General features: G+C 62.9%; 62 protein-coding genes, 1 tRNA gene and 1 pseudogene (1 of these 64 only partly in view). 39 read left to right on the forward strand and 25 right to left on the reverse strand.

Features of this window, described 5'->3' with window-relative positions; all coding sequences use genetic code 11:
* Positions 1–277 precede the first annotated feature (277 nt).
* The 9 genes from coaD to IYY11_RS07525 all read left to right on the forward strand — a co-directional run bounded on the left by coaD (position 278) and on the right by IYY11_RS07525 (position 7135).
* Positions 278–802 (forward strand): pantetheine-phosphate adenylyltransferase, encoded by a 525-nt coding sequence (gene coaD, locus IYY11_RS07485; RefSeq protein WP_196403369.1) that lies wholly within the window; start codon positions 278–280, stop codon positions 800–802.
* 9 nt (positions 803–811) lie between these two features.
* Complete coding sequence (locus IYY11_RS07490; protein WP_196403284.1) at positions 812–1363, forward strand: peptidylprolyl isomerase; 552 nt, start codon at positions 812–814, stop codon at positions 1361–1363.
* Positions 1364–1487: 124 nt separating this feature from the next.
* A complete protein-coding gene (locus IYY11_RS07495) occupies positions 1488–1943 on the forward strand; it encodes a peptidylprolyl isomerase (RefSeq protein WP_196403285.1) in 456 nt (151 codons plus the stop codon).
* Positions 1944–2110: 167 nt separating this feature from the next.
* Positions 2111–2827 carry a PRC-barrel domain-containing protein gene (locus IYY11_RS07500; protein ID WP_196403286.1) on the forward strand — a complete coding sequence of 239 codons (717 nt, stop codon included), beginning with the start codon at positions 2111–2113 and terminating at the stop codon, positions 2825–2827.
* A 90-nt stretch (positions 2828–2917) separates the two neighbouring features.
* Positions 2918–3979 (forward strand): tRNA preQ1(34) S-adenosylmethionine ribosyltransferase-isomerase QueA, encoded by a 1062-nt coding sequence (gene queA, locus IYY11_RS07505; RefSeq protein WP_196403287.1) that lies wholly within the window; start codon positions 2918–2920, stop codon positions 3977–3979.
* The gene (locus IYY11_RS07510) at positions 3976–4308 is read left to right on the forward strand and encodes a hypothetical protein (RefSeq protein WP_196403288.1); all 333 of its coding nucleotides are present in this window, start codon (positions 3976–3978) and stop codon (positions 4306–4308) included. The genes queA and IYY11_RS07510 overlap by 4 nt, the downstream gene beginning before the upstream one ends.
* Positions 4305–5429, forward strand: a complete 1125-nt coding sequence (tgt, locus tag IYY11_RS07515; RefSeq protein WP_196403289.1) for a tRNA guanosine(34) transglycosylase Tgt — start codon at positions 4305–4307, stop codon at positions 5427–5429. Before IYY11_RS07510 ends, tgt begins: the two co-directional genes overlap by 4 nt.
* Positions 5430–5647: 218 nt before the next feature.
* The gene (locus IYY11_RS07520; RefSeq protein WP_245434835.1) at positions 5648–5932 is read left to right on the forward strand and encodes a HigA family addiction module antitoxin; all 285 of its coding nucleotides are present in this window, start codon (positions 5648–5650) and stop codon (positions 5930–5932) included.
* 3 nt (positions 5933–5935) lie between these two features.
* The gene (locus tag IYY11_RS07525; RefSeq protein WP_196403291.1) at positions 5936–7135 is read left to right on the forward strand and encodes a DNA methyltransferase; all 1200 of its coding nucleotides are present in this window, start codon (positions 5936–5938) and stop codon (positions 7133–7135) included.
* Between the two features lie 7 nt (positions 7136–7142).
* Here the strand turns inward: IYY11_RS07525 and recG are convergent, their stop codons facing one another.
* Together recG and IYY11_RS07535 are read right to left on the reverse strand one after the other, a co-directional pair.
* The gene (gene recG / locus IYY11_RS07530; RefSeq protein ID WP_196403370.1) at positions 7143–9245 is read right to left on the reverse strand and encodes an ATP-dependent DNA helicase RecG; all 2103 of its coding nucleotides are present in this window, start codon (positions 9243–9245) and stop codon (positions 7143–7145) included.
* A 34-nt stretch (positions 9246–9279) separates the two neighbouring features.
* The gene (locus IYY11_RS07535) at positions 9280–9924 is read right to left on the reverse strand and encodes a M15 family metallopeptidase (RefSeq protein ID WP_196403292.1); all 645 of its coding nucleotides are present in this window, start codon (positions 9922–9924) and stop codon (positions 9280–9282) included.
* An 81-nt stretch (positions 9925–10005) separates the two neighbouring features.
* Between IYY11_RS07535 and IYY11_RS07540 the strand changes: the two genes are divergently transcribed.
* Positions 10006–10299: a peptide-binding protein gene (locus IYY11_RS07540; RefSeq protein WP_196403293.1), complete on the forward strand. Its 294-nt coding sequence runs from the start codon at positions 10006–10008 to the stop codon at positions 10297–10299.
* Positions 10300–10359: 60 nt separating this feature from the next.
* Positions 10360–11067: a superoxide dismutase gene (locus IYY11_RS07545; protein ID WP_196403294.1), complete on the forward strand. Its 708-nt coding sequence runs from the start codon at positions 10360–10362 to the stop codon at positions 11065–11067.
* A gap of 12 nt (positions 11068–11079) precedes the next feature.
* On the opposite strand, the gene IYY11_RS07550 is transcribed toward IYY11_RS07545, so the two are convergent.
* The gene (locus IYY11_RS07550; protein ID WP_123176393.1) at positions 11080–11763 is read right to left on the reverse strand and encodes an orotate phosphoribosyltransferase; all 684 of its coding nucleotides are present in this window, start codon (positions 11761–11763) and stop codon (positions 11080–11082) included.
* Positions 11764–11807: 44 nt separating this feature from the next.
* Entirely contained in the window at positions 11808–12512 is a 705-nt protein-coding gene (locus IYY11_RS07555; protein ID WP_196403295.1) for a glutathione S-transferase N-terminal domain-containing protein, read from the reverse strand.
* 100 nt (positions 12513–12612) lie between these two features.
* On the opposite strand from IYY11_RS07555, the gene IYY11_RS07560 reads away from it, so the two are divergent.
* A complete protein-coding gene (locus tag IYY11_RS07560) occupies positions 12613–13095 on the forward strand; it encodes a DUF2165 family protein (RefSeq protein WP_196403296.1) in 483 nt (160 codons plus the stop codon).
* Between the two features lie 4 nt (positions 13096–13099).
* Here the strand turns inward: IYY11_RS07560 and IYY11_RS07565 are convergent, their stop codons facing one another.
* Together IYY11_RS07565 and IYY11_RS07570 are read right to left on the reverse strand one after the other, a co-directional pair.
* Positions 13100–13300: a hypothetical protein gene (locus tag IYY11_RS07565; protein ID WP_196403297.1), complete on the reverse strand. Its 201-nt coding sequence runs from the start codon at positions 13298–13300 to the stop codon at positions 13100–13102.
* A 145-nt stretch (positions 13301–13445) separates the two neighbouring features.
* A complete protein-coding gene (locus IYY11_RS07570) occupies positions 13446–14294 on the reverse strand; it encodes a hypothetical protein (RefSeq protein ID WP_196403298.1) in 849 nt (282 codons plus the stop codon).
* Positions 14295–14828: 534 nt separating this feature from the next.
* Between IYY11_RS07570 and IYY11_RS07575 the strand changes: the two genes are divergently transcribed.
* A complete protein-coding gene (locus IYY11_RS07575) occupies positions 14829–15593 on the forward strand; it encodes a hypothetical protein (protein ID WP_196403299.1) in 765 nt (254 codons plus the stop codon).
* Between the two features lie 261 nt (positions 15594–15854).
* Here IYY11_RS07575 and IYY11_RS07580 read toward each other — a convergent pair whose 3' ends face one another.
* Positions 15855–16166: a hypothetical protein gene (locus IYY11_RS07580; RefSeq protein WP_196403300.1), complete on the reverse strand. Its 312-nt coding sequence runs from the start codon at positions 16164–16166 to the stop codon at positions 15855–15857.
* 230 nt (positions 16167–16396) lie between these two features.
* Positions 16397–16481 (reverse strand) — tRNA-Leu (locus IYY11_RS07585).
* A 131-nt stretch (positions 16482–16612) separates the two neighbouring features.
* Between IYY11_RS07585 and IYY11_RS07590 the strand changes: the two genes are divergently transcribed.
* Both IYY11_RS07590 and IYY11_RS07595 read left to right on the forward strand, forming a co-directional pair.
* Positions 16613–17191: a YqaA family protein gene (locus IYY11_RS07590; RefSeq protein ID WP_196403301.1), complete on the forward strand. Its 579-nt coding sequence runs from the start codon at positions 16613–16615 to the stop codon at positions 17189–17191.
* 17 nt (positions 17192–17208) lie between these two features.
* Positions 17209–17721 (forward strand): disulfide bond formation protein B, encoded by a 513-nt coding sequence (locus tag IYY11_RS07595; protein WP_196403302.1) that lies wholly within the window; start codon positions 17209–17211, stop codon positions 17719–17721.
* A 59-nt stretch (positions 17722–17780) separates the two neighbouring features.
* Here the strand turns inward: IYY11_RS07595 and rlmN are convergent, their stop codons facing one another.
* From rlmN to IYY11_RS07610, 3 genes are all read right to left on the reverse strand, one after another.
* Positions 17781–18929: a 23S rRNA (adenine(2503)-C(2))-methyltransferase RlmN gene (rlmN, locus tag IYY11_RS07600; protein WP_246719748.1), complete on the reverse strand. Its 1149-nt coding sequence runs from the start codon at positions 18927–18929 to the stop codon at positions 17781–17783.
* Positions 18930–19040: 111 nt separating this feature from the next.
* A complete protein-coding gene (locus IYY11_RS07605) occupies positions 19041–19532 on the reverse strand; it encodes a hypothetical protein (RefSeq protein ID WP_196403304.1) in 492 nt (163 codons plus the stop codon).
* On the reverse strand, positions 19529–20107 hold the full coding sequence (locus IYY11_RS07610) for a helix-turn-helix domain-containing protein (RefSeq protein ID WP_246719749.1): 579 nt from the start codon (positions 20105–20107) through the stop codon (positions 19529–19531). The genes IYY11_RS07605 and IYY11_RS07610 overlap by 4 nt, the downstream gene beginning before the upstream one ends.
* Before the next feature lie 190 nt (positions 20108–20297).
* Between IYY11_RS07610 and IYY11_RS07615 the strand changes: the two genes are divergently transcribed.
* Together IYY11_RS07615 and IYY11_RS07620 are read left to right on the forward strand one after the other, a co-directional pair.
* Positions 20298–21893 (forward strand): MFS transporter, encoded by a 1596-nt coding sequence (locus IYY11_RS07615; RefSeq protein WP_409455240.1) that lies wholly within the window; start codon positions 20298–20300, stop codon positions 21891–21893.
* Positions 21894–21979: 86 nt separating this feature from the next.
* Positions 21980–23092 (forward strand): endonuclease/exonuclease/phosphatase family protein, encoded by a 1113-nt coding sequence (locus IYY11_RS07620; RefSeq protein ID WP_196403307.1) that lies wholly within the window; start codon positions 21980–21982, stop codon positions 23090–23092.
* Here IYY11_RS07620 and IYY11_RS07625 read toward each other — a convergent pair.
* Positions 23089–23898 (reverse strand): DUF72 domain-containing protein, encoded by an 810-nt coding sequence (locus tag IYY11_RS07625; protein ID WP_196403308.1) that lies wholly within the window; start codon positions 23896–23898, stop codon positions 23089–23091. The two genes, IYY11_RS07620 and IYY11_RS07625, sit on opposite strands and share 4 nt — an antisense overlap.
* 161 nt (positions 23899–24059) lie before the next feature.
* Here IYY11_RS07625 and IYY11_RS07630 point away from each other — a divergent pair, with 161 nt between their 5' ends.
* The 7 genes from IYY11_RS07630 to IYY11_RS07660 all read left to right on the forward strand — a co-directional run bounded on the left by IYY11_RS07630 (position 24060) and on the right by IYY11_RS07660 (position 31635).
* Positions 24060–25394, forward strand: coding sequence for a sorbosone dehydrogenase family protein (locus tag IYY11_RS07630; protein WP_196403309.1), 1335 nt, complete (start codon positions 24060–24062; stop codon positions 25392–25394).
* 86 nt (positions 25395–25480) lie between these two features.
* Positions 25481–26266: a tetratricopeptide repeat protein gene (locus IYY11_RS07635; RefSeq protein WP_196403310.1), complete on the forward strand. Its 786-nt coding sequence runs from the start codon at positions 25481–25483 to the stop codon at positions 26264–26266.
* Between the two features lie 37 nt (positions 26267–26303).
* Complete coding sequence (gene der / locus IYY11_RS07640; RefSeq protein ID WP_018408570.1) at positions 26304–27704, forward strand: ribosome biogenesis GTPase Der; 1401 nt, start codon at positions 26304–26306, stop codon at positions 27702–27704.
* 42 nt (positions 27705–27746) lie between these two features.
* Entirely contained in the window at positions 27747–28757 is a 1011-nt protein-coding gene (locus IYY11_RS07645) for a methyltransferase (RefSeq protein ID WP_196403311.1), read from the forward strand.
* Between the two features lie 154 nt (positions 28758–28911).
* Positions 28912–29331: a rubrerythrin family protein gene (locus IYY11_RS07650; protein WP_196403312.1), complete on the forward strand. Its 420-nt coding sequence runs from the start codon at positions 28912–28914 to the stop codon at positions 29329–29331.
* Between the two features lie 204 nt (positions 29332–29535).
* Positions 29536–30882 (forward strand): heterodisulfide reductase-related iron-sulfur binding cluster, encoded by a 1347-nt coding sequence (locus IYY11_RS07655; RefSeq protein WP_196403313.1) that lies wholly within the window; start codon positions 29536–29538, stop codon positions 30880–30882.
* Between the two features lie 162 nt (positions 30883–31044).
* Positions 31045–31635, forward strand: coding sequence for a DUF3501 family protein (locus IYY11_RS07660; protein WP_196403314.1), 591 nt, complete (start codon positions 31045–31047; stop codon positions 31633–31635).
* Positions 31636–31639: 4 nt separating this feature from the next.
* On the opposite strand, the gene IYY11_RS07665 is transcribed toward IYY11_RS07660, so the two are convergent.
* The 3 genes from IYY11_RS07665 to IYY11_RS22400 are packed head-to-tail and all read right to left on the reverse strand — an operon-like array spanning position 31640 to position 32527.
* Complete coding sequence (locus IYY11_RS07665; protein WP_196403315.1) at positions 31640–32065, reverse strand: hypothetical protein; 426 nt, start codon at positions 32063–32065, stop codon at positions 31640–31642.
* 1 nt (position 32066) lies between these two features.
* Complete coding sequence (locus tag IYY11_RS07670; RefSeq protein WP_196403316.1) at positions 32067–32306, reverse strand: type II toxin-antitoxin system prevent-host-death family antitoxin; 240 nt, start codon at positions 32304–32306, stop codon at positions 32067–32069.
* A gap of 23 nt (positions 32307–32329) precedes the next feature.
* Entirely contained in the window at positions 32330–32527 is a 198-nt protein-coding gene (locus IYY11_RS22400) for a hypothetical protein (RefSeq protein WP_210331268.1), read from the reverse strand.
* Positions 32528–32652: 125 nt separating this feature from the next.
* Between IYY11_RS22400 and IYY11_RS07675 the strand changes: the two genes are divergently transcribed.
* Entirely contained in the window at positions 32653–34239 is a 1587-nt protein-coding gene (locus IYY11_RS07675; protein WP_196403317.1) for a peptide chain release factor 3, read from the forward strand.
* A gap of 27 nt (positions 34240–34266) precedes the next feature.
* Here the strand turns inward: IYY11_RS07675 and IYY11_RS07680 are convergent, their stop codons facing one another.
* The 4 genes from IYY11_RS07680 to IYY11_RS07695 are packed head-to-tail and all read right to left on the reverse strand — an operon-like array spanning position 34267 to position 36161.
* On the reverse strand, positions 34267–34650 hold the full coding sequence (locus tag IYY11_RS07680) for a hypothetical protein (protein WP_196403318.1): 384 nt from the start codon (positions 34648–34650) through the stop codon (positions 34267–34269).
* Positions 34651–34701: 51 nt separating this feature from the next.
* Positions 34702–34845: a hypothetical protein gene (locus IYY11_RS07685; RefSeq protein WP_018408563.1), complete on the reverse strand. Its 144-nt coding sequence runs from the start codon at positions 34843–34845 to the stop codon at positions 34702–34704.
* Positions 34846–34894: 49 nt separating this feature from the next.
* Positions 34895–35542 carry a TetR/AcrR family transcriptional regulator gene (locus IYY11_RS07690; protein ID WP_196403319.1) on the reverse strand — a complete coding sequence of 216 codons (648 nt, stop codon included), beginning with the start codon at positions 35540–35542 and terminating at the stop codon, positions 34895–34897.
* Between the two features lie 10 nt (positions 35543–35552).
* On the reverse strand, positions 35553–36161 hold the full coding sequence (locus IYY11_RS07695; RefSeq protein WP_196403320.1) for a hypothetical protein: 609 nt from the start codon (positions 36159–36161) through the stop codon (positions 35553–35555).
* 377 nt (positions 36162–36538) lie between these two features.
* Here IYY11_RS07695 and glyA point away from each other — a divergent pair, with 377 nt between their 5' ends.
* The 9 genes from glyA to IYY11_RS07740 all read left to right on the forward strand — a co-directional run bounded on the left by glyA (position 36539) and on the right by IYY11_RS07740 (position 47453).
* Complete coding sequence (gene glyA, locus IYY11_RS07700; protein WP_196403321.1) at positions 36539–37813, forward strand: serine hydroxymethyltransferase; 1275 nt, start codon at positions 36539–36541, stop codon at positions 37811–37813.
* Positions 37814–37973: 160 nt separating this feature from the next.
* Positions 37974–38474, forward strand: coding sequence for a transcriptional regulator NrdR (gene nrdR, locus IYY11_RS07705; protein WP_196403322.1), 501 nt, complete (start codon positions 37974–37976; stop codon positions 38472–38474).
* A complete protein-coding gene (gene ribD / locus IYY11_RS07710) occupies positions 38471–39601 on the forward strand; it encodes a bifunctional diaminohydroxyphosphoribosylaminopyrimidine deaminase/5-amino-6-(5-phosphoribosylamino)uracil reductase RibD (protein ID WP_196403323.1) in 1131 nt (376 codons plus the stop codon). The genes nrdR and ribD overlap by 4 nt, the downstream gene beginning before the upstream one ends.
* Positions 39601–40239 carry a riboflavin synthase gene (locus tag IYY11_RS07715; protein WP_196403324.1) on the forward strand — a complete coding sequence of 213 codons (639 nt, stop codon included), beginning with the start codon at positions 39601–39603 and terminating at the stop codon, positions 40237–40239. The genes ribD and IYY11_RS07715 overlap by 1 nt, the downstream gene beginning before the upstream one ends.
* Before the next feature lie 322 nt (positions 40240–40561).
* On the forward strand, positions 40562–41044 hold the full coding sequence (ribH, locus tag IYY11_RS07720) for a 6,7-dimethyl-8-ribityllumazine synthase (RefSeq protein ID WP_196403325.1): 483 nt from the start codon (positions 40562–40564) through the stop codon (positions 41042–41044).
* The gene (gene nusB, locus IYY11_RS07725; RefSeq protein WP_018408555.1) at positions 41041–41493 is read left to right on the forward strand and encodes a transcription antitermination factor NusB; all 453 of its coding nucleotides are present in this window, start codon (positions 41041–41043) and stop codon (positions 41491–41493) included. The genes ribH and nusB overlap by 4 nt, the downstream gene beginning before the upstream one ends.
* Positions 41494–41637: 144 nt before the next feature.
* Positions 41638–42585: a thiamine-phosphate kinase gene (gene thiL, locus IYY11_RS07730; RefSeq protein ID WP_196403326.1), complete on the forward strand. Its 948-nt coding sequence runs from the start codon at positions 41638–41640 to the stop codon at positions 42583–42585.
* Positions 42586–42771: 186 nt separating this feature from the next.
* Positions 42772–44952, forward strand: a complete 2181-nt coding sequence (locus IYY11_RS07735) for a sodium-translocating pyrophosphatase (protein ID WP_196403327.1) — start codon at positions 42772–42774, stop codon at positions 44950–44952.
* Between the two features lie 467 nt (positions 44953–45419).
* A complete protein-coding gene (locus tag IYY11_RS07740) occupies positions 45420–47453 on the forward strand; it encodes an NAD(+) synthase (protein WP_196403328.1) in 2034 nt (677 codons plus the stop codon).
* A gap of 71 nt (positions 47454–47524) precedes the next feature.
* Here IYY11_RS07740 and IYY11_RS07745 read toward each other — a convergent pair whose 3' ends face one another.
* Positions 47525–47698, reverse strand: coding sequence for a DUF1328 domain-containing protein (locus tag IYY11_RS07745; RefSeq protein ID WP_196392467.1), 174 nt, complete (start codon positions 47696–47698; stop codon positions 47525–47527).
* Positions 47699–47847: 149 nt separating this feature from the next.
* Here IYY11_RS07745 and IYY11_RS23450 point away from each other — a divergent pair.
* A pseudogene (locus IYY11_RS23450) lies at positions 47848–48084 on the forward strand (DUF6629 family protein); the annotation flags it as partial.
* Positions 48085–48109: 25 nt separating this feature from the next.
* Positions 48110–48511, forward strand: coding sequence for a DUF6629 family protein (locus tag IYY11_RS22955; RefSeq protein WP_246719751.1), 402 nt, complete (start codon positions 48110–48112; stop codon positions 48509–48511).
* Here IYY11_RS22955 and IYY11_RS07755 read toward each other — a convergent pair.
* On the reverse strand, positions 48508–49374 hold the full coding sequence (locus IYY11_RS07755; protein ID WP_196403329.1) for a D-amino-acid transaminase: 867 nt from the start codon (positions 49372–49374) through the stop codon (positions 48508–48510). The two genes, IYY11_RS22955 and IYY11_RS07755, sit on opposite strands and share 4 nt — an antisense overlap.
* Before the next feature lie 212 nt (positions 49375–49586).
* Between IYY11_RS07755 and IYY11_RS07760 the strand changes: the two genes are divergently transcribed.
* Together IYY11_RS07760 and IYY11_RS07765 are read left to right on the forward strand one after the other, a co-directional pair.
* Positions 49587–50987 (forward strand): hypothetical protein, encoded by a 1401-nt coding sequence (locus tag IYY11_RS07760; RefSeq protein ID WP_196403330.1) that lies wholly within the window; start codon positions 49587–49589, stop codon positions 50985–50987.
* Complete coding sequence (locus IYY11_RS07765; RefSeq protein ID WP_196403331.1) at positions 50984–52051, forward strand: M14 family metallopeptidase; 1068 nt, start codon at positions 50984–50986, stop codon at positions 52049–52051. The genes IYY11_RS07760 and IYY11_RS07765 overlap by 4 nt, the downstream gene beginning before the upstream one ends.
* On the opposite strand, the gene IYY11_RS07770 is transcribed toward IYY11_RS07765, so the two are convergent.
* The 3 genes from IYY11_RS07770 to IYY11_RS07780 form a co-directional block, all read right to left on the reverse strand.
* Positions 52048–52404: a copper-binding protein gene (locus IYY11_RS07770; protein ID WP_196403332.1), complete on the reverse strand. Its 357-nt coding sequence runs from the start codon at positions 52402–52404 to the stop codon at positions 52048–52050. The two genes, IYY11_RS07765 and IYY11_RS07770, sit on opposite strands and share 4 nt — an antisense overlap.
* A 30-nt stretch (positions 52405–52434) precedes the next feature.
* Positions 52435–52878: a four-helix bundle copper-binding protein gene (locus tag IYY11_RS07775; protein ID WP_196403333.1), complete on the reverse strand. Its 444-nt coding sequence runs from the start codon at positions 52876–52878 to the stop codon at positions 52435–52437.
* Between the two features lie 144 nt (positions 52879–53022).
* Positions 53023–53622: a DUF938 domain-containing protein gene (locus IYY11_RS07780; RefSeq protein WP_196403334.1), complete on the reverse strand. Its 600-nt coding sequence runs from the start codon at positions 53620–53622 to the stop codon at positions 53023–53025.
* 166 nt (positions 53623–53788) lie between these two features.
* Between IYY11_RS07780 and IYY11_RS07785 the strand changes: the two genes are divergently transcribed.
* Positions 53789–54109 carry a hypothetical protein gene (locus IYY11_RS07785; RefSeq protein ID WP_196403335.1) on the forward strand — a complete coding sequence of 107 codons (321 nt, stop codon included), beginning with the start codon at positions 53789–53791 and terminating at the stop codon, positions 54107–54109.
* Between the two features lie 54 nt (positions 54110–54163).
* Here IYY11_RS07785 and IYY11_RS07790 read toward each other — a convergent pair whose 3' ends face one another.
* A protein-coding gene (locus IYY11_RS07790; protein ID WP_196403336.1) for an endonuclease/exonuclease/phosphatase family protein crosses the window boundary here: on the reverse strand, positions 54164–54326 show its final stretch. It continues 803 nt past the right edge of the window; 163 of the gene's 966 nt are visible here — the last part of the coding sequence; the start codon falls outside the window, past its right edge — the gene reads right to left on this strand; the stop codon is at positions 54164–54166.

A 54326-nucleotide genomic window follows, 5' to 3' on the forward strand; every position in this document is an offset into this window, starting at 1 on the left:
CCGTTTTCTTGAGCGCGTCTGGGGCAGGCCCCGGTTTGCCTTTTCCGGTCAGAAAATCCAAAAGTCCCATGCTGGAGTCTCCTTCGTAGGTCCGGCCATTCACGCCGGATGCGACTGATCTATTGTAGCGCTCCGCTCGCAACTCGCGAGTGTAGGCGTGTCCGAAAGGCAGCGCCAGGGTGCCGCTTCCGGGCAATCGTCGCCGGCGGGCGGCAGGTTCTGGCGCGAAGGCGCGCACCGTCTCGCGGAACCGCGGAAAATCTCTTATACCCGTGCGATGATCGCCACTTCCGCCACCACCGCGCGTACGGCCCTCTACCCCGGCACGTTCGACCCGTGGACCTTTGGCCATCTCGACGTGATGGCGCAGGGCGGGGCGCTCTTTGACAGGATCGTCGTTGCGATCGGCGTGCACCACGGCAAGGAGCCATGGCTCTCTTTCGACGAGCGCGCGGCGGTCATTCGCGAGGCCTGCGCCGGCTTGGGCGCGTCTTGCAGCTTCGAGGTCGCGGGCTTTGACGGACTTGTCGTCGAGGCGGCGCGCCAGCACGGCGCCTGCGCCATTCTCCGCGGTTTGCGCGATAGCGCCGACTTCGACTATGAGATGCAGATGGCGGGGATGAACGGGACGCTCGCGCCCGACATTCGCACGATTTTCCTGCCTGCTTCGCCGAGGCTACGCCATGTCAGCGGAACCTTCGTGCGCCAGATCGCGGCGCTTGGCGGCGACGTGTCGGCCTTTGCGCCGGCCGCCTCCGTCGCCGCACTTGAACGCGCCATAAAAAAGCGCGGCAATACATAGGGAGGCTTCATGAAATTTACGCGCCGTCTCATCCTTGCCGCCGCGGCCGTCGCCGCGCTCAGCGCCACGCCCGCTAGAGCGGCAGACGATCATCTCCTTTATCTCGACACGAAGGATGGCCGCGTCACCATCAAGCTGCGGCCTGATCTCGCGCCCAAGCATGTCGAACGCATTGAGAAGCTGGCCAAGGAGCATTTCTACGACGGTATTGTCTTCCATCGGGTCATCGACGGCTTTATGGCGCAAGCTGGCGATCCAACCGGCACCGGAATGCAAGGTTCGCGCTATACGGATCTGAAGGCCGAGTTTACCGATACGCCGTTCAAGCGCGGCACGCTTGGAATGGCGCGCGAAGGCGGCGACGTCAATTCCGGCAATTCGCAGTTCTTCATCGTCTATGCAGACGCGCCGCAGCTCAATGGCAAATACACCGTATTCGGCGAAGTCGTGTCGGGAATGGACGTCGTCGACAAGATCAAGAAGGGTTCGAAGTCCAATAACGGCATGGTCGACAATCCGGACAAGATCATCAAGATGCGCGTCGCGGGCGACGAGAGCTGAGACTTAATGCGTTATGTCCGCGCTTGCTGGGCGTAACGTCGCCGCCCTCTTCGCAAGCAGCCGGGCCATGCCCGGCTGCAGCGCATGAAGGACCGGCTTTTAGACAAGTGGAGAGGGAACCAGAATGACCGAAGCCGCCGACACCATGACGCTTGAGACGACGAAGGGACCGGTCGTCATCAAGTTTCGTTCAGACCTCGCGCCCAATCATGTCGCGCATATCAAGAAGCTCGTCTCGGAGAGCTTCTATGACGGCATCGTCTTTCACCGCGTGATTGACGGCTTCATGGCTCAGACGGGGTGCCCGCGCGGCACGGGCACGGGCGGATCGCAATATCCAGACCTCAAGGCGGAATTCAGCAGCACGCCGCATGTGCGCGGAACCTGCTCGATGGCCCGCGCGCAAAGCCCCGACAGCGCCAATTCGCAGTTCTTCATCTGCTTCGATGATGCGCGCTTCCTCGACAACAAATATACGGTGTGGGGCGAAGTGGTCTCCGGCATGGAGAATGTCGATAAGATCAAGCGCGGCGAACCGGTGAAAGATCCCGACAAGATCGTCAAGGCGACGTTGGGTTGATCGACTGACGCGACAGGGTCGAGCCTTGGGTCAAGCATGCGCCCCGGCCTTGGGCGCATGTGCAGTAAAGACCTGAGTTGGACGCAGGATTCGGAACTATCTCTCCAGACGCTGGTTGCAAAGTATCGTTCGCCGAGACGGGCGAGCGGAACAGTGGAGAGTATCCGATGAAATCGCTCAACTTGTTGATCGCTACAGTAGCGGCGATCGCGCTTTCCGCCAGCGTGACGGCGAATGCAGCGCGCGATCGCACGGGCGCGAGCTCGAGCAAGAATCAGACTCAGACTCGCAGCACTCAGCAGGAGAAGCCAGGTCAAGCAGCCAAGGATGCGGAGGATACGACATCTCGCAGCGGCTGGCGCGAAATGGGCCGCGACGACGACGCTTCGCAGACCTGGCGAGGCAGCGCCGCGCGCGAACGAATGCGCGATCAGGACCAGCCGGGCATGGACCGCACCATGGAACGCACCATGGACCGCACGGGCATGGATCGGCAGACGACGAGAGGACGATCCGCAGCTGAAATGCGCGAACTGGATCAGCTCGGCTCCGCCCGCGTGATTTTCTATAGGCTCGGACCCACCGACATGCGCATGTCGCAGCTGATCGGCAGCGATGTCCGCAACCTGCAGAATGACGACATCGGCGAGATCGAGGACGTCATCTTCGACAATAACAGGAATTTGCGCGCGGTCATCGTCAGCGTCGGCGGTTTCCTCGGCATCGGCGAGCGCCATATCGCGATTGACCCGTCATCAATGGTCGTTTCCCGGAACGAAGATGGCGACGTCGAAGCGGTTGTGAACTCGACTCGCGACGATCTGCGGAACGCTCCGGAGTTCCGGTTCGACGAGCGTCGCCGACGCGTCGGCTCATACCAATAAGCGCTCGCAGCGGCGCCGGTTGATCGGCAATCGGCGCCGCTGACCGTTCTGGCTTGACCTGACGGAGCTTATGGTTTTTGCAAGCTCCGTATGCGCGTTGATCTCTTCGACTTCAACCTCCCGCAAGATAGCATCGCTCTTCGGCCCGCCGATCCCCGCGACAGCGCCCGCATGCTCGTCGCGGGGATCGGCGGGCTTTTCGAAGATAGGATCGTCCGCGACCTGTCGAATTACCTTCGTCCGGGAGACGCGCTCGTCGTCAACGACTCGCGCGTCATTCACGCGCGGCTTTCCGGTCGGCGCTTTCGAGATGCGTTGAGCGCCAATGTCGAAGCGACGCTGATCGAACGGCTGGACGCTTCGCGCTGGCGCGCGCTGATGCGCCCGGCAAAGAAGCTCGCGATCGGTGATCGCATATGCTTTATGGGCCACGGGCGTGCAATTGACGCCCGCGTCGAAGCGAAGGGCGAAGACGGCGAGATCACGCTCGTTTTCGAGCTTCAGGGACCCGCTCTGGATATCGCAATAGAGCAGGCGGGCGTCATGCCGCTGCCGCCCTATATCGCCGGCAAGCGTTCGGCCGACGCGCGCGACGAAAGTGACTATCAGACGATCTTCGCGCGCGAAGCGGGCGCCGTCGCCGCGCCGACGGCCGGCCTCCACTTCACGCCGCAGCTGCTCGCAACTCTCGAGGCGCGCGGCGTTCGTCTTCATCGGGTGACGCTGCATGTAGGCGCGGGCACCTTTCTTCCCGTGAAGGCGGAGGACACGGATCTGCACAGGATGCATGAGGAATTCGCGCGGCTTGACGCTGAAACGGCGCAGGCGCTGAATGACGTGCGAGCGGGAGGCGGGCGCATCGTCGCGGTCGGCACCACCGCGCTGCGCGTGCTGGAAAGCGCAGCCAACGACTCCGGACGGCTTGCGCCTTACGCTGCGCGCACGCGGATCTTCATTACGCCCGGCTATCGTTTCCGCGCCGTGGACATGCTGCTCACCAATTTCCATCTCCCGCGCTCGACGCTCTTCATGCTGGTCGCCGCATTCGCCGGCCTCGAGCGCATGAAGGCCGCCTATGCGCATGCCATCAAAAGCGGGTATCGCTTTTATTCCTATGGCGACGCGTGCCTGCTGCAGCGTTCCGAAACATGAGCGAGCCTGGCGACATGCGCATCCTCGCGCTCTGGCGTGACGATCCGCGAGAGGCGCCGATGACCATTGACGCACGGATTGACGATGCGCGCATCGTTTCGACATGGGATCTTTTCGGCGCATTCGCGCTCGATGCCGACGGCCTGCGTCCGTTTGTCCTTCGGCGAGACGGACGAATCGATTTTGGTCTTGGAGAGAGCTGGCGATCTGATCTGCGCGAAGCGACGATAAAGGTCGGGTCAGAGTTCTCTGTGTGGTTCAATGAAAGCGACAGCGGCCGCTATCGCATCGTGAAGCTCGCCGTACTCGGCGCGAAGGACAATAAGTGACGCAGGCTTTTTCCTTTTCCGTTCTCGCGATCGACGGTCTTGCCCGCCAGGGTGAGATTCAGACGCCGCGTGGAAGCATCCGTACGCCGGCCTTCATGCCGGTCGGCACCGCGGCGACGGTGAAAGCGATGTTCGTCGAAGACGTGCGCGCCGCGGGCGCCGACATTCTGCTCGGCAATGTCTATCATCTCATGCTGCGGCCGGGCGCAGAGAGGATCGCGCGGCTGGGCGGGCTGCATGAATTCATGCGCTGGCCCTATCCAATCTTGACGGATTCCGGCGGCTTTCAGGTGATGTCGCTTGCGAAGTTGCGCAAGCTCGATGAAAGCGGCGTGACCTTTCAGTCGCATATCGACGGTTCACGCCATCATCTTTCGCCCGAGCGTTCGATGGAAATTCAGGATCTCCTCGGGTCGGACATTCAGATGCAGCTTGACGAATGCGTGCGCCTGCCATGTTCCGAAGGCGAGGCCGAACGCGCCATGCGTCTTTCGCTGCGTTGGGCCGAGCGTTCACGCAAGGCGTTTTGCGAACGCCCGGGCAGGGCGGTGTTCGGCATTGTGCAAGGCGGCGAATCGAAGCGGCTTCGAATCGAAAGCGCCCAGGCGCTCGCCGGCATGGATTTCCATGGGATCGCGGTCGGCGGTCTGGCCGTCGGCGAACCTCAGGTCGTGATGCTCGACATGCTCGAGACGACCGCCCCGCATTTGCCCGAATCAAAACCTCGTTATCTGATGGGCGTGGGCGCGCCGGATGACATCGTTGAGGCCGTCGCGCGGGGAATCGACATGTTTGATTGTGTGATGCCGACTCGCGCCGGCCGCCACGGCCTTGCCTATACGCGCCACGGACGGGTGACGTTGCGCAATGCGCGCCACGCCGACGATCCGCGGCCGCTCGACGCGCAGTCATCCTGCCCCGCCGCGCGCGACTATTCGCGCGCCTATCTGCATCACCTCGTCAAAGCGGGGGAAATCCTCGGGATGATGCTGCTGACGCAGGCCAATGTCGCCTATTATCAGGAGCTGATGGCGGGCCTGCGCGCAGCCATCGGCGCCGGGCGCCTCGCCGACTTCATCGCCGAGACGCGCGCCAAATGGATCGAGGGCGAAAGCGCTTAAGTCACATCAGCCGAGTTTACGGCCGAGATAATATGGTTTACGAAAACAATATTCGGCGGGGGCGGAGCATGGGCCGCTACCATGAAGAGCTCACCAGAAGATTTTTGATCGGCGTTCGGCAGGAAGCGCCAGCAAATGCTCGTCGGCAGACGCATCTGGGACGCGAGAGCGTTCGCGCGCGCCCGTCAAAATCCAAACTGGCGTCGATGGAGAATGGGATGTCGCATCCTGGCGAAATTCTTGCCCGTCATCTGCAGGACCTCGGTCTGACGGCGTCGGATCTGGCGCGTGATATCGACGTGCCGGTCAATCGGGTCACCGCCATTATCAATGGCCAGCGAGGCGTCACCGCCGATACGGCGCTGCGACTTGGACACTGGTTCGGCGTCCAGCCCGAAGATTGGCTGGAGCTGCAGACGCAATATGAGCTTTCGCTCGCGCGCCGCGCGGCCGGAGCGAGGATCAAGTCATTGCCAAGCCTCGCCGATCGTCAGCGCGACTGAGGCATGGGCGCAGTTCAAAAGCTCGCGGAAGCGGAATTTTTTCAGGACCTGCTTTGGTCCGCAGAATTCGGCGCGGCGACCCGCGCCGTTGTCGCTGAGGGCGTTCCTTATTACATCAACGCCTTTTGGACCGCCGGACAAAGGCGCGCGCATCCGCTGCATGAGATCAGCTATCGCGCCTGTTTCAAGCCGCAGCTCCCGGCCTTTTTCATCGATCGGCTGACGCAGCCGGGAGACGTCGTCTGCGATCCGTTCATGGGCCGCGGCACGACCATCCTGCAGGCGGCGCTGATGGGGCGGAGGCCCATCGGCTCCGACGCCAATCCTTTGTCGCTGCTGCTGACGCGGCCGCGGCTGCGGCCTCCTGCGCTTTGCGATATCGAGGCGCGGCTCGCGGCCGCGCCCTGGGGGCGCGGCGAAATTGAGCGCGAGGACCTTCTCGCATTTTACCACGCTGAGACGCTGCGGCAGATATGCGCGCTGCGTCGCTATCTGCTGATCCGCGCAAATGATGGCCGCCTCGACGCCGTGGATGGCTGGATCCGCATGGTGGCGCTCAATCGATTGACTGGCCACTCGCCGGGATTCTTTTCAGTCTACACGATGCCGCCGAACCAGGCCGTTTCCGTGAAGGCGCAATTGAAAATCAATGCGCGTCGGGAACAAACGCCGCCGCGGCGCGATATCGCCGAGCTGATTTTCAAAAAATCGCGCGCGCTTCTGGCGGAGGACGCGCCGGCAGCCTGCGACGCGCAGCTCGTCGTGGCGAACGCCGCCTGTTTGGAGCATATCGCCGATGCGACAGTCGATCTCGTCGTCACGTCGCCGCCTTTTCTCGACGTCGTCGACTATCGCGGCGACAATTGGCTGCGAAACTGGTTTGCGGGAATCGACGTCGAGAGCATCCGCCTCTCGCAGCTTCGCGCGCCGGAAGACTGGCGCGCGATGACTCGCGACGTTTTCCAAGAACTGGCCCGTGTCGTGAAGCCGGGCGGTCACGTCGCTTACGAGGTTGGCGAGGTCAGGGGCGGGGCGCTCCCGCTCGAACAGCTGGTCTGGCGCGCGCTCGATGATCTTCCGTTCGAGCGATTGGGCGTGCTCGTCAATGAGCAAAGCTTCACAAAGACCAGCAATTGCTGGGGCGTCGCCAACAATGTGAAGGGCGTCAACAGCAACCGAATCGTGATCGCGCGGCGTTTGTGATCTCGCATCAGCCGGCGCGCAGAAGGCGCACGGCGTCGTCGCGTTCGAAGAGGTAGAGCAGGGCGCGCAAGGCCTGGCCTCTGTCGCTCGCAAGCTCGGGATCGCGACGCAGAATCAATTCGGCGTCGTCGCGCGCCACGGCGAGGAGTCGCGCATGGGCGGAAAGATCGGCGAGCCGAAAGCTCGGCAGACCCGCCTGGCGCACGCCGAGAATTTCGCCTTCGCCGCGCAGTCGGAGATCTTCTTCGGCGATGCGAAATCCGTCCTCGGTCTGGCGGATGATCATCAGCCGCGCCTTCGACGCTTCGCTCAACGGGCCCTTGTACAGAAGCAGGCATGAGGACTTTCCCGAGCCGCGTCCAACGCGTCCGCGCAGCTGATGCAGCTGCGCAAGGCCGAAGCGCTCGGCGTGTTCGATGACCATGATCGTCGCTTCGGGAACGTCGACGCCAACTTCGATGACCGTGGTCGCCACCAGAATTTTGACCTCGCCGCGCTGAAAGGCTTCCATCACCGCATCCTTCTCGCCGCCTTTCATTCGGCCGTGAACGAGGCCGACCGCCGCTCCAAAAAGCTTCGACAGATCGGCGTGCCGCTCTTGCGCAGCGGAGAGGTCCAGCTCCTCATTCTCCTCAACAAGCGGACAGACCCAATAGGCCCGTGCGCCCTCCGCCAAGGCGCGGCGCAGCCCGGCAATCACCTCATCAATTCTTTCGGCCGGAAGCGCGCGCGTCGAGATCGGCGTGCGGCCGGGCGGCTTTTCGTCGAGCGCCGAGCAGTCCATGTCGCCGAAGGCGGTCAGCGCCAGCGTCCGCGGAATGGGCGTCGCGGTCATCACCAGCACGTCGACGGCGTCGCCCTTGGCGCCGAGCGCCAGCCGCTGCTCGACGCCGAAGCGATGCTGCTCGTCGACGACGGCGAGGCCGAGATCGTGAAAGGCGAGATCGCTTTGCACGAGAGCATGCGTGCCGATGACGACGTCGACGTCTCCCGCACCAATGGCGGCGTGGAGGGCTGTGCGCTCGCTTGGCTTGGCGCGGCCTGTCAGCAGCGCGACGCGCAGTCCCGCGGAGGCGAGTGTTGGCGTAAGCCGATCATAGTGCTGCCGCGCGAGGATCTCGGTCGGGGCCATCAAGGCGCTTTGCCGGCCGGTCTCGGCGACGCTCGCGATGGCGAGCGCCGCGACGACAGTTTTGCCGGATCCGACGTCGCCCTGAACGAGTCGAAGCATGCGCTGTTCCGACGCAAGATCGGCGCGGATTTCGTCAAGCGTGCGCTGCTGCGCGCGCGTCAGGCGAAACGGCAGGGCGGATTCGATCGGTCGGGCGTAGCGGCCGTCGCCCTTGTGCGCGCGACCCGGAGGGCGACGCATCTTGGCGCGGATGAGGCGCAGCGCGAGCTGGCTCGCGAGCAATTCATCGAGCGCGAGACGCTGACGGGCAGGATGCTGCGCCGAGAGCGCATCAACGCTTGCCGGCCGGTGCGCCGCGCGCAGCGCGTCTGCAAAGGCGGGAAGTTTGTTGGCGGCGAGAACGCTGGCGTCCTGCCATTCTGGAAGGTTCGGGAGGCGCGTCAGCGCTTCTTCCGTCGCGCGTAAAACGTAACGCGCCTGCAAGCCCTCGGTGAGGCCATAGACGGCCTCAAATGCGGGGAGCTTCGCCAATCCGGCTTCGTCGAGCACGCGGTCCGGATGCACGATTTGGCGGCGACCGTCATAAAGCTCGATGCGTCCCGAAATCCAGCGCGTCGCGCCAAGCGGCAGGCTGCGTTCGATCCAGTCGGGATTGGCGAGAAAGAACACGAGCTCGACGTCGCCGGTGTCATCCTCGACGAGCACGCGATAGGGCGATTTCGAATATCGGCCCTGAGGGCGACGATGCTCGGTGACGCGCGCCTTCAACACCACCATCGTCTCGAGCGGCGCGGCGGCGATCGTGGGCCGCACGCTGCGGTCGATAACGGTCGACGGAAGATGAAAAAGCAGATCGACGAGTCGCGCTTCCGTTCCCGGCTTGGCGAGGAGCCGGTCGAACAGTTTGGCGGTCTTCGGCCCGACGCCGGGCAGTGCGGCGATGCGACCGAAGACGGGATCGAGCAGAGAGGGACGCATGAAGGTTCGGTTCAGCTCGCCGACGCGGAACGGGTCATTTGATCTCGACATCATAGCTCGGCGCGCCGTCCGCGCCCTTGTAAGTGAAATGCCACCATTCGCGCGGAAAATTTTCAAAGCCGTGGCGGCGCATCAAGCTCACGAGCGCGTCGCGATGCGCCCGCGCCGTCTTCGAGGTTTTAGCTTTCGTCCATGAGCGCGTATCGAAAAAATCGAATGGCGTGCCGAAATTCCAGCCTTTGACGCCGATATCGACGGCCAATCCCGTCGAATGGGTGGAATGTTCGGCGATATAGCCCTCGGGAAACAGCGCGCTCTTCGCGAGGCGTGGATAATGTTCGGTCTTCGTCCGCTGGTCGGCGTTGCGCGACCAGTCGACGAAGGCCGAAACGGCGCGCAGCGGCCGGTAGCAATCGTAGACGACGAGCGAAATTTTGCGGGCGCGCGCATCCTTCTGCGCGGCGGCCAGCGCTTTGGCGGCCTCAGTGCGCAGCCAGCATTGCGGCGCGTCATAGCCGGGCACCGGCGCGCCAGTAAAATTATCGGCGCCGGCATAGCGCATCTCCTGAACGATAGTCGGCGCAACGTCAGCAAGGCGCGTGAAGCCTGGCGGCGGCTCGCCGGCGTGCGCATGTGGCGCGGAAAGCGCCCCGATAAAAAGAAACATCACTCTGCGCATGGCGGCTCCACGTGCGTTGGCGCAATTCGCTGCTCCCGAAGCCTGACTATAGGTCTTTCCAACGCAATCGGGAGGCCTTTGATGTCCGAGAAACTCGCGCCTTTCGCCGGCCTCACGCTCGCCGCTCTCGCCGCCGCGATCGCATGGGGCGCGACGGCGCTCGCTGGCGATCGTTGCAAGGCGATGGGCGCCATGGGCGCTTCGATCGCCATCCACGATCAGCGCAAAAATGTCATCGGCGCCATCGAAGACGGGAAGTCTATTATCGTGCAGCGCTATGGCGAGGACGATCACGGCAGGCCTTGGGCCTATGTGGCGAGCCCCGGCGGCAAACGGCTCGGCTGGCTCTATCGCGAATTCATCAGCTGCTCTTGATCGGGGCGTCATGAGGACTGACTATGTTTCGGAAGTTCGACGGCGCAGTTGGAGAGACGCATGACAATTCGGATTGGCCGTCGGCAGTTTCTCGCCGCCTCCGCCGCCGCTGGCGCGGCGCTCAACGCCGCCGCGGCGAGCGCCGAGAACGACGCCGCTGTTTTGCGCAAGGGCGGGGTTAACACGCCGCTGCCGTTGCCATTTGATCCCGCGAAGATCAAAGGGCTTTCGGAAAAGCTCCTCATCTCACATTACGAGAACAACTATATCGGCGCGATCAAGCGCCTCAATGCGATCGGCCAGGAACTTGCGGCGCTCGATTTCGACAAGGCTCCGGGGTTTCAGATCAACGGCTTAAAGCGCGAAGAGCTTATCGCCACCAATTCCATGATCCTGCATGAAGTTTATTTCGCCGGGCTTGGCGACGGAAGCAAGCCGGGCGCCGATTTTGCGCAGGCGATCGATCGCGATTTCGGAGGATTCGCGCGTTGGCGGTCCGAATTCCTGGGCATGGGCAAGGCGCTCGGCGGCGGCTCCGGCTGGGTCATTCTTGCCTATGACAAGCATGGCAAGCGGCTCGTCAACTCTTGGGCGAATGACCACACGCAGAGCATGGCTGGCGGCGATCCCCTGCTGGTCCTCGATATGTTCGAGCACGCCTATCAGATGGATTTCGGCGCCAAGGCCGCCGACTACGTAAAAGTTGTGATGGAGGCGTTCAACTGGTCGAACGCCGATCGCCTCTACGCCAAATATAGTAAGACGTAGCGACCGCGAAGATCATCCCTTCGCCTTGGCGAGGCCGCCATGCGCCGCCGACCAGGCGACGGGATCGGCGATGAAGGCTTCAACTTCGTTGAGCGCGTCATCGGGGAAATATTTGTGCTCGCGGGCCACGGCGAGCACGTCTCGCCAGGTCGCGAGCGCATGCAGGCTGATGCCGAGCGCGGCCAGCTCCTCGCGCGCGCCAGCGAAGATATCATAGAAGAAGAACACGAAGACATGGTCGCAGCGCTGCCCCGAGTCGCGCAGCGCCTGCACGAAGTCCTTCTTCGAGCCGCCGTCGGTCGCCAAATCCTCGACCAGCAGGGCGCGGCCGCCCTCCATCACATCGCCTTCGATGCGGGCGTTGCGGCCGAAGCCCTTGGGCTTCTTGCGCACATATTGCATCGGCAGCATGAGGCTGTCGGCGATCCAGGCCGCGAAGGGAATGCCGGCGGTCTCGCCGCCCGCCACGACGTCGAGCGACTCATAGCCGATGTCGCGCTCGATCGTCCGCGTCGCGAATTCGACGAGGCGACGCCGCAGCCGCGGAAAGGCGATGATCTTGCGCATGTCGATATAGACCGGCGACGCCCAGCCGGCGGTGGTTATGAAAGGCTTATCGACATTCACGAGCACCGCTTGCACTTCGATCAGCGCCTTGGCGGTCTCTCGCGCGGCGGTTTGGCGGTCGTTCGACATGGATGCGGCGTGCCCTTCTTAGAAAAACGCCGCGCAGCCATAGCCTATTTCGCGCCGCCGCGCTCGCTGGTCTGACCGAAAAGTATTTCGCGCTCCAGCGCCGTAAAATCGAGACGCGACCGCTCATAGGGCGCGCCGGCCGCATAGGCGCGGATCACCGCCGGCCGGGAATGGATCGCCTCGAACCAGCGCTTGAGATGCGGGAAGTCGTGCAGATCCTGGCCCTGATCCTCATGCGGAACGATCCAGGGATAGCAGGCGATGTCGGCGATCGAATATTCGCCAGCGAGAAAAGGCGTCTTGGCGAGCTGACTGTCCATCACGCCGTAGAGCCGGCCTGTCTCAATACGGTAGCGCTCGATCGCGTAGGGAATTTTTGCGGGGGCGTATTTGGCGAAGTGGTGGTTTTGACCGGCCATCGGGCCAAGCCCGCCGACCTGCCAGAACAGCCACTGCAGCGTTCGCGCACGCGCATGGAGGTCTGTGGGAAGGAGCCGCCCGGTCTTCTCCGCGAGATAGACGAGAATCGCGCCCGATTCGAAGAGCGCGACCGGAGCGCCGCCATCCGCCGTCTCGCGGTCGATGATCGCCGGCATGCGATTGTTCGGAGAAATCGCGAGAAACTCGGGCTTGAATTGGTCCCCTTTGGTGATGTCGACAGGCTTGATCCGATAAGCGAGTCCCGCTTCCTCGAGAAAAATCGTGACTTTGTGGCCGTTGGGGGTCGGCCAGTAATGAAGATCGATCATGGACGCAGTCCGACGGGAGACCAGACTCTGTTGTAAGCCCTCGCGTCGCAAGATCAATCGCTCAGGTCATGCTAGGCTGGGGGCCCGGGAGTGGATCGCCATGCTGATCAGATATTCGAAGATTTTGCTGACCGCTGCGCTCGGCGCGCTCATTCTGCTCGTCGCCATCAACAATGTCACGGACTACGACACGAATTACCAGTTCGTCAGCCATGTGATGTCGATGGATCAGGTGCCGGCCGGCAGCCCGCTCGAGTGGCGCGCGGTCACGAGTGTGACGCTGCACCGGATGTTCTATGCATTTATTATCGCGATCGAATTCTCCGCCGCTGCGCTTGTTCTCGCCGGCGTGTGGCGGCTGTTGCTGAGGCGCAAGGCGGAGGCGGCGCGATTCAACGCCGCAAAGAATGTCGCGATTGCGGGTCTTGCGCTCGCCGTTGGCCTCTACCTGTTCGGCTTCATGGCCGTCGGCGGGGAATGGTTCCAGATGTGGCGGTCCATGCCAGACGCCGAGCAAGCCGCGTTCCGGTTCATCGGCTGCGCGGCGCTGGTGATGCTGTTTCTCGGTCAGCGCGACGACTAACGCGTCACAGCCGCTTCAGCATATTGTATCCGAGCAGACCGCCAAGTCCCGCCCCGACGACTGCGATGAGCGGGCCGCCGATCGCGACGCCGGTCAGACCGCCGAGAACGGCGCCTACGCCGCCAAAAAGATATTTGTTCTTTTTAACGGTGGGGTTTTCGTCGGTCAGTTCGTTCTCAACGATGGGATTTTTGTCATCCGCCATTGCAAAGTCCTCGTGAAAGAGCCGCAGTGGCGAATTAAGCAGAGCGGCGCTGAAATCAAGAGCGGGTCCGAAGAACAGTCAGGAAGTAGCGATTCGGTCACAGCTACGGATCGGCGGCGGCGACCCGGATGCATTGACGTTGCGATCAATCTCGCCGCGCCAAATTCTCCTCCGGTGCGCCCAGCTCCAAACTGATCCCCTGCATCTTGAGATGAGCCCAGTTCTTGAGGTCTTTCACGGTAAAGCCTTTCAAGAACGGATTTCCATTGACGATTTTTTCGCGGGTTTTGCCCGGCTGTCCGTCGACGCTGGCGATCACGGTAGCCGCATCGACCTCTTCCGGCGCGGACAGGATGGCCGCCGCGCCGCCGGGTCCGGCAAAATGCGCCAGATAAAGAGATCCGGGCGTGACCGGCAGACCCTTCTTCATCAGGATCGACGTGTTCTGCTCGACATAGCGCGCCGTCATTTCTCGAGAGAGGTCAGGGTCCTTGCGTAAGTCGAGAATCTCTTTGTCGCTCAGAGCGCCGACGAGGTCGGGACGGTGCTTCTTGATCAGCCCCATCCAGGTGGCGCTGATGAACTGTCCCAGTCCGGCCGCGGAGGAAAACTTGTTTCTAGCGTCCGGATTTCCCTGTGACTCGGACAGGGTGATCCTGTCGACCAGAGCCTTGAGCGACGAGGCGGCCTGATCGGGAAAAGCTGGAAAATGAACGTCGTGGAAGTGCAGTTTCAGTCCGAATCCGACGGCGAAGATCAGCATTAGAGCGACTGGAGAAACGCGTGTGCTTTGTTCGTCGTGGGCCTGCCTGCGCGTGGCGCAAGCTTCTTCCCGATAAGGCGCGGTCAGGCTGATATATTCAGCGGTCTGTGGTTGTATTTGCGCGCTTTTGAGAGAGGACAGAACACTTTGCAGCGTCTGGTCGTCGAACCCCAGATTGATCCTGATCTCGACCTTTCTTCCTGCGTCTGAACTCTCTCTGTCAGAGACCAACGTCGCGTGTTCGCAAGCGGAAATTCTGACCGCGGCTTCTGCCCCCGCGCAAGCTGGCGAAGCTTTGTCCTCGCGTGCTCGCACGCTCGCTTCTTGGGACGTCTCGTTTGGAGAGCTTGCCTCGTCCATCAGCTCACTCCTCGCTTGTGTGGCGAATATCCAATGGCAGACGAAGGGAGCAGCATCCTGTTATCAAACTGTAAACGATGCTTAGGAAAGCGAGCTTGCGCGGGTCTGGGAAAGGCGCAGCGCCTCGGCGCTTTGAAAATCGCCTCAATCTTCCGACGCCTGCTTCGAGCCTGAAACTGATTGAGGAAGATCGGCATTCAAAATTCGCGAGAGGGCTGGGAGCCTCATGAAGAAGCATTTTATTGCCGTGGAACGAACGATTTCCTTCCGGATCAATTCTATTTTCTGAATCATGGTGTTTGAAATATTTGCGTGGCTGCGGCGCAAGTCGCGCAGGTTGTTAATCCATTCTCAAGCAATCAGCGTGAGGCTCAAAAATCTTGCGCTCCCATTCGAAGGCTTGCCATGACCGAGCAAACGGGATTTGCCGCCCTCGACCTTAGCCCTGCCGCGGCGCCTGCGGCTGATGTTCCGGAGCTGAAGGTAGGGACCGCGGACGCGGCGATCTCCGCAGATGTGTCTGATCATTCCAAGGCGACTGCCGCGCAACGCCTGCTGCCGGCGTTCAAAAGCGCTTTCATCCACGGCTCACGGCTTCTTTGGACTGCGTTGCTCTATGGCGCCGCCGCACTCGCCGGCTGGCTCATCGCCGAGGCAGCCTGGCCGACGGTCTCCGCCTTGCCGGATCTCGTCCGAACGATGGCGACGCAGGAAAACGCCGAGCGCGCCGCCGCTCTGCGAACCGCGCAGAAGACGGAGGAGGACATTCGTGCGCTCCGCGCTGAGATGGAGGCGATGCGATCTTCGATGCAAGCGGCGTCTCCCGGCGCCGACGCTGTCGAAACTCTTGGCAAACGTATCGACGCGATGAAGACGGAAACGAACTCCGCAATCGGCGCGCTGTCCGGTCAGGTCGAAGGACTGCGGCGCGACGCGGCCGCCAAGCCTGCGCCGACAGGCGCGTCCTCGGAGCAAGCCGGCGCGCGTTCGCCGCGAAGCGAATACGTCATCCTCGAACAAGGCGCGTCGCGGCGGACGACCGTCTCCGCGACCGTGAAAGTCGGCGAGGGACTGCGGCGCCCCAAAATACGTCGCGGGGACGCGTTCGAACCGGCAAGATATCCGGACGCGCCCGGCGCGCCGCGCCCGCTCGGCGCCTACGGACGGTAGGATAGAGGAGTCGACCGGATCGCTTACTATCGTGGCGCAGCTTGGGCGACCTGAATCGAACTTTGTACGCGCCCTAAATTGACGGACGACTTATCCGTCCAAGGCGAGGTAATGGCGACCGCGACTAAAACTATTCATCGAAGAGAATGCCCAGTTTGGAGGCCTGGAGGATTGGAGTTTCCCTCACGCGCAGTTTTGTTTGCTCGCCTATGCTGCTGCCGCAAGCGAGGAGCAGTTACAACGTTCGGACCTTCGAAAATGCTATTTGGCTTGGCCGCCTACGACACAAACGAAGCGGTCATTGAGATTGACCTCGACTGATCCGTTGTCGCCCTCGAAGATCATGACGCCAGCAAGACGTATCACCTGGGAGCCCTCTGCATACATGACAAACCTGTTTTTTGCGAGCAGCGCTGCCGCGTTAAACGGCCGCGGTCCAATCTTGGATATTACATATGTCAGACAGACGCCGCGGTCGTTGCAATATTTCTGTCCCTCAAATCTTACTACATACGCAATATGTTCGATGTTCAACATGCGCGGCGCAGCATCGGGTGGTATCTTGTCGCCCAAGAGGCGCTCTATATCCCGAATTCTTCCTCGAGGCGGCGGCGCCGTAATTTCATGTGAACTCGAGAAGGCGTAAGCTCCCGTGGAGCATTCCAGCAGGGCAATTACGATTGGGATAATGTAGGACGTCCTCACAATCCATGCTCGCCGAATGGACAGCTTTCGAAAACCTTAGCCTCGGCGTTTTGGTTTGCTCGTCAGCAACGGCGCCGTCCAGCACTCAATCTACTAAGTGGTGCCCCTGGCCGGAGTCGAACCAGCACTCCTTGCGGAACTCGATTTTGAGTCGAGCGCGTCTACCAATTCCGCCACAGGGGCCCTGCCGGCGGGAAGCCGGCGAAGCGGCGCGGATATTAGCCGCGCCGCGGCGCCCGTCAACCCGCGAAACTTCTTTCTTCAACGCTTACGTGCTATGCGCGGGCAGCGCGCCGCGCCAACCCCGGGAACAGATGAAAAAGCTCTACGACTGGACCATGTCGCTCGCCGCGAGCCGGCATGCGCCCCTGGCGCTCGGCGCGATCGCTTTTGCGGAGAGCTCCTTCTTCCCAGTGCCGCCCGACGTGATCCTCGTGCCGATGACGCTCGCCGAGCCGAAGAAGGCCTGGTATTTCGCCGGCATCTGCACGATCGCCTCGGTCGCGGGCGGGGCGCTCGGCTACGCGTTCGGCGCGCTGTTCTACGATACGATCGGCCAGTGGCTGATCAATCTCTATGGCTACGGCGAGAAGATGGAGGCGCTGCGCGCCTTCTACGCGCAATGGGGGGCGATCTTCATCCTGGTCAAGGGCTTCACGCCCATCCCCTTTAAGCTCGTGACCATCGTCTCGGGGCTTCTCGCCTATAATTTCCCGCTGTTCATCGTGCTGTCGATGGTGACGCGCGGCGCGCGGTTTTTCGTGCTGGCGGCGGCGATCAATCATTTCGGCGATCCGATCCGCGCGAAGCTCGAAAGCCACTTCGGACTTTTCATCGCGTCGCTGGCGGTGATCGTCGTCGCCGGATTCGCCCTTGCGGCGAAGATGTTTTGAGCGCGAGAGTCAATCGAATGGCGTGGCGCAGCGTCGTTCATTGCATCTTCGAGCCGCGCAACGCCTCGCTCCTCATCCTCGCCGCCGCCGTGGCGGCGATCGGCGGCGCCTGGGCTTATGAGTCGCTCGGCTATCTGCCGTGCGAGCTTTGCTACAAGGAGCGCGTGCCGTACTACGCGGCGTTCGCGCTCGCGCCGCTTGCCGCCTTCGCCGCGCAGACGGGCAGGAAGAGTGTGGCCCGCGCAGCCTTCCTGGCGATGGCGCTGCTTTTTGCCGGCAACGCCATCCTTTCGATCTATCATTCGGGCGTCGAGTGGAAGATTTTCGCCGGGCCGTCCGACTGTTCGGGGCCGCTGTCGACCGCGCCGTCGGTCGCCGATTTCATGAAGCAGCTTCAAGCGGTGAAAGTCGTGCGCTGCGACGAGCCGAATCTATGGATTTTCGGCCTGACGTTGGCGAATTGGAACGTCGCGATTTCCGCGGCGCTGGCGTGGATGGCCGTCGTCGGCGCGCGCCGCATACGATCTTAGTTCGGCGCCCAGTCGGCGCTCATGGCGTCTTGACCCGAAGTTCGTTGAGACGCTTTCCTTTAGCCCGCCGCCAGCCTGGCGCTCGCCCTGAGCTTTTCCGTCTCACTCTTCAGCTGTCCGCAGGCGGCGAGAATGTCGCGCCCGCGCGGCGTGCGCACCGGGCTGGCATAGCCGGCGTTGAAGACGATGTCGGAGAAGCGCTCGATCGTTTCCCAATCCGAACATTCGAAGGGCGCGCCCGGCCAGGGATTGAAGGGGATCAGATTGATCTTTGCCGGCAGGCCTTTCAGGAGCCGCACCAGTTCCCTGGCGTCGGCGGGCGAGTCGTTCACGCCCTTCAGCATCACATATTCGAAGGTGATCCGCCTTGCGTTCGACGCGCCGGGATAGTCGCGGCAGGCCTGCAGCAGCTCTTTGATCGGATATTTCTTGTTCAGCGGCACGAGTTCGTTGCGCAGCTCGTCGCGCACCGCGTGCAGCGAAATCGCCAGCGCCGGCCCGCATTCTGAGCCTAAGCGTTCAAACTGCGGCACGACGCCGGAGGTCGATACGGTGATGCGGCGCTTGGACAGCGCCAGCCCGTCGCCGTCGGCCATGACTTCGACCGCCGCCATGACATTGTCGAGATTATAGAGCGGCTCGCCCATGCCCATGAAGACGATGTTGGAGACGGCGCGCACGCCTTCGCCGGCCGGCACCAGCCCGTCCGTCGGCCGTTCGCGATCAGGAAAATCGCCGAGCCGCTGCCGGGCGACGAGCAATTGCCCGACAATCTCGGCGCTCGTCAGATTGCGCACGAGCCGCTGCGTGCCCGTGTGGCAGAAGCTGCAATTCAAGGTGCAGCCCACCTGCGATGAGACGCAAAGCGTTCCGCGGTCGCGTTCGGGAATATAAACGCATTCGACTTCGGCGCCCTTGTCGAAGGCGTCGACCGGCTGCAGCCGCAGCAGCCATTTGCGCGTGCCGTCGACGGAAATCTGCTCCTCGACGATCTCCGGCAGGCGCAGCGCAAAGGCGTCGGCAAGCTGCGCCCGCATCGTTTTCGAGACATTCAGCATCTCGCCAAAGTCGCGCGCGCCGCGGAAATAGACCCAATGCCAGATCTGCGACACGCGCATGCGGATCTCGCGCTCGGGAAGCCCGAAGGCGCGCAAGGCGTCGCCGATCTCGGCGCGGGTCATGCCGGCGAGCGAAGGCTTAAGCGTCATCGTGGGCGCAACGGGAGTGTCGGATAGGCGCATGAAATCCTCGGAACAGCGTTCCTTATATCATGTCTTCGCGCGATATTTTGAGAGCGCCATCCATGGACGCTGCGCGGATCAGCCGGCGGGCGCTTCCCTGTTCTGCATCGACTGCAGGAAGCGTTTCCAGTTTTCAGGCGTCACGACCTCGCGGTAGCGGGCGGTCTGGGCAGGGTCCAGGAATTCCAGCATGAATGCGCCTTCGACCCACACTTCCGACAGCTGGAACAATCCGCCGCCGCGATCGCAAGCCCGCGCCGGCCAGCCGGCCCGTGTCGCGATGGCGATAATCTCCTCCGCGGGCCGAGCCACGCAAATCGCGAGATGCGCTTCGGAAAGACGCGTTCCCTGATTTTGCGGGGTCCAATAGCCTTCGTCAGGGCCGCAGGCCAGCACATGGCCGCGCGGCGCGATCTCAAGCTCGACTTCGCCGTCGCCCGACCACGCCATCCAGGAGTTGGTGCCCGCAGGCGGGAAGGGCGTCGCTTCGCCCTGCATGATCTCGGCAAGCACTTTGGCGACGACTTCCGGATTGTCCGCCGGAATGGAAGCGTGGGCGATGCAGGTCATTTTTCTTCTCCATCTCGAAAATCACTTGCCTGTGAAAAATCGCGTTCATCGGCGGCCGAGCGGCGACCGAGCAGAACGGCGATCGCCTCGGACGCCGCGCGGCCGGCCTCAACGCCGTCCATTCCCCAGAAATCCCTGAGCGCCGACCAGGCGTAGGCGCTGTCGATCAGCTGGACGATCGCGGCGCGCCGGCGCTGGGCCACGCCATCCATCTCGGGCAGCGCGTCGGCGACGCAGGCGAGCATCGCCGTCTGACGCTGCGGGTTCGAGCTTAAGCGCATTTCGCGGCCGGTTTCGGATGAGATCGACGCTCTGATCAGTCCCTCGTCTTCGTCAAATCGAGGGAAAAGCCGCAGCGGCGTGGCGATCAGATCGTCAGCGGTCTGCGGAAAGCCCGAACTGCCGACGCGCGCCTGCATGCGCGGCCAGACCGCCTTCAAGAGATCCTCGCGGGTCAGGAAGTGACGGTAGACCGTTCGCTCGGTCACCTTTGCCCGCTCGGCCACTTTGGCGATGGTGAGGGCGTCCAGCTTTGCCTCGCGCATCTCGTCGATCGTGGCGTCGAGAATACGCATTCGCGTATGATCCTTGTGGGCCTCGCGAAGAGATGTCAGTTCATGTGACGTCATGTCATAGTGTATGACATTTGCCTCTCGCGGATGTCAAGCGCGCGTGCGATCTTCAAGACTCGATCGTGCTTTCAAGGCTCGCTGCGACGCCGGGCAGGGGGCGTTTATTGATGTCATTCAGCAAAACCGATAAACGCTGCGCGCTCACGCCCAAGAGGGCCGACGGAGCGACTCCTTGCACAGCGCCGCGCCAGACGCATCCGATCCTTCGCTCAAGGCGACCCGCCGGGAGTGGATCGGGCTCGCCATCCTCGCTCTGCCCTGCCTGGTCTATGCGATGGACTTCACGGTGCTCAATCTCGCCATTCCGGCGCTGACGGCGGAGCTGCGGCCGAGCGCGTCGCAGCTGCTGTGGATCATCGACATCTACGGCTTCATGGTGTCCGGCTTCCTGATGATCATGGGCGGGCTCGGCGATCGCCTCGGCCGGCGCAAGGTGCTGCTGCTGGGCGCCGCGGCGTTCGGCGCCGTATCGATCCTGGCGGCATTCTCGAAATCGGCGCAGATGCTGATTTTTGCGCGCGCCGCGCTCGGCGTTGCGGGAGCGACCCTCGCGCCGTCGACGCTGTCGCTGCTCGCCAACATGTTCCGCGATCCGTCGGAACGCACCTTTGCGGTCAGCATGTGGATTTCGAGCTTCTCCGCCGGCGCCATCATCGGGCCGCTCGTCGGCGGCGCGCTGATCCAATCTTTCGGCTGGGGTTCGGTCTTTCTCGCGGGCGTCCCGGTGATGGTCCTGCTGCTTGTGCTCGGGCCGATGCTACTGCCGGAATATCGCGATCCCAAGGCGGGCCGATTGGATATCGCGAGCGCGCTTCTGTCGCTCGCGGCGGTGCTGTCCTTCGTTTACGGATTGAAGCGCGCCGCCGAGGCGGGCTTCGGCGCCGACGCGATCGGAGCGGTGGCGGCAGGCGTCGCGCTCGCGTTCCTGTTCCTGCGCCGACAGTCGCGGCTCGAAGATCCTTTGATCGATCTCGCGCTGTTTCGCTCGCGGTCGCTGAACACCGCGCTTTGCATCAACATGCTCGGCGTCTTCTTCATGTTCGGGTCGTTCATTCTGCTCGCACAGTATTTTCAGCTCGTTGCTGGTTTGACGCCGCTCGATGCAGGGTTGTGGTCGACGCCGTCGGCGATCGTCTTCATGATCGGCTCCTTCGCCACGCCCGCGCTGGCGCGCCGCATCGCGCCGGTCAATCTTCTCGCCGGCGGGCTCATCGTCGCCGCGGCTGGATTCGTCGGCCTCGCGCTGGCGGCTGGATTCTACGGGGTGCTTCTATCGTCTCTGCTCCTCGTCGGCTTCACGCCGGTGATCGCGCTGACGACGGAAATCATCGTCACATCGGCGCCGCCCGAGCGCGCCGGCGCGGCGTCAGCCTTGTCGGAAACGGCGATCGAACTCGGCGGCGCCCTTGGCATCGCCGCGCTCGGCAGTCTCGGCACGCTGATCTATCGAGCAAAAATGGCCGCCGTCGTCGCGGGGCTGTCGGCGGACATCGCTCGGGCGGCCGGCGCGACGCTTGGCGGCGCGGCGGATGCGGTCAAATTCTTGCCCGCCGAGCAGGCTGAGCGGACGCTCTCCGCCGCGCGCGACGCCTTCTGCGCCGGTTTTCAGGCGACCGCCTGGTTGGGCGCGTTGGGGCTTGTCGGCGCCGCGTTCGCGACGAAGATTGCGCTCAAGCAAGCGCGTCCTCCGGAAGGCGCAGGCGAAAAGCCGAGTTCGGCCCCGGCGTAGCATGTCGCCCGTCATGCGCTTGTCACGGCGCGCGTCGAGCTTTAGCCTTCAGCGCATTCTGTTGTTTTTTGCGCTTGGGGGATTTCATGAGACTCGCCTCATACAATGTCGAGAATCTTTTCGATCGCGCACGCGCCATGAATCTTAAGAGCCTTTCTCAAGGCAAGCCTATTCTCGAGAGGTTCGCGGAGTTGAATGCGCTGCTAGCGCAGCCCTCATACAGCGCCGCCGACAAGAAGCGCATGGCAAAACTTGTCATTGAACTCGATTTGGAAAAATCCGACATCGGCGATTTCGTGATCCTGCGGCGCAACAGGGGCGGACTGATCAAACGCCCCAAGTCAGGCGGCGTTGAGATTGTCGCGAGCGGGCGCGCCGATTGGGTCGGCTCGCTGGAGTTGCGCGACGAGCCCGTCGACGAACAGGCGATGCGGAATACGGCGCGGGTGATGAGAGATATCGAGGCGGACGTTCTCGGCGTCGTCGAAGTCGAGAGCCGGCCGGTGCTGCGGGATTTCAACGCGGACGTCGTCGCTGCGCTCGGCGGCGAGGCGTTCCGGCACGCGATGGTGATCGACGGCAACGACACGCGCGGCATCGACGTCGGCCTGTTGACGCGGCAGGGGTTTCCCATCGGCGTGCTGCGCAGCCACGTCGACGAAATGCTGGACGAGCGCAATCCGATCTTTTCGCGTGATTGCGCCGAGTTCGAGGTGTCGTCGCCGTCCGGCGCGCGCCTGCTGGTGATGCTCAATCACTTCAAGAGCAAGGGTTTCGGCTCGCAGCAATCATCCAACGCCAAACGTCGCGCGCAGGCGAAACGCGTCGCGGAGATCTACGACGAGCGCATCGCCATGGGGATCAAGAACATCGTCGTGATGGGCGACTTCAACGACACGCCGGACAGCGAACCTTTGAATCCTCTCATCGAAGGCACGGATCTGAAGGACATCTTTTTGCATCCGAAATTTGATGACGGCGGTTTCCCAGGCACCTACGGCAGTTGCGCCGCGGACAACAAGATCGACTTCATTCTGCTGTCGCCGGCGCTGTTCGAAAGGGTCAAGGGCGGCGGCGTGTTTCGCAAAGGCATGTGGCCCGGCGCGCGCGCAAAACGCTGGGAGGCCTATCCCGAAGTCGCCCGAAAGGAAGACGCAGCGTCGGATCATGCGGCAATATGGGTGGACATCGACCTTTAACGCGACATTCGCTCGATCAGCGCCATGGCGGCGGCGGGGTTGCGTTCCTTAGCGCCGCTGATGACGTAGAGAAAGACGTCGCGGGGCGTCGCCGCCTTCTGTTGCGTTCGCGCGACATAGTCAAGCCCGCCCGGCGCAGCGCCGCTCGCCCATTGTCGCGCACGCTGCGTCCATTGCTCGAGCGCGTTATCGTCATAGCCGAGTGGAGCATCGGGACGCGTTCCCATGATGCGCGCATAGACGAAGGGCGCCGTCAGATCGGCGATAAGCGGATATTTTGAATCGCCAGCGACGACGATGGCGACCCCATGCTGACGCGCCAGCGCGATGAATTCAGCCGTCTTGAAGCTCTCATGGCGCGGCTCAATCGCGTGCATCAGCGGTAGGCCGCCGATGTTCTTTGGCAGCAGGGAAAGAAAGGCGTCGAAGAACCCCGCGTCGAATTTCTTGTTGGGCAGGAACTGCCACAAGATGGGTCCGAGTTTGTCCCCAAGCTCCATCACGCCGCTTGCGAAAAAGCGGTCGATCGACTCTCCCGCTTCTCGTGGCGTCTTGCGCATCACCGCGAAGCGCGGCGCCTTGACGCTGAAAATGAAATCTTCGGGCGTTTCGTCGCGCCATTTGGCGAAGCTCGCGGCGCTCTGCGTGCGATAATAGGTGCCGTTGATTTCAATGGAGGCGAGCTTGCGGCTCGCATATTCGAGTTCGCGCTTATGCGCGAGGTCAGCGGGATAAAAGGATTCGCGCCAGGGGGCGTAATTCCAGCCGCCGACGCCGACATAGACGCGTCCGGTCTTTCGACTCATTTGCGTTCCAGCGTAGTATGGACTGGCGAGGGCTTGAGAATTAGCTCCGCCGCGCCATCTTAGCGGCGTCGTCGACAACATATTTGTCTTCGTCGCCGGCTGTCGATGGTTGAAGCTGCGGCTTCTCGTATTTACCGGGGTTCGTTTGGGGAGAAGGCGCCATGGCGGCGAATTTTTTCTGGAGATTTCTATTCGCGCTGACCGCGACCGCGCTCGCCGCCTGCGATCGCGGCCCCGAAATGCCAGAGAGCGCTGGCTATGGACCCAATCCGACGCTGCCGTCGCCGCATCCGACCGGCGCCTTTCCTTACGTGAATATCGCGCGCGCCGTGGGCTGGCCAAGCGGCGAAAAACCCACGCCCGCCGAGGGGCTGGGCGTTGAAGCTTTTGCGACGGGGCTCGATCATCCGCGCTGGCTGTACGAATTGCCGAATGGCGACATTCTCGTCGCCGAAACCGATGCGCCGCCCAAGTCCGAAAACGAAGGCGGCGGCGGGGTTCGCGGCTTCTTCATGGGCCTTTATATGCGCCAGGCCGGCTCGAATAAGCCGAGCGCCAACCGCATCACGCTGCTACGTGACGCAGATGGCGACGGCGTGGCCGAGACGAAGGAGATTTTTTTGGAAAATCTCAGTTCGCCCTTCGGCATGGCGCTGGTGGGCGATCAGCTTTACGTCGCCAACGCCGATTCGCTCGTGCGCTTTCCGTATAAGGAAGGCGACACGCGCATCGAAGCGCAGCCGGAGAAGGTCGTGGATCTGCCTGCGGGACGCAATCATCACTGGACGAAGAGCCTTGTCGCGGATCCTGTGGGCTCGCGTCTTTACGTGGGCGTCGGGTCCAACTCCAATGCGGGCGAGAATGGCATGGAGGAAGAGCATAATCGCGCCGACATTCTGGAGATCGATCAAGCGACCGGCGACACGCGGGTTTTCGCCTCGGGACTGCGCAACCCAGTCGGGATGGACTGGAACCCCGCGACAGGCGACCTCTGGGTCGCGGTGAACGAACGCGACGAGATCGGCGACAATCTGGTGCCCGACTACATGACAAAGGTGCGCGACGGCGCCTTTTACGGCTGGCCATATAGCTATTTCGGACAGCATGTCGACGAGCGCGTGCAGCCGCAGGATCGGGAACTCGTCAAGCAGGCGATCCGGCCGGACTATGCGCTCGGCTCTCACACTGCCTCGCTTGGATTCACCTTCGTCGGCGATTCCGCCCTCGGGCCGTTCCAGAACGGCGCGATCATCGGCCAGCATGGATCGTGGAATCGCAGTCCCCGCGTGGGCTACCGCGTCATTTTTGTAAAGTTCGAGAATGGCGCGCCGGTGGGCGCCCCGAAAGAGGTGCTGACCGGCTTTCTGAACGAGCGCGGCGAAGCGCGGGGCAGGCCGGTCGGCGTCATCGTCGATAAGCGCGGCGCGCTGCTGGTGGCCGACGACGTCGGCGGCGTCGTGTGGCGGGCGAGCGCCGCCAAGAAGGAAATCGACTAGCCGGCTTCGCTCGCATTTGGCCGCCGCCTATGCTATCGGCTGCGGTCAGCCCGGTTTTTTCGGGCGGAGTCAAGGGTCTGGCGCACATGTCCGATATTTTCCATGAGGTCGATGAAGATGTCCGGCGCGACAAGGCGGCGGACCTTTGGCGGCGCTATCACACGCCGATCCTGATCTTCGCCGTGCTGATCGTCGCTGCGACCGGCGCGTGGAGCTATTACCAGACCAACCGTCAAAAAACGGCGGAAGCCGCGAACGCCCGTTTTGAAGCCGCGATCGCGCTCGCCAACGAAGGCAAGGCTCAAGAGGCAGCGGCCGCTTTCGACGCTGTCGCCAAGGACGCTCCCAAAGGCTATGCGGCGCTCGCGCGCATCCGGGCTGCGGAACTGCGCGAAGACAGAGCGCGCGCGCTCCAGGAATTGGAGGCGATCGCCGACGACAAGAATGTCGACAAACTGAATCAGGAAGTCGCGCTGCTGCGCGCCGCGCTGATCATCCTCGAGAGCGGCGACCGCCAGAAAATGGAACGCGCGCTCGGGCCCATGATGACCTCGAACGGCGCCTTCCGCTTCTCGGCGCAAGAATTGAATGGTCTCGACGCGCTGGCCAATGACGATTTCGAAGAGGCCGAGAGGGACTTCAACGTTCTGCTCAGCGATCGCGACGCTCCGCAATCCGTGCGTCAGCGCGCTGCGGCCTATCAGGGGCTGCTGCACGCGAAACGCGGACCCAAGCCGGCGGCGGCGCCGACGGCGGGAGCCGGGGGAGCCGCGAGCGGCGGCAATGTCACCGTGACGCCGGTGATCGAGCCGGAACAGGAAGGCGCTGCGCCGTCCGGCGAGGCGCCGTTCGAGGTGAAGCCCTCGAAATAGTTGGCGAAGGGGCGGGCAGCGCAGCGAGAAACGAGTCATGTCCTTTTCGCTCGCGATCATCGGCCGGCCGAACGTCGGCAAATCGACGCTGTTCAACCGGCTGACCGGCAAGAAGCTGGCGCTTGTCGATGACCGTCCCGGCGTCACCCGCGATCGCCGGGAGGGCGAAGCCAAGCTCGCAGATCTGCGCTTCACCATCATCGACACGGCCGGGCTGGAGGAAGGCCGGGGACCGACTCTGGAAGGGCGCATGCGCGCCCAGACAGAGAACGCGATCCTCTCCGCCGACGCAATTCTCTTTCTCATCGACGCGCGCGTTGGCGTCACGCCCGACGACAAATATTTCGCCGATCTCGTCCGTCGCGCCGGCAAGCCGGTTATTCTGATCGCCAATAAGGCGGAAGGAAAGGCCGGCGGGCCAGGCGTCTACGATGCCTTTTCGCTGGGTCTTGGCGATCCCGTGCCGTTTTCCGCCGAGCATGGCGAAGGCATGAGCGCGCTCTATGACGCGCTGCGCGAGGCTCTGCCCGAGGAGACCGCCGAACCTTTCGAAGACGACGTCGCCATTGAAGAAAATCTGCGCAACGACGATGAGGACGGCAGCGACCTCGATGTCACGAAGCCGCTGCGCATCGCGGTCGTTGGACGGCCCAACGCCGGAAAATCGACGCTCATCAACCGCATTCTCGGCGAGGAGCGCCTGCTGACGGGACCCGAAGCCGGAATCACGCGCGATTCGATCTCCGTCGATTTCGTGTGGCGCGACCGGAAGATGAAGCTCTTCGACACGGCCGGTCTGCGCAAGCGCGCCCGCGTCGTGGACAAGCTGGAAAAGCTGTCGGCCGCCGACGCGCTGCGCGCGGTGCGATTCTCGGAAGTCGTCGTGCTGCTTGTCGATTCGACGATCCCTTTCGAGAAGCAGGATCTCTCGATCGCCGACCTCGCGGCGCGCGAGGGGCGCGCCGTCGTCATTGCGCTCGGCAAATGGGACCTCGTCGAGAACCGCGACGCGACGCTCATCAAGCTGCGCGAAGATGCAGAACGCCTGCTGGCGCAGCTGCGCGGCTGTCCGGTGGTTCCGGTGTCGGGCGCGACGGGGCAGGGGCTCGACAAGCTCATGCAAGCGATCCTCGCGGTTCACGAAATTTGGAACAAGCGCATAGGGACGGGGCGACTCAATCGATGGCTGCTGACGCAAATCGAGGAGACGCCGCCGCCGGCGGTCTCGGGGCGGCGCATCAAGATACGCTACATGACGCAAGCCAAATCGCGGCCGCCGCATTTCGTGCTCTTCGGCAATCAGCTCGACGAGCTGCCGACGAGTTACGAGCGCTTTCTGATCAACGGTCTGCGCAAGACCTTCGACCTTCCCGGCGTGCCGATCAGGATTTCGAAAAAGTCGGGGGAGAACCCGTTCGAAGGACGTCACAAGGGCTGAGCGACTCTTGTGTCATGACGCCGCTCGCGAGATTGTCGCGCCATGCTCAAGCCTTCTCCTGAAAAACTTCTCGCGCTCGGCATGTCGTTCTGGAACGCCAAGACGCTGCTTTCTGCGGTGGAGCTCGGCGTCTTCGACGCGCTCGCCGACGGCCCCGCCGAGCTTGCGACGCTGACGACGAAGCTCGGGTTGCACAAGCGCTCCGCGCACGATTTTTTCGACGCGCTTGTAGCAATGAAAGTTCTGGAGCGCGATGCGGCCGGGCGCTACGCCAATACGCCCGAGACGGATTTCTTCCTTGTGCGCGGACGGCCGAGCTATGTCGGCGGGCTGCTGGAGATGGCCAATGCGCGTCTCTATGAGAGCTGGGGACATCTGTCTGAGGCGCTGAAAACCGGTCGCCGACAGAGCGAAGATCAGGACGCCAGCGATCTTTTCGCGGCCCTCTACGCCGATCCGCAACGTCTGCGCGGCTTCCTCTCCGCGATGAGCGGCGTGAGCGCCGGAGCCGCCCAGGCGATCGCCGACAAATTCTCCTGGCGGGACTATCGGACCTTCGTCGACGTCGGCGCCGCGCAGGGCATGGTTCCCGTCACGATCGCGCGAGCGCATCCGCATCTTTCGGGCGGCGGCTTCGATCTTCCCCAAGTCGGACCGATATTCGAAGAATTTGTCGCCGCCAACGGGCTCGCGGAGCGACTGCGGTTCTATCCCGGCGACTTTTTCAAGGACGATCTGCCCCAAGCCGACGTCATCATCATGGGGCACATCCTTCATGACTGGGATATCGAGCAAAAGCGGATGCTGTTGAAGAAGGCCTTCAACGCCCTTCCAGAAGGCGGCGCGCTGATCGTCTATGAAGCCATGATCGATAATGATCGTCGCGAGAACGCTTTCGGCCTGCTGATGAGCCTCAATATGCTGATCGAGACCGACGGCGGCTTCGACTTTACGGGGGGCGACTGCGAGGGCTGGATGAAGGAAGCCGGGTTCTCCAGCTCCCGGGTCGAGCATCTGACGGGACCGGATTCCATGGTGGTCGGCGTCAAATAGAGCCGCCGCGCGCGCGAACGCGTCCAAGGCGCCTGCGACGAATCCCCGCGCCGCCGCGCCGGATTTTGGTTGGACAGAAGCTAGTTTTGAATTATTCTAATTCCTGTGTCGCGGCCTAACGGCCGCGCCGACTCGAATACTCGGAGGCAAGAAAATGGCTATGCTCAAGGGCAGCAAGACCGAAGAAAATTTGAAGGCCGCCTTCGCCGGCGAATCGCAGGCGAATCGCCGTTATCTCTATTTCGCTCAAAAGGCCGACGTCGAGGGCTACAATGACGTGGCCACCGTGTTCCGCTCCACCGCCGAAGGCGAGACCGGCCACGCCCATGGCCATCTGGAGTTCCTGGAGGTCGTCGGCGACCCTGCGACCGGCCTGCCGATCGGCAAGACCGCCGATAACCTCAAGGCCGCCGTCGCCGGGGAAACCCACGAATATACGGACATGTATCCCGGCATGGCGCGCTCCGCCCGCGACGAGGGCTTCGAGGAGATCGCCGACTGGTTCGAGACGCTCGCCAAGGCCGAGCGTTCGCATGCCGGCCGCTTCCAGCGCGCCCTGGACGAACTGAAGTAAGCAGAGAATTACGTCCTTCGCGTCATGGCCGGGCTTGACCCGGCCATCCACGCGATGGGACCGGCGAAAGGCTCAGAGCCTGACCCGCGCGCCAGCGGCTGGGCTTCAGCATCCCTGTCGTGCGGCGACCGCTCCGCAGCATCCCCGCGTGGATGGCCGGGACAAGCCCGGCCATGACGGCCGTTGTGTTTTGGAACAGCAAAGATGAGAGAAGGCAGCCTCGAGGCTCCGATCCGGTATCCGCTGGATTGGCGGAGCGCCGATTTCTATGACGATGCGAAGCTCGACGCGGAAATGCGCCGGGTTTTCGATATTTGTCACACGTGCCGGCGCTGTTTCAATCTGTGCGACTCCTTCCCGCGGCTGTTCGATCTCATCGACGAATCGAAAAGCGGCGAGCTCGACACTGTCGCGAGCGCGGACTTCAAGAAGGTCGTCGACGCCTGCACCCTCTGCGACATGTGTTTCATGTCGAAGTGCCCCTATGTGCCGCCGCATGAGTTCAACATCGACTTTCCGCATCTGATCCTGCGCTACCGCGCGGTCGAAGCGAAAAAGAACGGCGTGCCCGCGGTCGATCGCGCGCTTGCCGACACTGACCGCTACGGCAAATGGGCGACGCTGATCTCAGGCGCGGCCAATTGGGCGACGCGCCGCGACAACACGACGATGCGCGGCCTCGAAGAGAAAGTCGCGGGCGTCGATCGCAACGCCGAGCTGCCAAAATACGCGAGCAAGACGCTTGAAGCGCAGGCGACTGCGAATCCGCCCGCGCGGAACGACTCGGCGCCGGCCAAGGCGCGCAAGGCGGTGCTCTACGCCACCTGCTACGGCGACTACAACGATACGTCGATCGGCATGTCGGCGCTCGCCGTGCTCGCGAGGAACGGCGTCGAGACCAAAGTCGTGCATCCGGCCTGCTGCGGCATGCCGAAGCTCGAACAGGGGATGCTCGACGACGTGGCGGAGGCGGCGCGCAAGGTCGCCGCGGCCTTCGCGCCCTACATCGACCAGGGCTACGACATTGTTGCGCCGGTGCCGTCCTGTGCGCTGATGCTGAAATTCGAATGGCCGCTGATTCTGCCGGAGGACGAAAGCGTCAAGCGTTTGGCTGAGGCGACATTCGACCTTTCCGAATATGTCGTCGACATCGCGCGCAAAGAGGGGCTGGCCGAAGGCATGGCGCCGCTCGATGGGGGCGTCGCCTTCCATGTCTCCTGTCATTCGCGCGCCCAGAATATCGGCCAGAAAGGCGCCGAGCTGCTTGCGCTGATCCCTGAAGCCGATGTCGCCGTGGTCGAGCGCTGCTCGGGCCATGGCGGCGCCTGGGGCTACAAGAAGGGCAATTTCGAAACGGCGATGAAGGTGGGCAAGCCCGCCGCGCGGCAGTTGCAGAACGCCGACAAGAAGCACGTCGTTTCCGAATGCCCGCTTGCCGGACTGCATATCGAACAGGAGATCGAGACGCTCGGCGGCGAGACGCCGAAGCCGGAACGCGTCGGCCATCCGATCGTGCTGATGGCGAGAGCTTACGGGTTGTCAAACCCGTAGCGGCTGGACCCGAACCTTACCCTCCCCTTGAGGGGGAGGGTCGCGCCGAAGGCGCGGGGTGGGGTGGCCCGCCCCTCGTTTTCGTTGTAGTCACCCCACCCCGAAGCGCTTCGCGCTTCGACCCTCCCCCTCGAGGGGAGGGTGTTAGATGCGAGGCGCCTCATGACAGATCGTCACCAACTGACCCCCGCCGATATTCTCCCCTGGGCGGAATACGCCAAGGACCGCGCCGAACATCGCAAGCGCCTCACCGCGATCAAGCGCAACCGCCGGGTCGAGGTCGGACCTTACGTCACCTTCTACTTCGAGAATTTCGACACGATGTGGATACAGGTGCAGGAGATGCTGCACATCGAAAAAGGCGGCGCGGCGCAACTCGCCGATGAGCTTGCGGCCTATAATCCGCTGGTGCCCAAAGGCAAGGAACTCGTCGCGACATTCATGATCGAGATCGACGACGCGCTGCGGCGGGCGCGCGTATTGTCGCAACTCGGCGGAGTGGAGGAGACGGCCTCCATCGAAGTCGGCGGCGAGCGCGTCGTCGGCAAGGCCGAGCAGGATCAGGATCGCACCACGTCTGAAGGCAAGGCGAGCAGCGTGCAATTCGTGCACTTTCCCTTTACGCAGGCGCAGATTGCGGCGTTCAGGGAGCCGAACACGCGGGTGATTTTGGGCCTGTCGCATCCCAGCTACAGCCATATGGCCGTGTTGTCAGAAGCGACGCGCGCATCGCTGGCGGAGGATTTCGGCTGAGCCGCTAAAGCCGGTCAACGCGCGTTTGCGCCGACCCCAGCGTCGGACGAAATGCGCGCAGCACGACTTTCAAAAAGCCGGGCGACAATCTTCGTTTGTCCCTGCGAGATGGATCGAGCGAAAAGGATCGCTCGAGAACGTCGTAATTATATTCCGAGACAACGACCCAAGCCTGTTTGTGCTCGTTCAATCCGAGTCGGCGAATTTCGAGCGGCGGTATTTCCACGGCCTCCTGGTCGTCCCGCGGCGGCGTTCCGGTGATCGCGAGCAATGCAAGATGGGTGAGCGCATCCGGGCCTTTTGCTGCAACGGCGACGCAGACGGGGCGTTCCTTTCGGCCGTCCGTTTCTCCGCGATCACGTTGCCAGAGCCAAAGATAGGGATAAGCCGAGACAATCTCGCCGGTCGAAAGTTTCGGCGCGTCAGCCAATCTACTGATCCAAAACGCGGTCGATTTCCTTGGTCAGCAGATCGGCGAGAGCAGGCGGCGTTTCTCCGGCGCCAAAAACATGTTGCACGTCGGCGCCCGCGCGCAGGCGGTTGAAGTCTTCGATCGACATCATGACAAAACGATCCTTCCGATGCTCGGTGATGACAACAGGCTCGCGCGCTGCGACGGCTTTGACGTCGCCGAGATTTTTATCGAGGTCTACGGTGGTGAAGCGGCGCATGGCTGATTTTCCAAAAAAATCCATTATATATAGATATGTTGGTTATTCAAGAAGCGGCGCTGCTTGGCGTTTCCGTGCGGACCTTGCAGGATTGGGAGCAAGGCCGCCAACCCCTCGGGCGCCGCGATGACGCTCCACAAATCGCCGAGCTTCGTCCCGAAGTCTTGCGCGATCTTGCGGCGTGAATCGCTACCTGAGAAAAGCGAAAGAACGCCGGCCATGCCCGCGCTTGTCGCGGCCGGGACAAGCCGGGCCTTGACTGCGGTCGAAAGAGCAACGGGATTGCAGGCGGCGGCGCTTGTCGATAAGTCGAATGCCTGACTTTTCTTCCTGACCCGAGCTAGCCTTGACCATTCCCACCACTCGCGACCCAGTCTCGCGGCGGCGGACGTTTGCGATCATCTCGCATCCCGACGCCGGCAAGACGACGCTCACCGAAAAGCTGCTGCTGTTCGGCGGCGCGATTCAGCTTGCCGGCGCCGTCAAGGCCAAGCGTAACGCCCAGCAGACGCGCTCGGACTGGATGAGCATCGAGCGCGAACGCGGCATCTCGGTCGTCACCTCGGTGATGACGTTCGAATACGGCGGTTGCGTCTTCAATTTGCTCGATACGCCAGGCCACGAGGACTTTTCGGAAGACACCTACCGCACGCTGTCCGCCGTCGACGCCGCGGTGATGGTGATCGACGCCGCCAAGGGCATCGAGGCGCGCACGCGCAAGCTCTTTGAAGTCTGCCGCTTGCGCGACATTCCGATCGTCACCTTCATCAACAAGCTCGACCGCGAGGCGCGCGATCCTTTCGATCTCATCGACGAAATCGAGAAGACTCTCGCGCTCGACGCGACGCCGATCACCTGGCCGATCGGTTCGGGCAGAAGCTTTGCCGGCACCTACCGCTTCGCGACGAAAACGGTTCGGCGGATCGACGAGGACGCCGAACCGTTGCAAACGAGCGGGCTCGATGATCCGCTCTTCGATACGCTCCTGCCGGGCGGCGCTAATGAATGGCGCGAGGAGGCGATGCTCGCCGAAGAGGGCAACAAGCCGTTCGATCTTTCGGCTTTCCGCGAAGGCCATTTGACGCCCGTCTTCTTCGGCAGCGCGCTGCGCAACTTCGGCGTTCGCGATCTGATCGACGCGATGGCGGAATATGCGCCGAGCCCGCGCGCGCAGGAGGCGGACAAGCGTCTGGTCGAGGCGAAGGAGCCGAAGATGACCGGCTTCGTCTTCAAGATCCAGGCGAATATGGACCCGAACCATCGCGATCGCATCGCCTTCATGCGCGTCTGCTCGGGCCGGCTCACGCGCGGCATGAAGGCGAAACTCATTCGCACGGGCAAGAATATTCCGATCAACGCCCCGCAGTTCTTCTTTGCGCGCGACCGCTCGATCGCCGACGAAGCATACGCCGGCGACGTTGTGGGCTTGCCCAATCACGGACAACTGCGCATTGGCGACACGCTGACCGAGGGCGAGGAGATCGTCTTTCGCGGCGTGCCGAGCTTCGCGCCGGAAATCCTGCGCCGCATTCTCATCGGCGACGCCATGAAGGCGAAGAAGCTGCGCGAAGCCTTGCAGCAGCTTGCGGAAGAGGGCGTCGTGCAAGTCTTCACGCCGCATGACGGCTCCGGTTCGATCGTCGGCGTCGTCGGCGCGCTGCAGCTCGATGTGCTGGCGACGCGGCTCCAGGGGGAATATGGATTGCAGACGCGCTATGAGCAGTCGCGCTTCGCCATCTGCCGCTGGATTGCATCTGACGACCCAGCGAAGCTGAAAAGCTTCATCGATTCGAACGGCTCCAGCATCGCCGACGATCTCGACGGGTCGCCGGTGTTCATGAGTTCGTCGGCGTTCCAGCTCAACTATGACGCCGAACGCAATCCGGCGATCACATTCTCGGATGTGAAGGACTATCAGAAGCGAGCGGCGTAGGCCGCCGACAGCGGCGAAGAAAACCGCTCACCTGCAGTAATCGATCGCGAAGACGTCGTTGGTGAAGGCGCCTGAATAAAGGATCTGCCTCGGAAGCGAAGTGATGAGCGTAATGTGCGCGTTCAGCAGCTTGCCATAGGCCTGAATGATGTATCCCCCGTTCTCTCTTGCAATGTCTTCGACGGCGTATGCGTCGGTTCGTCCATCGTCCACTATCGCGAGCGTCGAACTGATCGGGGAATAGGCGACCGTATAGGGGGCTGCATAGAGATTGTCGCTATGGCGGCAGAGCAGCGTCAAAGGCTTCGCTTGCGCCGAATTTGCAAAAACCGAGGCGGTCGTAACCGCTAACAACGCCGCTGCAATGTTCACTTTCATCACCCATGTGTTGCTTGGGGCGAGTTGAAACATGCCTTGTTTGCGCGACGACGACAAGACGCGGCGCCCGGCCGGCGCAAAGGGCTAGGCGCCCTTGATCAGCGCCAAGAACGCCCCGACGAGCGCCACGGTCGCGGCGAGAATGAGGACGTTTGCGGAGAACTCCAGAGCCTTTTGGGTCTCGGTCAGGACCGCGGAGAAATAATTGCTGTGCAGCAGAGCTGTCATGTTTGTTCCCTAAGACGCGCCGCGAGCGGACGGGAGCGATTGGTCAGGTTTAGACTCCGGCGAGTCCACGAAGACTTAAGCCCGCCAGCGTGTCGACGAGCCGCTCGAGCGCCTCTTCGTCGAATTTGAGCGAGAAGGGCGGCTGCGCCAGCCGCTCCGCGTCTCGCACGAAGAACATCGGCTGCTGGGCAAGCCACAGCATCGCGAATGTGACGGTCTCCGCGGAGGCGTCTTGCGGCAGGAACCGCCGTACGACCCGTTCCGCCAAACGAAAGATGCGGGGTGGCGAATGCGCGATGAAGGCGCTGAAGACTTCGCTCGGCTGCACGCTTTCCCAGGCGAAGATGCGCAGAAAGCGGCTGACGCGATCGCGCTTGACGAGCGGCAGCAGAAACTGATGCAGATAGCGTCGGAGCGCGTCCTCAGGCGAAAGCGCATCGAGCTCTTCGGGGTCCAAGAACGCATTCTCTTCGAAGGCGCGCGTCGCGGCGATCAACACTTCGCGATAAAGTCCGTCCTTGCCGCCGAAGTGGTAATTGACGGCCGCCTGGTTGGCCATCGCCCTTTGGGTGATGAGCCGCACCGAGCCGCCGTCATACCCATATTCCGCGAAGACCGACGTCGCCGCTTTGATGAGCGCGGCGCGCGTCGTCTCCGTCGAGCGAGACGCGACGCGCGCCTGATCCAGATTACTCAAGGCATCATCCTCAAAAAGGATATAGGTTGACGAGGCTAGTCACTGCGCCGCCGAGCGACGTCGCGCCATTCCACGCCTTGCGGCCGAGCGGAGCCAATTTGGATGAGAGCCCTGTCGGGTCGAGCTTGGCCAACAAACTCCGTTCCTGTTGCTCCGCGTTCTCGCCCATCGTCTGGGGAGAGGCGGGCGGCTCGGCGTTGGTGGTCGGAAGCGCCGGCGGCGTCGACTCGACAGGGTTTCTCTTTTCCGGAGACGGCCTGCGCAAGGCGACGACTTTCGTCGGCCTGACAGGGATCGTCTCCGTCTGTTCAGCGGCGGCTTCGTTCGACCAATCCGAGATGCGCTCCTGCGGATAGACGGCGAACAGCGCCGGAGCCGGCGAAGCGTTTTTCAACTTCAAGGATGGGCGCTCCGTCTCCGCGGAAGCGATCCGGTCGATGATTTTGCCGCTCACCGGGTCGGTCGTGAAAGCGATTTCCTTCAACGCTTCGCCATTCTTCCATTGCGGCGGCAGGAAAGCGATGAGCCAGGTCGCGACGAAGCAGACCGCGGCATCGATGAGCAGCCTGCGTGACTTGGCGCTAAGCGCGGCAAATTTTGTTTCCAGATGATCGCTCATGACGAACCTCCGTTTAAAACGACTGATTGAAATTCAAACGCTCGTTTGAAGCGAAAATATGGCGATGCGGCGACGCGTTATTTCTGGCGATTTGGGCGAGCGCAACATGCGTCATTTTGGCGCTTCAGGAAACGGAGACGCTGGCGTGCGAAGCTTGCGCGGCCCACCCAAAGCCCCCACAACAAAACTGGGCTGACGAAGCACGCGCGAGACTTGGCTTGGGCTTAGACCCGCGACGACGGCCGCTCTTCCCGTCGCGGCTTCGCCGTGATAAGCGACGCGTCTCACGATGCGCGTCCTAAGGACCGGCTTCGCCGATAAGACCGGGAGCCGGTTTTTGTTTTCGTTCAGCGCCGTTAGGCATAGAGGTCTATCCAATGAGCCAATCCGGTTTCTTCACCGCCTCCCTCAGCGCTTCCGATCCGGAAATCGCGAAGGCGATCGAACTCGAACTCGGCCGCCAGAGGCATGAGATCGAACTGATCGCGTCGGAGAACATTGTCTCAAAGGCGGTGTTGGAGGCCCAGGGCTCGGTTCTCACCAACAAATATGCCGAGGGCTATCCGGGAAAGCGCTATTACGGCGGCTGCCAATTCGTCGACATCGCCGAGACTCTCGCGATCGACCGCGCCAAGAAGCTGTTTGACTGCGGTTTCGCCAATGTGCAGCCCAACTCCGGCTCGCAGGCCAATCAGGCGGTGTTCCTCGCGCTTCTTCAGCCGGGCGACGTCTTCATGGGGCTGGATCTCGCCGCCGGCGGTCATCTGACGCATGGGTCGCCGGTCAATGTCTCCGGCCGCTGGTTCAAGCCGGTGAGCTATACGGTGCGCAAGGACGATCAGCGCATCGACATGGAGCAGGTCGCCGCGCTCGCTAACGAGCATAAGCCGAAGCTCATCATCGCGGGCGGCTCTGGCTATTCCCGCATCTGGGACTTCGAAGGCTTCCGCAAGATCGCCGACAGCGTCGGCGCCTATTTCATGGTGGACATGGCGCATTTCGCCGGTCTGGTCGCCGCGGGACTTCATCCGTCGCCGCTGCCGCATGCGCATGTCGTCACCACCACCACGCATAAGACGCTGCGCGGTCCGCGCGGCGGCATGGTGCTGACGAATGACGAGGCCATCGCCAAGAAGATCAACTCGGCGGTCTTCCCCGGCCTGCAGGGCGGTCCGCTGATGCATGTCATCGCCGGAAAGGCCGTGGCGTTCGGCGAGGCGCTGACCCCGCAGTTCAAGACCTATCAGCAGCAGGTCAAGGACAATGCGCAAATGCTCGCGCAGACGCTCGTCGACGCCGGTCTCGCGATCGTGTCGGGCGGCACCGACAACCATCTGATGCTCGTCGATCTGCGCCCCAAGAAGATCACCGGCAAGGCGGCGGAAGCCGCGCTTGGCCGCGCGCACATCACCTGCAACAAGAACGGCATTCCCTTCGATCCGGAAAAGCCCTTCGTCACCTCCGGCATTCGTCTCGGCTCGCCGGCGGCGACCTCGCGCGGTTTCGCCCAGAACGAGTTCAAAGAGGTCGGGCAGATGATCGTCGAGGTGCTCGACGGCCTCTCCTCGAAGGGCGAAGAAGGCAACGCCGCGACGGAAGCCGCGGTGAAGGAAAAGGTTCACGCGCTGACCGCGAAGTTCCCGATCTATTGAGCGGGGTGTCCAACCTTCTCCCGCTTGCGGGAGAAGGCGCCACGTCGAAGGCGCGACGGATGAGGGTTCTCTCCGTCGCATGGACTGTGATAGCCCTCACCCGACCCCGCTTCGCGGGGCCACCCTCTCCCGCATGCGGGAGAGGGGAAAGGCGCCCCACATGCGCTGTCCCTATTGCGGCTCCGTCGACACGCAGGTGAAGGACTCCCGTCCTGCCGAGGACTCGTCCTGCATTCGGCGTCGCCGTGTCTGTCCGACTTGCGGCGGCCGCTTCACGACCTTTGAGCGCGTGCAGCTGCGCGAAATCATCGTCGTCAAGAAGTCGGGTCGGCGGGCGCCATTCAATCGCGACAAGTTGACGCGCTCGGTTGAAATCGCCTTGCGCAAGCGTCCGGTCGAGGCGGACCGCGTCGAGCAGATGATTTCCGGAATCGTTCGTCAGCTCGAAAGCCTCGGCGAAGTCGAGGTGGAAAGTCAGCGGATCGGCGAATTGGTCATCGAAGGCCTGCGTTCGCTGGACCCCGTCGCCTATGTGCGTTTCGCCTCGGTGTATCGCGATTTCCGCGAAGTTCGCGACTTCTCCGCGGTGATCGATGAATTGGAGAGCGGCGGCGACGGCGCGGCTTTTGCACCGGACTCCGACGACCCAGAGAAGGCATGACGATCCACGAAGCCTTTCCGCAGACCGCGACCGACGACGCCTATATGGCGGCGGCGCTTGCGCTCGGCCGGCGCAATCTGGGCCGCACCGCGCCCAATCCCGCGGTCGGCGCGCTGCTTGTGCGCGACGGCGTCGTGATCGCCCGCGGCTGGACCGCGCCGGGCGGGCGCCCGCATGCGGAGGCGATCGCCATGGCCGCGGCGGGCGAGGCGGCGCGCGGCGCAACGCTTTACGTCACTTTGGAGCCCTGCGCGCATCATGGGGCGACGCCGCCTTGCGTCGACTCGATCATCGCCGGCGGCGTCGCGCGCGTCGTCACCGCGCTGGAGGACCCCGACCCGCGCGTCTCGGGCGACGGCTTCGCCCGATTGCGTGAAGCGGGAATCGAGGTCCTTATTGGTCCCGGCGCCGCTGCGGCGCGCGCCGATCATCTCGGGCACGTTTTACGCGTCACCCGTCGCCGCCCGATGATGACGCTTAAGTTGGCCATGACGGCGGATGGCTACGCCGCAGGCGCCGCGCATGATCCGCGCCTGCACATCACCGGACCTATCTCTGACGCATTCACGCATGTGCAGCGATCGCTGCATGATGCGATCATGATCGGCGGCGGCACGGCGCGCGACGACGATCCGCTGATGACCGTGCGCCTGCCGGGCATGCAGCGGCTCAAGCCGCTCCGCGTCGTGCTCGACGAGAAGCTGTCGCTGTCGCCGCGATCGCGCCTGGCGTCGACGGCGCGTGAAACGCCGCTGCTCGTGATCGCTGGAGCGGCCGTCGCCGATGAAGCGGCCAAAGCGTTTGAAAACGCCACCGGCGCAGAGGTTGTCCGCATCGCGACGCGGGAAGGCCTGCTTGATCTTACCAGCGCCCTAAGACTTTTGGCAGATCGCGGCGTCACCCGCGTCTTCAGCGAAGGCGGGCCGCGCGTCGCCGAAAGTCTGCTCGCCGCGGATCTTGCCGATGAGGTCATCCTGCACACCGCCGTCAAGCCGCTCGGGCGGGCAGGCCGTCCCGCGCTGACCCCTGCGGCGCGCGCCGCCCTCGAGGACGATTCGCGTTACCGTCTGATCGAAACGCGCGCGCTCGGCGCCGACACCATGACCCGATACGCGCGGGTCGACTGATGTTCACCGGAATCGTGACCGATGTGGGCGAAGTTATTGCGATGACGCCGCGCGGCGAACTGCGCCACCTGCGCATCGCCTGTTCATACGATCCCGACGGCATCGCTCTGGGCGCCTCCATCGCCTGCTCGGGCGTGTGCCTGACGGTCGTCGCCGTCGCGCGCGAGGGTGCGCGAACGATCTTCGAGGTCGACGCCGCCGCCGAGACGCTCGCCGTCACGACGGTCGGAACATGGGCCTGCGGAACGCGCGTCAATCTCGAACGCGCGTTGAAGATCGGCGACGAACTCGGCGGCCATATCGTCACCGGCCATGTCGACGGCGTCGCGCGCACCATATCGCGCGACGATTTCTGCGATAGGGCGCCCGAAGGACGCCCGTTTGAAGAAACACGCATGTCCAGATTCTGGATCGAGGCGCCGCGTGCTCTGTCGCGCTTCGTCGCCAAGAAAGGCTCCGTAGCGCTCGACGGCGTTTCGCTCACGGTGAACGACGTCGACGGCGATCGCTTTTCCGTGCTGCTCATTCCGCATACGCTGAGCGTTACGACGCTCGGCGGGCGCAGAGCAGGGGATGCGCTCAATATCGAAGTCGATCTGATGGCGCGCTATGCGGCAAGGTTGAGCGAAGCGCGGTAGGCTGAGTTTGGCGGGAGGATGTGTATAACGGCCATACCGGCTGACAGAGCGCCGCTCGTGTGACATAACGCGCCGAGAAAATTGGTTCGCGGATTTCCCTCCCACAAGGAGAGGGTGGCCCCGGCCAGGGCGTCCGTAGGGACGCCCTTTGTAAACGACAGGCTTTTGGCCGAGTCGGGTGTGGGGTTTTGCGCCTCAGCGATACGCTGTGGCGGCGCGTCCCGCACCTTTGCAATTGAGAACGCGAACCCTCGCTTGGCTGCTTCGCAGCCCAACCTTCTCCCGGCGGGAGAAGGTTGCGTGCACTCATGGAGTCGCCTGAATGGCTGGTTTTGCACCCGACGACGCTGACTCTGCGCCCGTTCCCGGCGCGCATATTCTCGTCGTCACCACCAAATTCAACGCCCACATCGTCGCCATGCTGCGCGAAGGCGCGCTTGACGCCTTGCGCGCGCTCCAGGCGCAGGCGACGGTGATCGAAGTCCCCGGCGCGCTGGAGATCGCCACAGCGGCCGCGATCGCGCTCGACGACGCCGAGCTTGCCGGCGCGCCCTATGATGGAGTCGTTGCGCTTGGATGCGTCATCCGCGGCGAGACCTATCATTTCGAACTCGTCGCCAATGAAAGCACGCGCGCGCTGATGAATCTTTCCGTCTCGCGCCGCCTGCCGCTCGGCAACGGCGTGCTCACTGTGGAGAATGAGGCGCAGGCGATCGTGCGCGCCGATCCCAAGCAGGGCGACAAGGGCGCTGACGCGGCGCGCGCGGCGCTCGCGCTCGTGCGCCTCAAACGGGGCGTCGTATGAGCGTCGATCAACGCTCGGCGTCGCGTCTGGCGATCGTGCAGGCGCTTTACCAAATGGAAGTCGCCGGCAAAGGGCTCAACGAAATTTTCGCCGAGTTCGAGTCTCACTGGATTGGACGCGAGATCGAAGGCGCGCAATATAAGCCGGCGGACGCCGCCTTTTTTCGCGACGTGCTGCAAGGAGTCCTGACCGACCAGGTCGCGATCGACCGGCAGATCGATCGCGCGCTGTCCGGCGGTTGGCCGTTGTCACGATTGGAGTCCGTCATGCGCGCCGCCCTGCGCGCCGGCGTCTATGAACTGCGGTCGCGCAAGGACGTCCCGGCGCGCGTCGTCATCAAGGAATATGTCGACGTCGCCGGCGCCTTTTTCGGGCCGACCGAGTCGGGCATGGTGAACGCCGTGCTCGACAGGATCGCGCATGAGGAGCGCGCCGAAGAGTTGAGTTGACAGGAAAGCAGCCGCCCGTCTTCCTCGTCCTTCGAGACGCCCGCTGCGCGGGCTCCTCAGGATGAGGAAGACGGCGGCGCCCAAACCTCGCCCTCATGCTGAGGAGCGAGAGAAGCTCGCGTCTCGAAGCACGAGGGCGAAGCCATGCAGCGCTACAGCGAAGACGACATCATCGCCCGCATCTTCGCGCCGATCGCCGGCGCGGCGGCGCTTGGACTCAAGGACGACGCGGCGCTTCTCGCGCCCGAAAGCGCGCCGCTCGTCGTCACGACCGACATGGTTGTCGCGGGCGTACATTTCTTCGCGGATGATGACCCTTCGCTGATCGCCAAGAAGGCGCTGCGCGTCAATCTCTCCGACCTTGCCGCCAAAGGCGCGGAGCCGATCGGCTTTCTGCTGGGCCTGGCGCTGCCGGCCCACTGGACCAACGCTTGGCTGGACGCTTTCGCCGCCGGGCTCGCCGAGGATGCGCGCGACTATGGCGCGCCGCTCATCGGCGGCGATACGGCTGCGACTCCGGGGCCGCTGACCATCTCGATCACGGCGCTTGGTCGCACGCGGCGCTTCGTGCCCCGCACCGGGGCAAGGCCAGGGGACGCCATCTTCGTGTCGGGCCCGATCGGAGACGCCGCGCTGGGTCTCGCGCTGCGCCGCGATCCGGCGCTGGCGCGACGGCTGTCGGATGAGGCGCGCGACTATCTGATCGGGCGCTATCTCCTGCCACAGCCGCGCCTCGATCTCTCGACGTGGCTTTGCGCCAACGCCAGCGCCGCGATGGACATTTCGGACGGACTCGCCGGCGATCTTGCAAAGCTTTGCCGCGCCTCTGGCGTGAGCGCGATTGTCGATCTCGCCTCGGCGCCGCTTTCCAACGCGGCGCGAGAGGCGATCGCCCTCGACCCCGCACTCTTTGAAACGGCGATAACCGGCGGAGACGACTACGAAATCCTCATCGCCGCAGGAAGCGAAGCGCCGCCTGCCGCGCCAGCCTGTCGGATCGGCGAATTTGTGGCGGGAAGCGTACCGCCGATTTTTCTCGACGGACACAAAAAGCCCGTCTTTTTCAAAAAATTGTCCTTCCAACACTTCTGAAAAATACGGGATCGCGCAGCATTGCCGTGCGGCCACGTTTCTGGCAGAAAGCCCGCTGGAAAGCTGCTGTCCCCGCCAGATTCGCTCGGCGGGGCCGCTGCTCCTTTTTTTGTTGCGCGACTCCGTTCGCGGCGACGCGACCAATTCGGCCATTCCCCGGTCGAGGAACGAAAAGGCGAAGCCAAAATGGTTCTGTTTCTAACCATCGTCTTCGGATTGATGTCTATCGTCTATGGCGTGAAGACCTCGCAGGAATTGCTCGCAGCCGATCCGGGGTCGGCGCGGATGCAGGAAATTTCGGGCGCCGTCGCCGAGGGCGCGCAGGCCTATCTCAACCGCCAATATAAGACCATCGCCATGGTTGGCGGCGTGATCTTCGTCATTCTCGTCATCCTGCTCGGCTGGGCGGTCGCCTTCGGATTCATGCTCGGCGCGGTGCTCTCCGGCGCGGCCGGCTATATCGGCATGAATGTCTCGGTGCGCGCCAACGTCCGCACCGCGCAGGCGGCGACGAAATCGCTCGCCGGCGGCCTCGACATCGCCTTCAAGGCCGGCGCGGTCACCGGACTTCTGGTCGCCGGCCTCGCGCTGCTTGGCGTCGCGGTTTATTACGCGATCCTCACTTGGTTCGCCGGCTACGCGCCTTCGGATCGCACGGTCGTCGACGCGCTGGTGGCGCTGGGTTTCGGCGGGTCGCTGATTTCGATTTTCGCCCGTCTTGGCGGCGGCATCTTCACCAAGGGCGCTGACGTCGGCGCCGATCTCGTCGGCAAGGTCGAAGCTGGCATTCCCGAGGACGACCCACGCAATCCCGCCACGATCGCCGACAACGTCGGCGACAATGTCGGCGATTGCGCCGGCATGGCGGCCGACCTCTTCGAGACCTATGCGGTGACGGTCGTCGCCACCATGGTGCTCGCCTCGATCTTCTTCGCCGGTCAGGAAGGCCTGTCGTCGGCGATGATCTATCCGCTCGCGATCGGCGGCCTTTCGATCCTCACGTCGATCGCCGGCACCTATTTCGTGAAGATGGGCGACGACGATACGGAATGGGGCAAGTTCGCCGCGCCCTATTTCAAGAAGCTCGGCATCGATGATTCCATCATGGGCGCGCTTTACAAGGGCCTCGTCGCCGCGGGCGTGCTGTCGATCGGCGGGCTCTTCCTGGCGACGACCTTTACCGTCGGCTGGGGCGAGATCGGCAAGGCGAATGGCGAAGCCATCCACGGCTACGGCCTGTTCCTCTCCGGCGTGCTGGGCTTGCTCGTCACCGGCGCGATCGTCTACATCACCGAATATTACACCGCCACCGGCAAGCGTCCGGTGGTGTCGATTGCTCAGGCGTCGGTGACGGGCCACGGCACCAACGTGATCCAGGGCCTCGCCGTGTCGCTTGAATCGACAGCGGCGCCGGCGCTCGTGATCGTTCTCGGCATTATCCTCACCTATGAGCTCGGCGGGCTCTATGGCACCGCGATCGCGGTGACCACGATGCTCGGCCTCGCCGGCATGGTCGTAGCCCTCGACGCCTTCGGCCCGGTCACCGACAACGCCGGCGGCATCGCCGAAATGGCGGGCCTGCCGAAAGAGGTGCGTCGCAATACCGATGCGCTCGACGCCGTGGGCAACACCACGAAGGCCGTCACCAAGGGCTACGCCATCGGCTCGGCGGGCCTTGGCGCGCTGGTGCTCTTTGCCGCCTACACGAACGATCTGAAGCATTTCATCGATACCGACGTGCCGTTTTTCAAAGGGCTGGGGAAGATCGACTTCGAACTCTCCAATCCCTATGTCGTCGCGGGACTCATCTTTGGCGGCCTCATCCCCTATCTCTTCGGCGGCATCGCCATGACGGCGGTGGGGCGCGCGGCGGGCTCGGTGGTCGTCGAGGTGCGCCGCCAGTTTAAGGAAAAGCCCGGCATCATGGCGGGCACGGACCGGCCGGATTACGGCCGCGCCGTCGATATGCTGACGCAGGCGGCGATCAAGGAAATGATCGTGCCCTCGCTGCTGCCGGTGCTGGCGCCGATCGTCGCCTTCGTCGTCGCCTGGATCCTTGGCGGCAAGGCCAACGCCTTCGCGGCGCTGGGCGCGTTGCTGCTGGGCGTCATCGTCAACGGGCTCTTCGTCGCTATTTCGATGACGTCGGGCGGCGGCGCCTGGGACAACGCCAAGAAGTCCTTCGAAGACGGCTTCATCGACAAGGACGGTGTGAAGCATGAGAAGGGCTCCGAGGCCCATAAGGCGGCGGTGACCGGCGACACCGTCGGCGACCCCTATAAGGACACCGCCGGCCCTGCAGTGAACCCGGCGATCAAGATCACCAATATCGTGGCGCTGCTGATGCTGGCGATCCTCGCGCATTGAGCGACGCGACACGCGTTTTAAGAGGGGCGGGGGAAACCTCGCCCCTCTTTTTTTGAACTTGTCTTGTAAATAAATATCAGCAACTTCTCCTGGGTTCAGGAATATGGCCCGCGTTCGCGAGAACTTTACGACCCAAGTCGAAAGCGCTTTGCTCGCCGAGATTCGCATGCTTGCAAAGCACGAGGGCCGGCAGCTTGAATCCGTCGTAGAGGACGCGCTGCGAACCTATGTCAAAAACGCAGCAGGACGAAGCCGCGACATCGCGTCATGGACGCCTATCAATCGAGCCTTGAGCGCTACGGCGCCCTTTATGAGAAGCTCGCCAAGTGAACCGACCTGCGCGTCACGATGATTGGCGCTAGGCATCGGCGGCACGGGCCCAAGGCATGTGACTTTCCCGCGAGCGTCTTGCATTATCACGATGGACAAGCGCGCCAGTCGAACCTTCGGCCGCCCGGGCGGACTTCATGACCCATCCTTTCTATTGTCTGCACACGCATGGCTTCATCCGAGTCGCCGTCGCGACGCCGAACGTGCGTGTCGCCGATCCGGCTTTCAACGTTGCGCGGACGATCGAACTGGCGCGAGACGCTGACAAGCACGGCGCCTCGCTCGTGCTGTTTCCCGAGCTTGGATTGTCCTCATATGCGATCGACGATCTCTTGCAGCAGGAGGCGCTTCTTAACGCCGTTGACGCAGCGCTCGTCGACCTCGTCGAGGCTTCTCAAGCCATCCACCCGCTGATCGTCGTCGGCGCGCCGCTGCGCCATCGCGGCCGTCTCTATAATTGCGCCGTGGCGATCCTGCGCGGCCGCGTGCTCGCCGTGACGCCCAAGGTCTATCTGCCGAACTATCGCGAGTTCTACGAACAGCGCCATTTCGCTTCGGGCGCTTTCATCTCTGGCGAGGACATCGCTGTCGCCGGACAAACCGCGCCCTTCGGCTCTGATACGCTTCTCGAAGCGACGGATTTTCCCGGACTCGTGATCCACACGGAAATTTGCGAGGACGTATGGGTCCCCATTCCCCCTTCGGCGCGTGCGGCTTTGGCGGGCGCGACCGTGCTGCTCAATCTCTCGGCGTCGAACGCGATCGTCGGCAAATCCGACTATCGCGAGACGCTCTGCGCTGCGCATTCGGCGCGCTGTCTTGCGGCCTATCTCTATTCGGCGGCGGGGCAGGGCGAGTCGACGACGGACCTCGCGTGGGACGGAGAAGCGCTGATCTGCGAGAAGGGCGACGTTCTCGCCAAGGCGCCGCGCTTTTCCGATGAGCCACAGCTGGCGCTGGCCGATATCGATATCGGTCGCCTCCTCGCTGAGCGGATGCGGCAAGGCACGTTCGGAGCCTGCGCCGACGTGGAGCAGGGCGCGATAAACTATCGCCGCATCGCCTTCGAACTCGCTCCCGTCTGCGACCGCGATCTTGGGTTTCTGCGCGAGGTCGGACGCTTTCCCTTTGTCCCGGCGGATGAAACGCGGCTCGCCGAGCTGTGTTTCGAGGCGTTCAACATACAATCGCACGGCCTCGAACAACGGCTGCGCGCCACGAAAATAAAAAAGGCGGTGATCGGCGTCTCTGGCGGGCTCGACTCTACACAGGCGTTATTGGTCGCGGTGACCGCGATGGATGCGCTCGGTCTGCCGCGCGAAAATGTGCTCGGCTTCACGCTGCCGGCCTTCGCCACGAGCGAAAGCACCAAGGCCAACGCTTGGCGGCTGATGCGCGCGCTCGGCGTCACCGCGCAAGAAATCGATGTCACCGCGGCTTGTAAGCAAATGCTCGCCGACATCGATCATCCGGCCGCGCGCGGGGAAGCGGTTTACGACACAACTTACGAGAATGTGCAGGCGGGCGCGCGCACGTCGCTGCTGTTTCGTCTTGCCAACCGCCATGGCGCGCTGGTCATCGGCACTGGCGACCTGTCCGAACTCGCCCTCGGTTGGTCCACCTATGGCGTTGGCGATCAGATGTCGCATTACAACGTCAACGCCTCAGTGCCCAAGACGCTTATTCAGCACCTCATCCGCTGGTGCGCGCGCGACGCGCGATTTGGCGCGGAAACGGTCGGCGTGCTCGAGGACGTTCTCGCGACGGAAATCTCCCCCGAGCTGGTGCCCGGTGAAGAGAGACAGCGCACCGAGGAAACGGTCGGGCCCTATGCGCTGCAGGATTTCAATCTTTACTATGCGACACGCTACGGATTTACGCCGGCGAAGATCGCCTTTCTCGCTTGGCGCGCCTGGCGACATGCGGCTGCGGGATCATGGCCCATAGGCGTCGCTGAAGAGGACAAGATCGCCTATGACCTCTCGACGATCAAACATTGGCTCGGCGTTTTCGTGAAGCGATTCTTTGAGGGCAGTCAGTTCAAGCGGTCGGCGATGCCGAACGGCCCCAAAGTCAGTTCGGGAGGGTCGCTGTCGCCGCGTGGTGATTGGCGCGCGCCATCGGATTCGGTTGCGGACGCGTGGCTGAGTTCGCTCGACGATATTCCCTGACGCGCAAATTGAGCCGGCCACTCGAAAGAGCGCCCGGCTCATTTACGACTGCGAGATTACGCGACGACCGCTTAGGCGCGCCGGACGAGGCCGAGAACGACCGATACGACCAGCAGAACCAACGCCAGCCAGAACAATATCCGGGCGCCGTCCACCGCGACGCCGGCCACGCCGCCAAAGCCCAGAAATCCGGCAATGAGAGCGATGACCAGGAACACCACGGCCCAATACAGAAGGTTGCCCATTTTGACCTCCGCTTGTGAACTCTCGTCCTAAAACGCGTCCGCTGCATACATGTTCCGACGCGAACGCATCCCCGCGATTGCTTAGGTCTCGACGCCCGCGAAATCTGCATTAAGATAGCCAAAGCGTTACCTGCACAGTGACGTGATCTATGTGCTATTCGCTTGAGGCAAGCATTACGGCTGGGCTCGGCCTAGGGTTGGCGGGCTACGGAATGGTTGCAAAAGCGCTGCGCCACGACCGGCGCATCTTGCTTTTCGCGGCATTCCCGCTTGTGTTCTCGGCGCACCAGTTCGTCGAAGCTGCGGTATGGCTCACGCGGGCCGATCCCGTCGCCGGGCAGCCTTATCGTTATGTCTACACCTTAATCGCTTTTACAATGTGGCCTGTGCTGACGCCTGCGGCAGCCGCCTATGCGGAATCGGATCCGGAGCGAAATCGTCTTTGGTGGACCATGGGCGGCGTGCATTGTCCTGGCCGCCTATCTTATTGCCAAACTCGCCGGCGCCGACGGCATCGACCTGTCGGTGTATCGGCATTCGCTCGCTTACGATCCGCTGTTCGAGCGTCCGCCGCTCGTGACGGATTTTCTCTATCTCGTAATGACCGTGTCGCCGCTCATTTTCAGCCAGCGACGGGCGATCAACGTTTTCGGCGTCGCGGTGTTGGCGACGTTTTTCTTGGCGCTCGCCGCTAACCGGCCGGCTTGGTATTCGGTTTGGTGTCTCGCTGCTGCGCTGTTCAGCCTGATCATCGCGCTCGCGATTGAAGAAGAGCGCAGCTCCGACTTCGACGGACTGGAAATGCAGCGCTAGCGAGCGCTGGCCGCGTTCGTCGCCCATTCGATGTAGCGCTTGCGCAGCAGGCGACTCGTGTCGCCCGGCGCGCCAGATCCGATGGGGCGGCCATCGAGCGAGACGACCGGCAGCACAAGATTGGAGGCGCTCGTGAGGAAGGCTTCCTTCGCCTCATAAGCCTCGGCGACCGAGAAACTGCGCTCCTCGACGGTCAATCCTTCCCGCTCCGCGAGCAACTGCACGGCTTTCCGTGTACAGCCGGGAAGAACGGCCGAGGAGTTTAGACGTGTCACGAGCACGTTCTCGCGGGTGAGGATGAAGGCGGTCGAGGATGAGCCTTCGGTCACGAAACCGTCCTGATCGACCATCCAAGCCTCCTGGCAGCCGCCCTCAAGCGCCGCTTGCTTCGCCAGGACCTGCGCGAGCAGCGCCGTGCTCTTGATGTCGCGTCGCGCCCATCGAAGATCAGGAACGGTAAGTACTTTTACGCCGGTTTCGGCGGCGGGCGAGGCGATGATGTTTTTCTTCTGAGCGAAGGCGACGAACGTCGGCGCCGCTTCCGCGGGAAATCCGAACTCGCGCTCGGCGGCGGCGCCTCTGGTGATCTGGAGATAGACGAGGCCTTCGCTCAAGCCATTCTTGGCGATAAGTTCGGCCTCGATTTCCGCGATGCCCGCCATCGGTACAGGATTTTCCATACGCAGTTCGCGCAGCGAACGCTCGAGTCGCGAAAGATGCGATGCATTGTCGATCAGCCTGCCGCCAATGACGGCGGCGACCTCATAAACGCCGTCGGCGAACAGGAAGCCGCGGTCTAGAATCGACACGCGCGCCTCGTCGATGGGGATGTAAGCGCCGTTCACGTAAGCGATATCAGACACGGTTGGCTCCCGGGAGAAGGGAGCGCAATCTACAGCAGCGCTCGCGGCTTGTCCTGCCGACGCTTCGGGCTCTATCGCTAGGGCCGGGGAGGCCTAGATAGATGGTCTGCGGTGATCGCCCTTGAGGGCTCCTCGCGACCTCGGTCGCGGACGCCGATGCGCTGGCGCGCTTTGAGAAGCGGATAATACGCTGACGAGCGGAAGGAGGATCCTTGGGCGAGGACATCAAAACCACGGGCTTCACGCCCGCCGACAAGACGCGCTTTGCCGGCCGGCTCGCGCAGGAAACCGATCTCGCGCGCGTCCTGTTCGAACAGGACAAATTTTCGCGCGACGGCCACATGGTCGGCTTCGAAGTCGAAACCTGGATCGTCGATCACAATTATGCGCCGTCCTCGATCAACCAGGAAGTTCTCGAAACTCTCAATGATCCGCTCGTCGTGCCGGAGCTGTCGCGCTTTAACGTCGAGTTGAATTGCGCGCCGTTCCACCTCAAAGGCGATGCGCTAACGCAAGCGCACAGGTCGCTGACGGATCTATGGGCGAAATGCAACGACGTGGCGCATCGGCTCGACGCCAATCTGGTGATGATCGGCACGCTGCCGACGATCCGCGACAGCGATCTGACGATTGCCAATATGTCGCCGCTCAACCGCTACTATGCGCTCAACCAGGAGGTGCTTCGTCTGCGCGGCGGGCAGCCGTTGCACGTCAATATCGCGGGCCGCGACCGCCTTGCGTCCGAGCACAAGGATGTGATGCTCGAGGCTGCGACGACCTCGTTTCAAATCCATCTCAAAGCCCCGGCCGATCTGGCGCATCTCTATTACAACGCCTCGGTGGCGGCGTCGGGGCCGATCCTCGCCGCCAGCGGCAACGCGCCTTTCCTTTTCGGCAAGGCGTTGTGGGAGGAAACGCGCATTCCGCTGTTTGAACAGGCGGTGAAGATGCCGGGCCCGGCCAGGGTCTGCATGGGCTCCGGCTACGCCGACGGGTCTCTCATCGAGATCTTCGAGGAAAATCTTCGCGACTATGAGGCGCTGCTTCCCGTGGCCTATGACGACCCGCCCGAGGCGATGCGCCACCTGCGGTTGCATAATGGCGTCATCTGGCGCTGGAACCGTCCGCTGATCGGCTTCGACGAGAACGGGGCGCCGCATCTGCGGGTCGAACACCGCATTCTGCCCGCGGGACCGACCTTCATCGATATGATGGCCAACGCCGCGCTTTACCTGGGCCTCGCGCGCGCCATCGCCATGAGCGGGGACGGCGGCGCCGGCGGCCTCGCCTTCGCCGACGCCAAACGAAATTTTTACGCCGCGGCGCGCTTTGGCCTCGACGCTAAGCTCGAATGGCCGGGCGAAGGCGAGATCGCCGCAGATCGTCTGCTGCTCGATCGGCTGATTCCCGACGCCAGGGCGGGGCTTCGCGACCTGGGCGTCGCCGAAGCCGATTTCCTCGATATCGTCGAAGCTCGGGTGCAGACGCGGCAAACCGGGGCGGCTTGGCAGCGAAAAGCCCTTGAGGCGCGCGGCGGGGACCTTTATGCCCTGATGGCGGCCTATTGCGAGCGCCAGCGGAGCGGCGCCCCCGTCCATCAGTGGGAAACATGACGAGAACAGTGACCGACGCGCCTTGCGCCTTGCTCGACCGGCTGCCTGATGGATTTCTCGACTGCCCCGCCAATCGCCTGAAGGACATCCTTCCTCGACCGACGCTGTTCGACCTTCCGGGCCGCGACCCGCAACCGGTGTTCGTGTCTACGCTGCTGCATGGGAATGAGACGAGCGGGCTCGCCGCCGTGCAGGAGACTTTGCGCCGTCACGCCGCGCGCGGGCTCAATCGGTCGCTCATCCTGTTCATCGGCAATGTCGACGCCGCGGCGGCGAATGTGCGCACGCTACCCAGTCAGCGCGACTTCAACCGGGTGTGGCGCGGCACGGCCTTTCCCGATGATCCGCTCGCGCATATGGCGCGCTGGATTTACGACTACGTCGAGAAGCGCCGAGCCTTCGCCGCCGTCGACATCCACAACAACACCGGTTTCAATCCTCACTACAGCTGCATCACCAGGCTTGAGCCGAAATACGTCGCGCTCGCGCAGCTTTTCTCCCGCATCGTCGTGCATTTTCAGCGCCCGCGCGGCACCAGCGCCGCGGCCTTCGCGGAACTATGTCCGGCGATCACGGTCGAATGCGGCAAGTCGGGCGCCGATGCCGGCGTGGCGCATGTCGTCGAATTGCTCGACGCCTGCCTCTCGATCGCAGAGCTTCCCGATCACGCGCCGGCCCCGCACGACATCGAATTGCTGCGCACCTGCGCCATCGTGAAGCCGCCCGCCGGCGCAAGCTTTTCCTTCGACGGAACGCCGGCGGACTTTGTCTTCCGCCCCGATATCGACCATCTGAATTTCAGCGAATTGGGCGCTGGCGCCTCTTTCGGCGCGTTGGGCGACGAAGACGCGCGCCTGGAAGTCCTCTCCGGCGAGGGGTTCGACACGCAACCGCTCAACTATTTCGATTATGCCGGCGGTGAAATCAGGCTCGCGCGCCCCGCCATTCCGGCCATGCTGACAGTCGATCGCCGCGCGGTGCAGCAGGATTGTCTATGCTATCTGATGCACCGCATCGGCATGGACGGCTTGGGATATAGCCGCACTGACGCGAACGCGCATTAGGGTTTCTCCGGCCGCACGTCCTCGATGACATAGAGGCCTTTCGCGTCGCGACTGATCGTGAATTTGATCTTCATGCCTTTCGACAGGCTGGAGAGATCAACGTTCGGCGCCACGCGAAACGCCATTGTCATAGGCGACATTTCCAGCGGTCCCGTGATCGGCCCATGGGTGATCATGATCCCTCGCTCGTCCGCGTCGACCGCTCTGACGACGCCCTCGCCTTGCCCGGTCGTCTTCTCCGCCTGTTCCGTCACCTGGGCGACAGTGTAGCGCGGCGCGCCTTGGACCGCCGCGCCGCCAATCCCGATAGAGATGGCGGCGCATGCCGCGACGCGTGCAAATCGCGTGTTCATCGAAGTTCCCGATCTTGCTGTTGAGGTCGGTTAGACTTTACGGCACTCGTCGGCGCATTTCTGGCACGCTTTGCCGCAGGCCACGCATTCGGCGATCTTCGGAAACTTGTCGCACTGCTTTTTGCAGTCTTCGCAAATCATGGCCACCGTCTTCGCCAGCGGACCGACATGCGACGAGTTGAGCGCTGCAAGCGACGCCAGCGCGTTGCATGCGGCGACAAGCTGCAGCGAGGCGTCCGCACATTCGGCCATGCTCGTGTCTTTCATCGCAAACATGCCAAGACAGTGCCGAAGGCAGTCATTGCCGGTGGAGACACATTCGATGCTCGCATGTTCCAGGTTTTTGTAGAGCGGCGGATGCATATCCTCCATTTTGGCCGCGCTGTCCTGTTGGCCGGTTGCCTGAGCAAACGCTTGGGAGGCGGACACGACGGCGGCGGCGGTTCCGACTGCGATGAATTCGCGACGTTCCATGATCTTTCTCCAGTGAGTTCCTGACGCCAAATGCCGAAGGAACTTTTCCGCCGGCATGGCTGGCTCATGTCATCTTTTCGTAACCCGCTGCGGTGCGGTCAGCAAGCAACTCGGGCTCAAGGCCCATGCGCGTCGATGTTTTTCTTACCTGCGAAAGATGACGCTGAGATTGTTGGCGGGCATTTCCACGACCTGGGGCTCCCCAAACCCTTTCTCTCGCGCGCATGCCGCAACATCGTCGAGATCGCGGATGCCCCACGCCGCGTCGCGCGCGCGAAGGCTCCCGTCGAACTCTGCGTTGCTGAGCGCAGTGTGCGCGCCGCCGCATCTGTATGGACCGTATAAATAGAGCGGGGCGCCCTCGCGCAAAGCCCTGCTCCCGCCCTCGAACAACGCCTCGGTCGCGCTCCAGGGCGAAATGTGGGTCATGTTGATGCAGATGATGGCGTCCGCCGTACTGATAGGCCAAGGAAATTCCTCGACGTTCAGTGCGAGCGGCGCATCCACATTGGCGAGTCGTGTGGAGGCGATCCAGGCCGAAATGCTCTCGCGCGCTTCAGCGTTCGGGTCCGACGGACAGAATGTCAGTCCGGGCAGATGCTGTGCGAAAAATGTGACATGTTCTCCCGTGCCGCTCGCAATTTCGAGCGCCACCCCTCTTGTCGGCAAGACGTTGCGCAGGACATCGAGGATCGGGCCGCGATTGCGCGCGGTCGATGGCGCGAAGAGGCGCTTGTCATTCATCTGTTTATCTCACGGCAACACCCTTGGTTGGATCGTAGGCACGAAATTTGATGCGCCTCATACGCGAAAGGCGGGCGCTGACACTCCCTAATCAAGAAGGGCGCCTGCGCGACGGCCTGCAAAAACTCGTCTCTTGCCGCCTCGAACCGTCGATGAGGTCTCGGAAATGTCTCAGCTCTTCGAGCTTGTCGCCTCAAAGCATCCATCGTTTGTCGTATTGGCGACGCTCCGCCTTCCCGGCCACCCCCTGCGGCGCTTTACCAAAGAAGAGGCGGCGATCCTTTCCCGCGCCCTCGACTCCGTCGCGCAGGGCGACCGCGGCGAACAGCAAATTTATATGAGCCCGATCGCCAGCGATCATGACTTCGATGCGAGGGTCGCGCAGAGCGGCATCATCGTCTCCTCCGAAGGTCAAGCGGACGTTGAGCTGGACTGGAGCGAAACGCGCGCCATGGCCGAACAGTTGAGATCGTTTGCGTCCGGGTAGCAAGGAACGGATTGCGCTTGAGCGTCGCGTTCGGGTTCACTAGCGGCGCCGCGGTCATTTTGCGACCAGCTCAAACTGAGCGACCACGGGCGCGTGAAGCGATCCCTCGACAGGTTCTTCCGCGCAGACTTCGTCCTGCAGCCCTTCATTCAGGATCGTGGTCTCGCGCCAATCGGCGGCCAATGCGCGGGAGGCAAGGAGGTGGTCGATCAGCGTT

It is taken from the genome of Methylocystis sp. H62, assembly GCF_015709515.1.
GTDB lineage: Bacteria > Pseudomonadota > Alphaproteobacteria > Rhizobiales > Beijerinckiaceae > Methylocystis.

Bases quoted from the DNA above. Each gene is read 5' to 3' on its own strand.
- coaD (WP_196403369.1), top strand. From the start codon at position 278: ATGATCGCCACTTCCGCCACCACCGCGCGTACGGCCCTCTACCCCGGC.
- IYY11_RS07490 (WP_196403284.1), top strand. From the start codon at position 812: ATGAAATTTACGCGCCGTCTCATCCTTGCCGCCGCGGCCGTCGCCGCG.
- IYY11_RS07495 (WP_196403285.1), top strand. From the start codon at position 1,488: ATGACCGAAGCCGCCGACACCATGACGCTTGAGACGACGAAGGGACCG.
- IYY11_RS07500 (WP_196403286.1), top strand. From the start codon at position 2,111: ATGAAATCGCTCAACTTGTTGATCGCTACAGTAGCGGCGATCGCGCTT.
- queA (WP_196403287.1), top strand. From the start codon at position 2,918: ATGCGCGTTGATCTCTTCGACTTCAACCTCCCGCAAGATAGCATCGCT.
- IYY11_RS07510 (WP_196403288.1), top strand. From the start codon at position 3,976: ATGAGCGAGCCTGGCGACATGCGCATCCTCGCGCTCTGGCGTGACGAT.
- IYY11_RS07520 (WP_245434835.1), top strand. From the start codon at position 5,648: ATGTCGCATCCTGGCGAAATTCTTGCCCGTCATCTGCAGGACCTCGGT.
- IYY11_RS07525 (WP_196403291.1), top strand. From the start codon at position 5,936: ATGGGCGCAGTTCAAAAGCTCGCGGAAGCGGAATTTTTTCAGGACCTG.
- recG (WP_196403370.1), bottom strand. From the start codon at position 9,245: ATGCGTCCCTCTCTGCTCGATCCCGTCTTCGGTCGCATCGCCGCACTG.
- IYY11_RS07535 (WP_196403292.1), bottom strand. From the start codon at position 9,924: ATGCGCAGAGTGATGTTTCTTTTTATCGGGGCGCTTTCCGCGCCACAT.
- IYY11_RS07540 (WP_196403293.1), top strand. From the start codon at position 10,006: ATGTCCGAGAAACTCGCGCCTTTCGCCGGCCTCACGCTCGCCGCTCTC.
- IYY11_RS07545 (WP_196403294.1), top strand. From the start codon at position 10,360: ATGACAATTCGGATTGGCCGTCGGCAGTTTCTCGCCGCCTCCGCCGCC.
- IYY11_RS07550 (WP_123176393.1), bottom strand. From the start codon at position 11,763: ATGTCGAACGACCGCCAAACCGCCGCGCGAGAGACCGCCAAGGCGCTG.
- IYY11_RS07555 (WP_196403295.1), bottom strand. From the start codon at position 12,512: ATGATCGATCTTCATTACTGGCCGACCCCCAACGGCCACAAAGTCACG.
- IYY11_RS07560 (WP_196403296.1), top strand. From the start codon at position 12,613: ATGCTGATCAGATATTCGAAGATTTTGCTGACCGCTGCGCTCGGCGCG.
- IYY11_RS07565 (WP_196403297.1), bottom strand. From the start codon at position 13,300: ATGGCGGATGACAAAAATCCCATCGTTGAGAACGAACTGACCGACGAA.
- IYY11_RS07575 (WP_196403299.1), top strand. From the start codon at position 14,829: ATGACCGAGCAAACGGGATTTGCCGCCCTCGACCTTAGCCCTGCCGCG.
- IYY11_RS07590 (WP_196403301.1), top strand. From the start codon at position 16,613: ATGAAAAAGCTCTACGACTGGACCATGTCGCTCGCCGCGAGCCGGCAT.
- IYY11_RS07595 (WP_196403302.1), top strand. From the start codon at position 17,209: ATGGCGTGGCGCAGCGTCGTTCATTGCATCTTCGAGCCGCGCAACGCC.
- rlmN (WP_246719748.1), bottom strand. From the start codon at position 18,929: ATGACGCTTAAGCCTTCGCTCGCCGGCATGACCCGCGCCGAGATCGGC.
- IYY11_RS07605 (WP_196403304.1), bottom strand. From the start codon at position 19,532: ATGACCTGCATCGCCCACGCTTCCATTCCGGCGGACAATCCGGAAGTC.
- IYY11_RS07610 (WP_246719749.1), bottom strand. From the start codon at position 20,107: ATGCGTATTCTCGACGCCACGATCGACGAGATGCGCGAGGCAAAGCTG.
- IYY11_RS07620 (WP_196403307.1), top strand. From the start codon at position 21,980: ATGAGACTCGCCTCATACAATGTCGAGAATCTTTTCGATCGCGCACGC.
- IYY11_RS07625 (WP_196403308.1), bottom strand. From the start codon at position 23,898: ATGAGTCGAAAGACCGGACGCGTCTATGTCGGCGTCGGCGGCTGGAAT.
- IYY11_RS07630 (WP_196403309.1), top strand. From the start codon at position 24,060: ATGGCGGCGAATTTTTTCTGGAGATTTCTATTCGCGCTGACCGCGACC.
- IYY11_RS07635 (WP_196403310.1), top strand. From the start codon at position 25,481: ATGTCCGATATTTTCCATGAGGTCGATGAAGATGTCCGGCGCGACAAG.
- der (WP_018408570.1), top strand. From the start codon at position 26,304: ATGTCCTTTTCGCTCGCGATCATCGGCCGGCCGAACGTCGGCAAATCG.
- IYY11_RS07645 (WP_196403311.1), top strand. From the start codon at position 27,747: ATGCTCAAGCCTTCTCCTGAAAAACTTCTCGCGCTCGGCATGTCGTTC.
- IYY11_RS07650 (WP_196403312.1), top strand. From the start codon at position 28,912: ATGGCTATGCTCAAGGGCAGCAAGACCGAAGAAAATTTGAAGGCCGCC.
- IYY11_RS07655 (WP_196403313.1), top strand. From the start codon at position 29,536: ATGAGAGAAGGCAGCCTCGAGGCTCCGATCCGGTATCCGCTGGATTGG.
- IYY11_RS07660 (WP_196403314.1), top strand. From the start codon at position 31,045: ATGACAGATCGTCACCAACTGACCCCCGCCGATATTCTCCCCTGGGCG.
- IYY11_RS07670 (WP_196403316.1), bottom strand. From the start codon at position 32,306: ATGCGCCGCTTCACCACCGTAGACCTCGATAAAAATCTCGGCGACGTC.
- IYY11_RS22400 (WP_210331268.1), bottom strand. From the start codon at position 32,527: ATGGCCGGCGTTCTTTCGCTTTTCTCAGGTAGCGATTCACGCCGCAAG.
- IYY11_RS07680 (WP_196403318.1), bottom strand. From the start codon at position 34,650: ATGTTTCAACTCGCCCCAAGCAACACATGGGTGATGAAAGTGAACATT.
- IYY11_RS07685 (WP_018408563.1), bottom strand. From the start codon at position 34,845: ATGACAGCTCTGCTGCACAGCAATTATTTCTCCGCGGTCCTGACCGAG.
- IYY11_RS07695 (WP_196403320.1), bottom strand. From the start codon at position 36,161: ATGAGCGATCATCTGGAAACAAAATTTGCCGCGCTTAGCGCCAAGTCA.
- glyA (WP_196403321.1), top strand. From the start codon at position 36,539: ATGAGCCAATCCGGTTTCTTCACCGCCTCCCTCAGCGCTTCCGATCCG.
- nrdR (WP_196403322.1), top strand. From the start codon at position 37,974: ATGCGCTGTCCCTATTGCGGCTCCGTCGACACGCAGGTGAAGGACTCC.
- ribD (WP_196403323.1), top strand. From the start codon at position 38,471: ATGACGATCCACGAAGCCTTTCCGCAGACCGCGACCGACGACGCCTAT.
- IYY11_RS07715 (WP_196403324.1), top strand. From the start codon at position 39,601: ATGTTCACCGGAATCGTGACCGATGTGGGCGAAGTTATTGCGATGACG.
- ribH (WP_196403325.1), top strand. From the start codon at position 40,562: ATGGCTGGTTTTGCACCCGACGACGCTGACTCTGCGCCCGTTCCCGGC.
- nusB (WP_018408555.1), top strand. From the start codon at position 41,041: ATGAGCGTCGATCAACGCTCGGCGTCGCGTCTGGCGATCGTGCAGGCG.
- thiL (WP_196403326.1), top strand. From the start codon at position 41,638: ATGCAGCGCTACAGCGAAGACGACATCATCGCCCGCATCTTCGCGCCG.
- IYY11_RS07735 (WP_196403327.1), top strand. From the start codon at position 42,772: ATGGTTCTGTTTCTAACCATCGTCTTCGGATTGATGTCTATCGTCTAT.
- IYY11_RS07740 (WP_196403328.1), top strand. From the start codon at position 45,420: ATGACCCATCCTTTCTATTGTCTGCACACGCATGGCTTCATCCGAGTC.
- IYY11_RS07745 (WP_196392467.1), bottom strand. From the start codon at position 47,698: ATGGGCAACCTTCTGTATTGGGCCGTGGTGTTCCTGGTCATCGCTCTC.
- IYY11_RS22955 (WP_246719751.1), top strand. From the start codon at position 48,110: ATGCGGAATCGGATCCGGAGCGAAATCGTCTTTGGTGGACCATGGGCG.
- IYY11_RS07765 (WP_196403331.1), top strand. From the start codon at position 50,984: ATGACGAGAACAGTGACCGACGCGCCTTGCGCCTTGCTCGACCGGCTG.
- IYY11_RS07770 (WP_196403332.1), bottom strand. From the start codon at position 52,404: ATGAACACGCGATTTGCACGCGTCGCGGCATGCGCCGCCATCTCTATC.
- IYY11_RS07775 (WP_196403333.1), bottom strand. From the start codon at position 52,878: ATGGAACGTCGCGAATTCATCGCAGTCGGAACCGCCGCCGCCGTCGTG.
- IYY11_RS07780 (WP_196403334.1), bottom strand. From the start codon at position 53,622: ATGAATGACAAGCGCCTCTTCGCGCCATCGACCGCGCGCAATCGCGGC.
- IYY11_RS07785 (WP_196403335.1), top strand. From the start codon at position 53,789: ATGTCTCAGCTCTTCGAGCTTGTCGCCTCAAAGCATCCATCGTTTGTC.